This window comes from Pseudonocardia sp. 73-21 (assembly GCF_001899645.1).
GTDB lineage: Bacteria > Actinomycetota > Actinomycetes > Mycobacteriales > Pseudonocardiaceae > Pseudonocardia.
In genome coordinates this window covers 1-47,236 of sequence record NZ_MKVV01000080.1, presented here as the reverse complement: position 1 = coordinate 47,236, position 47,236 = coordinate 1, and the positions used below count along the sequence as shown (strand labels likewise).

At 73.4% G+C, this 47,236-nt stretch carries 51 protein-coding genes; 24 read left to right on the top strand and 27 right to left on the bottom strand.

Annotated elements, in window-relative coordinates:
* On the top strand, window positions 1-638 hold a 638-nt coding region (locus BGP03_RS25075), incomplete at its 5' end, for a hydroxymethylglutaryl-CoA lyase (protein ID WP_299737720.1).
* Here BGP03_RS25075 and BGP03_RS25070 read toward each other — a convergent pair.
* Window positions 593-1,132 carry a flavin reductase family protein gene (locus tag BGP03_RS25070; protein WP_296370484.1) on the bottom strand — a complete coding sequence of 180 codons (540 nt, stop codon included), beginning with the start codon at window positions 1,130-1,132 and terminating at the stop codon, window positions 593-595. The genes BGP03_RS25075 and BGP03_RS25070 overlap by 46 nt on opposite strands.
* Window positions 1,133-1,240: 108 nt before the next feature.
* On the opposite strand from BGP03_RS25070, the gene BGP03_RS25065 reads away from it, so the two are divergent.
* Complete coding sequence (locus BGP03_RS25065) at window positions 1,241-2,509, top strand: bifunctional 3,4-dihydroxy-2-butanone-4-phosphate synthase/GTP cyclohydrolase II (protein WP_296370483.1); 1,269 nt, start codon at window positions 1,241-1,243, stop codon at window positions 2,507-2,509.
* On the opposite strand, the gene BGP03_RS25060 is transcribed toward BGP03_RS25065, so the two are convergent.
* Window positions 2,485-3,657, bottom strand: coding sequence for a globin domain-containing protein (locus BGP03_RS25060; protein ID WP_296370482.1), 1,173 nt, complete (start codon window positions 3,655-3,657; stop codon window positions 2,485-2,487). The two genes, BGP03_RS25065 and BGP03_RS25060, sit on opposite strands and share 25 nt — an antisense overlap.
* Window positions 3,658-4,009: 352 nt before the next feature.
* Between BGP03_RS25060 and BGP03_RS25055 the strand changes: the two genes are divergently transcribed.
* Entirely contained in the window at window positions 4,010-4,570 is a 561-nt protein-coding gene (locus tag BGP03_RS25055) for a pyridoxamine 5'-phosphate oxidase family protein (protein ID WP_363094447.1), read from the top strand.
* Window positions 4,571-4,623: 53 nt separating this feature from the next.
* Here BGP03_RS25055 and BGP03_RS25050 read toward each other — a convergent pair whose 3' ends face one another.
* Complete coding sequence (locus BGP03_RS25050) at window positions 4,624-5,643, bottom strand: tetratricopeptide repeat protein (RefSeq protein ID WP_298797996.1); 1,020 nt, start codon at window positions 5,641-5,643, stop codon at window positions 4,624-4,626.
* Window positions 5,640-6,833, bottom strand: a complete 1,194-nt coding sequence (locus BGP03_RS25045) for an ATP-binding protein (protein ID WP_298797994.1) — start codon at window positions 6,831-6,833, stop codon at window positions 5,640-5,642. The genes BGP03_RS25050 and BGP03_RS25045 overlap by 4 nt, the downstream gene beginning before the upstream one ends.
* A 123-nt stretch (window positions 6,834-6,956) precedes the next feature.
* Between BGP03_RS25045 and clpB the strand changes: the two genes are divergently transcribed.
* From clpB to BGP03_RS25010, 7 genes are all read left to right on the top strand, one after another.
* Window positions 6,957-9,563: an ATP-dependent chaperone ClpB gene (gene clpB, locus BGP03_RS25040; protein ID WP_296370478.1), complete on the top strand. Its 2,607-nt coding sequence runs from the start codon at window positions 6,957-6,959 to the stop codon at window positions 9,561-9,563.
* Window positions 9,564-9,792: 229 nt separating this feature from the next.
* Window positions 9,793-10,458 (top strand): hypothetical protein, encoded by a 666-nt coding sequence (locus BGP03_RS25035; RefSeq protein WP_296370477.1) that lies wholly within the window; start codon window positions 9,793-9,795, stop codon window positions 10,456-10,458.
* Window positions 10,459-10,537: 79 nt separating this feature from the next.
* Entirely contained in the window at window positions 10,538-11,311 is a 774-nt protein-coding gene (locus BGP03_RS25030; RefSeq protein ID WP_298797991.1) for an SDR family oxidoreductase, read from the top strand.
* On the top strand, window positions 11,308-11,868 hold the full coding sequence (gene pyrE / locus BGP03_RS25025) for an orotate phosphoribosyltransferase (protein WP_296370475.1): 561 nt from the start codon (window positions 11,308-11,310) through the stop codon (window positions 11,866-11,868). Before BGP03_RS25030 ends, pyrE begins: the two co-directional genes overlap by 4 nt.
* 120 nt (window positions 11,869-11,988) lie before the next feature.
* A complete protein-coding gene (locus BGP03_RS25020; RefSeq protein WP_296370474.1) occupies window positions 11,989-12,666 on the top strand; it encodes a hypothetical protein in 678 nt (225 codons plus the stop codon).
* Window positions 12,666-15,065: an AAA family ATPase gene (locus tag BGP03_RS25015; protein WP_296370473.1), complete on the top strand. Its 2,400-nt coding sequence runs from the start codon at window positions 12,666-12,668 to the stop codon at window positions 15,063-15,065. Before BGP03_RS25020 ends, BGP03_RS25015 begins: the two co-directional genes overlap by 1 nt.
* 281 nt (window positions 15,066-15,346) lie before the next feature.
* A complete protein-coding gene (locus BGP03_RS25010; protein ID WP_298798062.1) occupies window positions 15,347-15,964 on the top strand; it encodes an RNA methyltransferase in 618 nt (205 codons plus the stop codon).
* On the opposite strand, the gene BGP03_RS25005 is transcribed toward BGP03_RS25010, so the two are convergent.
* Window positions 15,965-16,426 carry a DUF4262 domain-containing protein gene (locus BGP03_RS25005; RefSeq protein ID WP_296370472.1) on the bottom strand — a complete coding sequence of 154 codons (462 nt, stop codon included), beginning with the start codon at window positions 16,424-16,426 and terminating at the stop codon, window positions 15,965-15,967.
* 54 nt (window positions 16,427-16,480) lie between these two features.
* Between BGP03_RS25005 and BGP03_RS25000 the strand changes: the two genes are divergently transcribed.
* On the top strand, window positions 16,481-17,158 hold the full coding sequence (locus BGP03_RS25000; RefSeq protein ID WP_363094442.1) for an HAD family hydrolase: 678 nt from the start codon (window positions 16,481-16,483) through the stop codon (window positions 17,156-17,158).
* 78 nt (window positions 17,159-17,236) lie between these two features.
* Here the strand turns inward: BGP03_RS25000 and BGP03_RS24995 are convergent, their stop codons facing one another.
* The 3 genes from BGP03_RS24995 to BGP03_RS24985 are packed head-to-tail and all read right to left on the bottom strand — an operon-like array spanning window position 17,237 to window position 18,845.
* On the bottom strand, window positions 17,237-17,881 hold the full coding sequence (locus BGP03_RS24995; RefSeq protein WP_296370471.1) for a DJ-1/PfpI family protein: 645 nt from the start codon (window positions 17,879-17,881) through the stop codon (window positions 17,237-17,239).
* A complete protein-coding gene (locus BGP03_RS24990; RefSeq protein WP_296370470.1) occupies window positions 17,878-18,123 on the bottom strand; it encodes a helix-turn-helix domain-containing protein in 246 nt (81 codons plus the stop codon). The genes BGP03_RS24995 and BGP03_RS24990 overlap by 4 nt, the downstream gene beginning before the upstream one ends.
* Window positions 18,120-18,845: a DJ-1/PfpI family protein gene (locus BGP03_RS24985; protein ID WP_296370469.1), complete on the bottom strand. Its 726-nt coding sequence runs from the start codon at window positions 18,843-18,845 to the stop codon at window positions 18,120-18,122. The genes BGP03_RS24990 and BGP03_RS24985 overlap by 4 nt, the downstream gene beginning before the upstream one ends.
* Before the next feature lie 88 nt (window positions 18,846-18,933).
* On the opposite strand from BGP03_RS24985, the gene BGP03_RS24980 reads away from it, so the two are divergent.
* Window positions 18,934-20,001, top strand: coding sequence for a glycoside hydrolase family 76 protein (locus BGP03_RS24980; RefSeq protein WP_296370468.1), 1,068 nt, complete (start codon window positions 18,934-18,936; stop codon window positions 19,999-20,001).
* Here BGP03_RS24980 and BGP03_RS24975 read toward each other — a convergent pair.
* Genes BGP03_RS24975 through BGP03_RS24965 form a run of 3 tightly spaced genes read right to left on the bottom strand, consistent with a single transcriptional unit; the run spans window position 19,998 to window position 21,534 of the window.
* Complete coding sequence (locus BGP03_RS24975; protein ID WP_296370467.1) at window positions 19,998-20,645, bottom strand: VTT domain-containing protein; 648 nt, start codon at window positions 20,643-20,645, stop codon at window positions 19,998-20,000. The genes BGP03_RS24980 and BGP03_RS24975 overlap by 4 nt on opposite strands.
* Before the next feature lie 45 nt (window positions 20,646-20,690).
* A complete protein-coding gene (locus BGP03_RS24970; RefSeq protein WP_296370466.1) occupies window positions 20,691-20,903 on the bottom strand; it encodes a hypothetical protein in 213 nt (70 codons plus the stop codon).
* 34 nt (window positions 20,904-20,937) lie between these two features.
* On the bottom strand, window positions 20,938-21,534 hold the full coding sequence (locus BGP03_RS24965; protein WP_298797986.1) for a SigE family RNA polymerase sigma factor: 597 nt from the start codon (window positions 21,532-21,534) through the stop codon (window positions 20,938-20,940).
* 69 nt (window positions 21,535-21,603) lie between these two features.
* Between BGP03_RS24965 and fbaA the strand changes: the two genes are divergently transcribed.
* Window positions 21,604-22,638, top strand: coding sequence for a class II fructose-bisphosphate aldolase (gene fbaA, locus BGP03_RS24960; protein ID WP_296370464.1), 1,035 nt, complete (start codon window positions 21,604-21,606; stop codon window positions 22,636-22,638).
* Between the two features lie 54 nt (window positions 22,639-22,692).
* Here fbaA and BGP03_RS24955 read toward each other — a convergent pair whose 3' ends face one another.
* A complete protein-coding gene (locus BGP03_RS24955; protein WP_298797984.1) occupies window positions 22,693-23,571 on the bottom strand; it encodes a fructose bisphosphate aldolase in 879 nt (292 codons plus the stop codon).
* Between the two features lie 55 nt (window positions 23,572-23,626).
* Between BGP03_RS24955 and BGP03_RS24950 the strand changes: the two genes are divergently transcribed.
* A complete protein-coding gene (locus tag BGP03_RS24950) occupies window positions 23,627-24,040 on the top strand; it encodes a DUF3151 domain-containing protein (RefSeq protein WP_296370462.1) in 414 nt (137 codons plus the stop codon).
* A gap of 249 nt (window positions 24,041-24,289) precedes the next feature.
* Here BGP03_RS24950 and BGP03_RS24945 read toward each other — a convergent pair whose 3' ends face one another.
* Window positions 24,290-25,423: an epoxide hydrolase family protein gene (locus BGP03_RS24945; RefSeq protein ID WP_298797982.1), complete on the bottom strand. Its 1,134-nt coding sequence runs from the start codon at window positions 25,421-25,423 to the stop codon at window positions 24,290-24,292.
* Window positions 25,424-25,505: 82 nt separating this feature from the next.
* On the opposite strand from BGP03_RS24945, the gene BGP03_RS24940 reads away from it, so the two are divergent.
* On the top strand, window positions 25,506-26,132 hold the full coding sequence (locus BGP03_RS24940; RefSeq protein WP_296370460.1) for a TetR/AcrR family transcriptional regulator: 627 nt from the start codon (window positions 25,506-25,508) through the stop codon (window positions 26,130-26,132).
* Between the two features lie 34 nt (window positions 26,133-26,166).
* On the top strand, window positions 26,167-27,126 hold the full coding sequence (locus BGP03_RS24935) for an SDR family NAD(P)-dependent oxidoreductase (RefSeq protein ID WP_298797980.1): 960 nt from the start codon (window positions 26,167-26,169) through the stop codon (window positions 27,124-27,126).
* Window positions 27,127-27,168: 42 nt separating this feature from the next.
* Here the strand turns inward: BGP03_RS24935 and BGP03_RS24930 are convergent, their stop codons facing one another.
* Window positions 27,169-28,704 carry an ABC-F family ATP-binding cassette domain-containing protein gene (locus tag BGP03_RS24930; RefSeq protein ID WP_296370458.1) on the bottom strand — a complete coding sequence of 512 codons (1,536 nt, stop codon included), beginning with the start codon at window positions 28,702-28,704 and terminating at the stop codon, window positions 27,169-27,171.
* 489 nt (window positions 28,705-29,193) lie between these two features.
* Here BGP03_RS24930 and BGP03_RS24925 point away from each other — a divergent pair, with 489 nt between their 5' ends.
* Complete coding sequence (locus BGP03_RS24925) at window positions 29,194-29,856, top strand: lysophospholipid acyltransferase family protein (protein ID WP_296370457.1); 663 nt, start codon at window positions 29,194-29,196, stop codon at window positions 29,854-29,856.
* Here the strand turns inward: BGP03_RS24925 and BGP03_RS24920 are convergent, their stop codons facing one another.
* Both BGP03_RS24920 and BGP03_RS24915 read right to left on the bottom strand, forming a co-directional pair.
* Window positions 29,857-30,120: a hypothetical protein gene (locus BGP03_RS24920; RefSeq protein ID WP_296370456.1), complete on the bottom strand. Its 264-nt coding sequence runs from the start codon at window positions 30,118-30,120 to the stop codon at window positions 29,857-29,859.
* A 195-nt stretch (window positions 30,121-30,315) separates the two neighbouring features.
* Window positions 30,316-31,002 carry a hypothetical protein gene (locus BGP03_RS24915; RefSeq protein ID WP_296370455.1) on the bottom strand — a complete coding sequence of 229 codons (687 nt, stop codon included), beginning with the start codon at window positions 31,000-31,002 and terminating at the stop codon, window positions 30,316-30,318.
* 72 nt (window positions 31,003-31,074) lie between these two features.
* Here BGP03_RS24915 and BGP03_RS24910 point away from each other — a divergent pair, with 72 nt between their 5' ends.
* Entirely contained in the window at window positions 31,075-32,355 is a 1,281-nt protein-coding gene (locus BGP03_RS24910; RefSeq protein ID WP_296370454.1) for an adenylosuccinate synthase, read from the top strand.
* Window positions 32,356-32,566: 211 nt separating this feature from the next.
* Here BGP03_RS24910 and BGP03_RS24905 read toward each other — a convergent pair whose 3' ends face one another.
* Genes BGP03_RS24905 through nth form a run of 4 tightly spaced genes read right to left on the bottom strand, consistent with a single transcriptional unit; the run spans window position 32,567 to window position 35,910 of the window.
* Window positions 32,567-33,760 carry a MarP family serine protease gene (locus tag BGP03_RS24905; protein WP_298797977.1) on the bottom strand — a complete coding sequence of 398 codons (1,194 nt, stop codon included), beginning with the start codon at window positions 33,758-33,760 and terminating at the stop codon, window positions 32,567-32,569.
* A 19-nt stretch (window positions 33,761-33,779) separates the two neighbouring features.
* On the bottom strand, window positions 33,780-34,487 hold the full coding sequence (locus BGP03_RS24900; protein WP_296370452.1) for a CoA pyrophosphatase: 708 nt from the start codon (window positions 34,485-34,487) through the stop codon (window positions 33,780-33,782).
* The gene (locus tag BGP03_RS24895; protein ID WP_298797974.1) at window positions 34,484-35,143 is read right to left on the bottom strand and encodes a TlpA disulfide reductase family protein; all 660 of its coding nucleotides are present in this window, start codon (window positions 35,141-35,143) and stop codon (window positions 34,484-34,486) included. Before BGP03_RS24895 ends, BGP03_RS24900 begins: the two co-directional genes overlap by 4 nt.
* Window positions 35,140-35,910, bottom strand: a complete 771-nt coding sequence (gene nth / locus BGP03_RS24890; RefSeq protein ID WP_298798061.1) for an endonuclease III — start codon at window positions 35,908-35,910, stop codon at window positions 35,140-35,142. The genes BGP03_RS24895 and nth overlap by 4 nt, the downstream gene beginning before the upstream one ends.
* A gap of 253 nt (window positions 35,911-36,163) precedes the next feature.
* Between nth and BGP03_RS24885 the strand changes: the two genes are divergently transcribed.
* From BGP03_RS24885 to BGP03_RS24875, 3 genes are all read left to right on the top strand, one after another.
* Window positions 36,164-36,415, top strand: coding sequence for a hypothetical protein (locus tag BGP03_RS24885; RefSeq protein WP_296370450.1), 252 nt, complete (start codon window positions 36,164-36,166; stop codon window positions 36,413-36,415).
* A 151-nt stretch (window positions 36,416-36,566) separates the two neighbouring features.
* Window positions 36,567-37,241: a Crp/Fnr family transcriptional regulator gene (locus tag BGP03_RS24880; RefSeq protein ID WP_296370449.1), complete on the top strand. Its 675-nt coding sequence runs from the start codon at window positions 36,567-36,569 to the stop codon at window positions 37,239-37,241.
* A 103-nt stretch (window positions 37,242-37,344) separates the two neighbouring features.
* The gene (locus BGP03_RS24875; RefSeq protein WP_296370448.1) at window positions 37,345-38,592 is read left to right on the top strand and encodes an MFS transporter; all 1,248 of its coding nucleotides are present in this window, start codon (window positions 37,345-37,347) and stop codon (window positions 38,590-38,592) included.
* 36 nt (window positions 38,593-38,628) lie between these two features.
* On the opposite strand, the gene BGP03_RS24870 is transcribed toward BGP03_RS24875, so the two are convergent.
* Together BGP03_RS24870 and BGP03_RS24865 are read right to left on the bottom strand one after the other, a co-directional pair.
* Window positions 38,629-39,414 carry an MBL fold metallo-hydrolase gene (locus BGP03_RS24870; protein WP_296370447.1) on the bottom strand — a complete coding sequence of 262 codons (786 nt, stop codon included), beginning with the start codon at window positions 39,412-39,414 and terminating at the stop codon, window positions 38,629-38,631.
* Entirely contained in the window at window positions 39,411-40,214 is an 804-nt protein-coding gene (locus BGP03_RS24865; RefSeq protein WP_296370446.1) for an NUDIX hydrolase, read from the bottom strand. The genes BGP03_RS24870 and BGP03_RS24865 overlap by 4 nt, the downstream gene beginning before the upstream one ends.
* Before the next feature lie 47 nt (window positions 40,215-40,261).
* Between BGP03_RS24865 and BGP03_RS24860 the strand changes: the two genes are divergently transcribed.
* Complete coding sequence (locus BGP03_RS24860; RefSeq protein ID WP_296370611.1) at window positions 40,262-41,140, top strand: Gfo/Idh/MocA family oxidoreductase; 879 nt, start codon at window positions 40,262-40,264, stop codon at window positions 41,138-41,140.
* A 4-nt stretch (window positions 41,141-41,144) separates the two neighbouring features.
* On the opposite strand, the gene BGP03_RS24855 is transcribed toward BGP03_RS24860, so the two are convergent.
* Genes BGP03_RS24855 through BGP03_RS24840 form a run of 4 tightly spaced genes read right to left on the bottom strand, consistent with a single transcriptional unit; the run spans window position 41,145 to window position 44,507 of the window.
* The gene (locus BGP03_RS24855; RefSeq protein ID WP_298797971.1) at window positions 41,145-43,220 is read right to left on the bottom strand and encodes a hypothetical protein; all 2,076 of its coding nucleotides are present in this window, start codon (window positions 43,218-43,220) and stop codon (window positions 41,145-41,147) included.
* A 23-nt stretch (window positions 43,221-43,243) separates the two neighbouring features.
* On the bottom strand, window positions 43,244-43,879 hold the full coding sequence (locus BGP03_RS24850) for a hypothetical protein (protein ID WP_296370444.1): 636 nt from the start codon (window positions 43,877-43,879) through the stop codon (window positions 43,244-43,246).
* Window positions 43,876-44,337 carry a RidA family protein gene (locus BGP03_RS24845; RefSeq protein ID WP_296370443.1) on the bottom strand — a complete coding sequence of 154 codons (462 nt, stop codon included), beginning with the start codon at window positions 44,335-44,337 and terminating at the stop codon, window positions 43,876-43,878. The genes BGP03_RS24850 and BGP03_RS24845 overlap by 4 nt, the downstream gene beginning before the upstream one ends.
* The gene (locus BGP03_RS24840; RefSeq protein ID WP_296370442.1) at window positions 44,334-44,507 is read right to left on the bottom strand and encodes a hypothetical protein; all 174 of its coding nucleotides are present in this window, start codon (window positions 44,505-44,507) and stop codon (window positions 44,334-44,336) included. The genes BGP03_RS24845 and BGP03_RS24840 overlap by 4 nt, the downstream gene beginning before the upstream one ends.
* 72 nt (window positions 44,508-44,579) lie before the next feature.
* Here BGP03_RS24840 and BGP03_RS24835 point away from each other — a divergent pair, with 72 nt between their 5' ends.
* Both BGP03_RS24835 and BGP03_RS24830 read left to right on the top strand, forming a co-directional pair.
* Window positions 44,580-45,656, top strand: coding sequence for an ArsA-related P-loop ATPase (locus tag BGP03_RS24835; protein WP_296370441.1), 1,077 nt, complete (start codon window positions 44,580-44,582; stop codon window positions 45,654-45,656).
* Entirely contained in the window at window positions 45,653-46,807 is a 1,155-nt protein-coding gene (locus BGP03_RS24830) for an ArsA family ATPase (protein WP_296370440.1), read from the top strand. Before BGP03_RS24835 ends, BGP03_RS24830 begins: the two co-directional genes overlap by 4 nt.
* A gap of 14 nt (window positions 46,808-46,821) precedes the next feature.
* On the opposite strand, the gene BGP03_RS24825 is transcribed toward BGP03_RS24830, so the two are convergent.
* Window positions 46,822-47,169 carry a WhiB family transcriptional regulator gene (locus BGP03_RS24825; protein WP_296370439.1) on the bottom strand — a complete coding sequence of 116 codons (348 nt, stop codon included), beginning with the start codon at window positions 47,167-47,169 and terminating at the stop codon, window positions 46,822-46,824.
* Window positions 47,170-47,236: the final 67 nt, after the last annotated feature.

Genomic DNA, 47,236 nt, shown 5'->3' with positions numbered 1-47,236 from the left:
TGCCGCACCTCGAGTACGTCATCTCCGCCTCCGACGGCCACAGCCTCGCCAACGCCCGCCGCACCACCGACGAGGCGGTGGCGGCCACCGCCGACATCGCGAAGCTCGCCCACGACGCCGGCGGGCGCTGCGAAGCGATCATCGCGGTGGCGTGGGACTGCCCGTTCGACGGCCGTACCCCGGTCGAGCGCACGGTCGAGGTCGCGCGCCGGGCCGTCGAGCTCGGAGCCGACCAGCTCTGCCTCGGCGACACGATCGGCACCACCGTGCCCGGCCGGGTGGTGGAGCTGGTGGAGGCCGTCCGCGCGGCCTGCCCCGGCGTCGAGGTCGGCGTGCACTTCCACGACACGCGCGGCTCCGGCATCGCCTGCGTGCTGGCCGCCGTCCAGATCGGCGTCACGCAGATCGACGCGTCGGTCGGCGGCCTCGGCGGCTGCCCGTTCGCGCCCGGGGCCAGCGGGAACATCGCCACCGAGGAGGTCGTGTACCTGCTGGAGGAATCGGGCGTGCCCACCGGGCTCGATCTCGGCCGCGTCCTGGAGGCCGCGGCGGTCGTCGAGCGGGCGGTCGGACATCCGCTGGGGAGCAGCCTCTACCGGGCGGGCGGACCGTCCCGTCCGCTCCCCCGACCGGTCTGACCTGGGGCGACGCCGTACGCGCCGCGGTGGAACAGCAACGGGAGCCGCGCCCCGTCGGCGTCGAGGTCGTGCACGCGTCCGAGGACGATGGTGTGGTCCCCGCCGTCGTACTCCTCGGCCAGCGAGCAGTCGACCCAGGCGCACGCGCCGTCCAGGACGGGCGCCCCGGACGGGCCTGCCGCCCACGCGACCCCCGCGAACTTGTCGGTGCCCGAGCGGGCGAACGCGGCGGACAGGTCCTCGTGGTGGTCGGCCAGCACGTTCACGCAGAAGCGCCCGACCTCGCGGATCCGCGGCCACGTCGACGACGTCCGCGCGGGCGCGAAGCTGACCAGCGGCGGATCGAGGGACAGCGACGCGAAGGACTGGCACGTGAACCCGATCGGCCCGTCCGGCGTCGCCGCAGTGACCACGACGATCCCGCTGGCGAAGTGGCCCAGCACCTCCCGCATCCGCGCCGGCCCGACCGTCGCGTCCAGTGTCGCGTCATCCATGCCGACCGACGGTAGGAGCGCGTCCGGCCCTGCGATATCCGCTGCTCGCAGCGCTGCTCCGCAGCCTGCGGATAGCTCGGGGGCCGCGGCGGATCGTAGCGTCCGACCATGACAGAGCCCGGTGACATCAGCCGCCTCCCCGCCACGCGGTCCGTCCAGCAGGCCGTCGCGGCGATCGCGGCCGGCGCGATGGTCGTCGTCGTCGACGACGCCGACCGCGAGGACGAGGGCGACCTGATCCTGGCCGCCGCGACGGTCACCACCGAGCAGGTGGCGTTCGTCGTCCGACACACCACGGGCATCCTGTGCGCGCCGATGTCGGCCGAGCGTGCCGACGCGCTGCGCCTGCCGCCGATGGTCGCCGAGCGCGACAACGCCGACGCCCACGGCACGGCGTTCACCGTCACCGTCGACCACCGCGACAGCGGCACCGGTGTGGCGGCCGCCGACCGGGCGCGCACCCTGCGCGCGCTCGCCGACCCGGCCACGACCCCCGAGGAGCTGCGACGTCCGGGGCACGTCTTCCCGCTCCGGGGCCGGGACGGCGGCGTCCTGGTGCGGGCCGGGCACACCGAGGCCGCCCTGGACCTGATGGCCCTCGCCGGCCGGGGACCGGTGGCCGTCATCGGTGAGATCGTCGCCCCCGACGGATCGATGTCCCGGGGCGAGCAGCTCCGGGCGTTCGCCGCCGAGCACGGGCTGCCCGTCCTCGCCATCGCGGACCTGGTCCGCTACCGGCGCGCGACGGAGTGCCTGGTCGAGCACGTCGCCACGTCGCACATGCCCACGGTGTTCGGCGACTTCCGGGCCGTGGCCTACCGCTCCACCCTCGACGGCACCGAGCACCTCGCCATCGTCCTCGGGGACCTCGCCGCGGCGGGCGACTCCGAGCGCGGGGCTCTCGTGCGGGTGCACAGCGAGTGCCTGACCGGCGACATCCTGGGTTCGCTGCGCTGCGACTGTGGCGGCCAGCTCGAGCAGGCCCTGAAGGCGATCGCGGACGAGGGCTGCGGAGCGGTCGTGTACCTGCGGGGGCACGAGGGGCGCGGGATCGGACTGGCCCACAAGATCCGCGCGTACGCCCTGCAGGAGCAGGGCCTCGACACGGTCGACGCCAACACCGCGCAGGGCCTGCCCGTCGACTCCCGCAGCTACGGCACCGGCGCGCAGATCCTCGCCGACCTGGGCGTGCGCCGGATCCGGCTGATCACCAACAACCCCGCGAAGTACGGCGGGCTCGGCGGGCACGGGCTCCACATCGTGGACCGGGTGGCGATGCCGGCCGTCGAGAACCCGCACAACCTCCGGTACCTGCGGACCAAGCAGGACCGGATGGGCCACCAGGCCCCGGGTCAGTCCATCGTGAACGGGTCGTAGCGGATGCGGTCGAGCGGCGTGCCCGCCACCAGCATCCGGCTCACCGTGGCGCGGATCATCGACGGTGAGCCGCAGACCAGCACGTCGTGGTCGGCCCACGCCCCGTACCGGGTGACGACGTCGGCGAGGGTGCCGCGCTCGGCGCCGGACGCCGACTCGTCCTTCTCCACCACCGGGATGACGTCGAGCCACGTGTTGCTGTAGGAGAGCTTGCGCAGCGCGCCGAAGTCGTAGAGGTCCTCCCACGTGCGCCCGCCGACGAAGACCTGCGTCCTGGGCGGGTTCGGGCGGTTGGTGAGGTCCTCCAGCAGCGCCTTGACGGGCGCCGTTCCGGTGCCGCCGGCCACCATCAGCACCTCGCGGTCGGACGCGGGGTCGATGTGCATGCGGCCCATGGGCGGCCCGATCCGCCAGGTGTCACCGACGCGGGAGTGGGCCACCAGCGCCCGGCTGACCCAGCCGCTGTCGACGGCGCGGACGTGGAACTCCAGCACGCCGTCGGGGCGGGGGGCGTTGGCCGGCGACAGGTAGCGCCACAGGCGCGGGCGCTGCGGAGTCTCGACGCTGACGTACTGCCCGGCCCGGTACGGGATCGGCTCACTGGCCTGGACGGTGATGGTGGCGAGGTCCCAGCTCAGGCGCTGGTGGCCGACCACCCGGCCGAGCCACGAGGCCGGGCCGCGCTCGGCCTGGGCCGCGGTGCGCATAGCGCTGGCGACCACGCCGTACGCGTAGGTCCATGCCCCCTTGACCTCGGGGGTCCACGCGTCGCCCGAGAAGTGGCCGATGGCGGCGATCAGGGCGCCGCCGACGGCGTCGTAGTGCTGGGAGAGGACGCCGAACTTGCGGTGGTCGCGGCCCAGCTGCCGAAGGAACGGGACGAGCTCCTCGCGCTGGTCGACCATCTGCACGACGTGGACGAGCGCCCGGAGCAGCCGGCTGCGCTGTACCTCCATGTTGACGGGGAACAGGTCCCGCGTCTCCGGCGCCGTGCTGAACAGCGTGGCGTAGAAGTGCCGTCCGAGCTCCTCCGACTGCGGCTCCACGAGGGCGAAGCTGGTGCGGATGATCTCGACCAGCCCGGACGCCTTACCGCGGGACTCACCGACATCGGGAAGGTCGGCGGTGAGCAACTGTTCAGCGGTCATCGACGGCCGACTCTCTCTCCTCGGGGCGCGTGCAGGGCTCACCCAACGGGGAAGGGGCGGCCCTGACCGGTGAGCTTAGCGCGCGCCGTCGCCCCCCATGGCCACCCGGGCGTCCGGATGGCACGGTAGGGGTGTGGCCCTCCGTCGTTCCTCGCACGTCCCAGCCCCTGTCGGAGCCCGTGGTGCCGTTCGTCGCACCGTTCCCCTCGCGGCCGGTGCCGAGCCCCGTCGCTGCTCCGAACGGGTGCAACCCGGTTCGTCCGGTGAACACACTCTGCAGTGTTCATTCGGCTCAGTGGATCGCGCGAACCGTTTCTACGCCGATCAGGTCCGGGATCGGATACTCCCTGCCATGATCGAGTTCGTGGCGAGGATGGAGATGGTGTTCGTGGCGTCCTCCGACGCGCACGGCGAGTGCGACGCGTCCCTGCGGGCCGGTCCCCCCGGGTTCCTGCAGGTCGTCGACGAGCGGACGCTCGCCTATCCCGAGTACCGCGGCAACGGGGTGCACGCGAGCCTCGGCAACATCTCGGAGAACGGCCACGTCGGGCTCCTGATGGTCGACTTCGTGGACGACCTGATCGGCCTGCACGTCAACGGCGCGGCGCGGATCGTCACCGACGAGGCGTTCCGGGCCGCCCACCGCGGTCGGCGCGTCGACGCCGTGGCGGGACCGCGGGCGGAGCGCTGGGTCGTGGTCGACGTCGAGGAGGCCTACATCCACTGCCGCAAGCACATCCCGCGCATGCAGCGGGTCACGCAGCGGCGGGCCTGGGGCACCGACGACCCCCGCCGCAAGGGCGGCGACTACTTCGCCGCCAAGGGCACGCCGCCGAGCGTGCCGCGGGCGCGTCGCCGGTTCCCCAGCACCACCCATCTCGGCGCGGGCCTCTCGTCGCGCACGCTGCGCTGAGACCCAGGACCGTCACGTCCGCGTTACGTCCGCGTCACGTCCATGCGCACCCCCTACCCCCGCCGGCGCGCGGAGCGGACGATCCGCACCCCGAGCGTGAGCCAGCCGAGCAGGGCCAGGGCGAGCCAGACGATCACCACGAGCACCCGCAGCCCGGTCACCGCGACCACGGCGTACACCGCCAGGCACACGCCGGTGGCGATCCAGGTGAACCGCAGTGGCCCGTCGGTGCGCAGGGCGGCCCGCACCACCGGCCGCGTCCCGGCCGGCAGGTCGCGCACGGTCAACCAGGCCAGCGCGGCGCTGGCCAGCAGGATCGCGGCGGCGGTGATGCGAGCGGACCAGGACGGTTCCGTGCCCGAACCGCTGAAGACCGCGATGACGGTGGCGACGGCCAGCCACATCCGCAGCCGCCACGACAGCTGCCACAGCACGGCGGTGACGGTCTGCAGCACCTGCGGCATCGACGGGTCCATCGTGCCCGCGTCGACGAGCCCCGCCAACGCGCGGGCGGGCCGGTGCGACCGGGCGTCGAGGACGGCGAGGTCGTGCCGGGCGGCGGCGTGCTGCGGGTCGAGCCGCAGCACCTCGGCGTAGGACGCGCGGGCCGTCCGCCTGTCCCCGAGATCGCTGGCGACGTCGGCCAGCAGGAAGTGGGACGCGGCGGAGTTCGGGGCGAGCGCCACGAGCCGGTGCGCCACCGTCATGGCGTCGGTGAGGCGCCCGGCCCGCTGCAGCACCCGCGCGTAACCGGTGGCGGCGTAGGGCTCCTCCGGCGCGAGCGACACCGCGGTGTAGCCGGCCTGCACGGCCTCGTGATGGCGGCCCATGTAGGACAGCAGCAGCCCGCGGAGCCGGTGGACGCGCTCGTCCTGCGGCGCGGCGGCCGTGGCGGCGTCCGCGGCGGCGAGGCCCTCGGCGTGGCGCCCGGCGCCCAGCAGCACCGCCGCCAGCGCCACGAGCAGCGTCGCGTCCTGTGGCTCGGCCGCGAGGGCCGTACGGGCCTCCCGCTCGGCGTCGTCGAAGCGCCCGAGCTCGCGCAGGTACTCGACGCGCTGCGCGGCCGTACTCACAACTTCTTGTTCTTCCGCAGGTAGGCGGCCAGGTCGTCGTAGCTCCCGTCGGCGTTGCCGAACGCCGTGACGGTGCGGGCGGTGCTGAACCACGGCCCGGTGCTCGGCCGGATCTCGCGCACGGCCGCCTCCAGGTCGGCCGTGGTCAGCGGGCGCAGCTGCCCCGCCCGCATCGACGCTGCGAGCCCGCGTTCGGCGGCGGTGGTGCAGACGTGGGCGAGATCGGCGCCCGAGAAATGCTCCGTGGCCCGCACGATCTTGTCGACGTCGATCTGCGCCACCGGCCGGTCGCGCAGGTGGTAGCGCAGGATCGACGCGCGCGCCGCGGCGTCGGGCGGCAGCACGAGCAGCATCCGGTCGAACCGGCCCGGGCGGCGCAGCGCGTTGTCGACGTCCCACGGATGGTTGGTGGCGCCCAGCACGAACACGCCGTCTCCTGCGCCGCCGAGGGAGTCCATCTCACTGAGCAGCTGGTTGACGACGTTGCGCATGCTGGTGGAGTGCGCGAGGTGCGAGCGCTTCTGGCCCAGCGCGTCGATCTCGTCGAGGAACAGCACGCAGGGGGCGTTGCGGCGGGCGGCGTCGAAGATCTGGGAGAGGTTGCGCTCGCTGGCGCCGACGTACATGTCGAGGACGTCGGAGATGCCGACGTTGTAGAACCGTGCGCCGAGCTCGCCGGCCACGGCGCGGGCGAGGAACGTCTTGCCGCACCCGGGCGGCCCGTACAGCAGCAGGCCGCCGGCCAGGGTCTTCCCGAACGCCTTCGCCAGTTGCGGGTTGCGCATCGGGCCGAGGAACGCCAGCTCCAGGCGCTCCTTGACCTGCTCCATGCCCCCGACGTCGGCGAGCGTGACGGTGGGCCGCTCGATGTCCTCGATGGTGGGCGCGGGCGCGGGATCCTCGACGTGGGCGAACTCGGGCGGCTCGATGTCCGCCACCTGCTCCTCGGCGCTCGTCCAGTCGAACACCGGCGGCTCGGGAGTGGAGATCGCCGAGGTCAGCCGATGGAGCAGCGCCAGCGCGGCCGGGTTCGCTGCATCATGGGTGATGGCCTGCGTGCAGTGCGCCAGGGCCTCGGGGAGGCGGCCGCGGTCGGCGAGCAGCTCCGCCACGTGCAGCCGGAGAGGCACGTCGCCGGGGGCCGCCTCGACGGCCGAGAGCAGGCTGGTGAGCAGCGCGTCGTCAGGCATCGGGTCCAGTATCCCGATCCGGTGAGATTCGGCCAGCTTGAGCGGAACACACTCAACTTTACTGACGTTGGTACGGGCAGAGAGCACGATGGAGCTCGAGAGACAACGCAGGAGGACCCACCGGTGGACTCGTTCAACCCCACCACGAAGACCCAGCAGGCCATCTCCGCCGCCGTGCAGGCGGCGGCCCTGGCCGGCAACCCCGACGTCGGGCCCACCCACCTTCTGGGAGCCCTGCTGGCCCAGGGCGACGGCATCGCCGCGCCCCTGCTGGCCGCCGTCGGCGCCGACGCGTCCGCCGTCCGCGCCGACCTGACGCAGCTGGGCAACCGGCTGCCCTCCGCCGCCGGTGCCACGGTCGGTGCCCCCCAGCTGTCCCGCGAGTCCCTCACCGCCATCCAGTCCGCCCAGCAGCTCGCCACCGAGATGGGCGACGAGTACGTCTCCACCGAGCACCTGCTCGTCGGTCTGGCGTCCGCGCCCGGTCCGGTGGCCGATCTCCTCAAGCGCCACGGCGCCACGCCCGACACGCTGCGTGAGGCGTTCAGCAAGGTCCGGGGGTCGAGCCGGGTCACGAGCCCGGATCCCGAGGGCACCTACCAGGCGCTGGAGAAGTACGGCGTCGACCTCACCGAGCGCGCGCGCAAGGGCGAGCTCGACCCCGTCATCGGGCGCGACACCGAGATCCGTCGCGTCGTGCAAGTGCTCTCGCGCCGCACGAAGAACAACCCGGTGCTGATCGGCGAGCCCGGCGTCGGCAAGACCGCCATCGTCGAGGGGCTCGCCCAGCGGGTGATCGCGGGTGACGTGCCCGAGTCGTTGCGCGGCAAGCGCGTGATCTCCCTCGACCTCGGGTCGATGGTGGCCGGCGCCAAGTACCGCGGCGAGTTCGAGGAGCGGCTCAAGGCCGTGCTCAAGGACATCACCGACTCCGAAGGCCAGGTCATCACGTTCATCGACGAGCTGCACACCATCGTCGGCGCGGGCGCGTCCGGCGAGGGTGCGATGGACGCCGGCAACATGATCAAGCCGATGCTGGCCCGCGGTGAGCTGCGGCTCGTCGGCGCCACCACGCTCGACGAGTACCGCCAGCGCATCGAGAAGGACCCCGCGCTGGAGCGCCGTTTCCAGCAGGTCTACGTGGGCGAGCCGTCCGTCGAGGACACGATCGGCATCCTGCGCGGGCTCAAGGAGCGCTACGAGGTGCACCACGGCGTCCGCATCACCGACGCCGCGTTGGTCGCCGCCGCCACGTTGTCCGACCGTTACATCACCGCGCGCTTCCTGCCCGACAAGGCCATCGACCTCGTCGACGAGGCCGGCTCGCGGCTGCGCATGGAGATCGACTCGCGGCCCGTCGAGATCGACACCGTCGAGCGTTCCGTGCGCCGGCTGGAGATCGAGGAGATGGCGCTGGCCAAGGAGTCCGACGCCGCGTCGGTCGACCGGCTGGCCGCCCTGCGCGCCGAGCTGGCCGAGAAGAAGGAGGAGCTCTCCGCGCTCACGGCCCGCTGGCAGAACGAGCGGGGCGCGATCGAGGGCGTCCGCGAGCTGAAGGAGCAGCTGGAGAACCTGCGCGGGGAGTCCGAGCGCGCCGAGCGCGACGGCGACCTGGGCAAGGCCGCCGAGCTGCGCTACGGCCGCATCCCGGAGCTGGAGAAGAAGCTCGCGGCCGCGCCGTCGTCCACGGGCGAGGACCTCATGCTCAAGGAGGAAGTCGGCCCCGACGACGTCGCCGACGTCGTCAGCGCGTGGACCGGCATCCCCGCCGGCCGCATGCTCGAGGGCGAGACGGCCAAGCTCCTGCGCATGGAGGACGAGCTCGGCAAGCGCGTCGTCGGCCAGAGCGAGGCCGTGCGGGCCGTCTCCGACGCCGTGCGCCGCGCCCGGGCGGGCATCGCCGACGAGAACCGGCCGACGGGCTCGTTCCTGTTCCTCGGCCCCACCGGCGTCGGCAAGACCGAGCTGGCCAAGGCGCTGGCGGGGTTCCTGTTCGACGACGAGCGCGCGATGGTGCGCATCGACATGAGCGAGTACTCCGAGAAGCACTCGGTCGCTCGGCTCGTCGGTGCCCCTCCCGGTTACGTCGGCTACGACCAGGGCGGCCAGCTCACCGAGGCCGTGCGGCGCCGCCCGTACACGGTGGTGCTGTTCGACGAGGTGGAGAAGGCCCACCCCGACGTCTTCGACACGCTGCTGCAGGTGCTCGACGACGGCCGGCTCACCGACGGCCAGGGCCGCACGGTCGACTTCCGCAACACGATCCTGGTGCTGACGTCGAACCTCGGCTCGCAGTCGATCACCGACCCGAGCCTGGACGACCGCGGCCGCCGCGACGCGGTGATGGCGATCGTGCAGCGGCACTTCAAGCCGGAGTTCCTCAACCGGCTCGACGACGTGGTGGTGTTCCACGCACTGTCCACGAGCGAGCTGACGCACATCGTTGACATCCAGCTCGACGTCCTGCGAGCGAGGCTCGCCAAGCGGCGCCTGACGCTGCAGGTCTCCGACGCGGGCCGCGAGTGGCTGGCGATGAACGGGTTCGACCCGGTCTACGGGGCGCGCCCGCTGCGCCGGCTGGTGCAGTCCTCCATCGGCGACCAGCTCGCCAAGGAGCTGCTGTCCGGTGACGTCCGCGAGGGCGACACGGTGCGGGTCGACCTCGATCCGAACGCGGGCGGCGGCATGGGTGGCCTGATCGTGGGCCGGGCCCTCCCGGTCACGCTGTAGCCCCAAGCCCCGCGAGTCGGGGTCTCCATGCCCGCGAGTCGGGGTCTCCGTGCGATCGAGTCGCGGTCCTGGTGCGACGTCTCTCCCGAGGCGGTTCGCATCCAGGCCGCGACTCGGTCGCATCCAGACCCCGACTCGCGCACGTTCAGGCCCCGACTCGCGGGATTGATCGTTCGGGTGATCGTGGCGTTCCCCGTGATCGGGGTGCTCCGGGTCTAGGCTCCCGCCCGTGGGCCTCTCGTCGACGACCTGGTTCGTCATCGCGGTCATCGCGCTGCTGCTCGGCGCTGCGCTGCTGTTCTTCGACCGTTCGCGCGGTGGGGGTGGCAGCTCGGTCAAGGACCGGCGCCGGTGGGCCGCCATGCGCGGATGGGAGTTCCTCGACACCGATCCGGTCCTGCCCAGCCGCTGGCGCTACGGCACCATCCACCAGGGCGGCCCGGGCGTGGCCCGCAACCTGATCAGCGGCGACGTCCCCACCCCGGACGGCCCGCGCCAGGCCTACGTGTTCGACCACGAGCAGGCGGGCCGGCTGAACTCCGTCCTCGTCGCCGTGCAGGTGCAGGGCCAGCTGCCCGCAGCCGTCGAGCTGCGGCTGCCGTCGGCCCCGCTGCCCGACGACGCCGGGCTCGACCTGCTGGAGCCCGTCGGTGAGCGCTACGCGTTCGTCTCCGACGCCGAGGCGGTCCGCCCGCTGCTCACCCCGCGACTGGCCGACGCCAGCGACGCGGTCGGCGACGACGTCGAGCTGCTGTGGGCCGAGGAGTCCTGGGTGCTGGCCACGGCCCCGCTCGACTCCACGCCCGAGCGCCTGCAGGACCTCCTCGCCGACCTCGCCGAGGTGGCCACCGCGCTGGAGCAGGGCCAGAACGCCCGCCACCGCCTGGACAAGTGAACCCGATCCCCCGCGAGCGACCGCTCCGACCCGGGCACTGCCCGCGCCGCCCGTCCGCACGGCTCATTAAGGTCTAGCGATGCCCACCGCCCTGATCACCGGAGCCACCGCGGGCATCGGTGCCGCCTTCGTCCGCCGTCTCGCCGCCGACGGCCGCGATCTCGTGCTCGTCGCCCGCAACCGTGAGCGGCTCGACGCCATGGCCGCGGAGGCGCGCCGGCGCGGGGTCGACGTCGAGGTCATCTCCGCCGACCTCGCCGACCCCGGGGACCGCGCGCGGGTGGCGGCGCGGCTGTCCGACCCCGACGTCGCCCCCGTCGACCTGCTCGTCAACAACGCGGGGCTCGCGACGCACGGTGAGTTCCTCGAGATCGCCCCGGACGCACTGGCCCACCAGCTCGACGTCAACGTCGCGGCGGTGCTGCAGCTGACGAGGGCGGTGCTGCCGGGCATGGTCGACCGCGGCCGGGGGGCCGTCGTCAACGTGTCCAGCGTCGCCGGGTTCCTCCCGGGGCGCGGGTCCACCTACTCGGCGGACAAGGCGTGGGTCACCACGTTCACCGAGGGGATCGCCGCATCGCTGGCGGGCACCGGCGTGCGCGCGATGGCGCTGTGCCCCGGTTACGTCCGTACGGAGTTCCACGAGCGTGCCGGCATCGACGTCGGTGGGCGGACCGGACCGCTGTGGCTCGACGCCGCACGCCTGGTCGACGACTGCCTGGCCGACCTGGCCAAGGGAAGGACGGTGTCGGTGCCGAGCCTGCAGTACAAGGCGATCGTCGCGGTGGCGGACCTGCTGCCCCGCGCGCTGCTGCGACGGCTCGCGGCACTCGGCGGACGGGAGCGGACATGAGCGCGCACGGGGACCGCGAGGAGCTCGCGGCGCTGGTCCGGGAGCTCGGCGTGGTGCACGGCAAGGTCACGCTCTCCTCGGGGGCCGATGCCGACTACTACGTGGACCTGCGCCGCGTCACGCTGGAGCACCGGGCCGCGCCCCTGCTCGGACGCCTGCTGCGGGTGCTCACCGCCGACTGGGACTACGACGCCGTCGGCGGCCTGACGCTCGGCGCCGACCCGGTGGCCGCGGCCGTCCTGCACGCGGCGGCCGCCGAGGGCCCGGACGCCCCCCCGGTGGACGCCTTCGTGGTCCGCAAGGCCACCAAGCAGCACGGGATGCAGCGGCTCATCGAGGGCCCGGACATCAGCGGACGCCGGGTGCTGGTCGTCGAGGACACCTCCACGACCGGGGCGTCCCCGCTCACGGCCGTCCGGGCCGCACGCGACGCCGGCGCCACCGTCGTCGGCGTGGCCACCGTGGTGGACCGCGAGACCGGAGCCCGCGAGGTGATCGAGAACGAGGGCGTCCCGTACCGCGCGTTGCTCGGACTGGCGGACCTGGGATTGGGCTGATCGCCCGAGTCCGGCGCCCCCCGTCGAGACGAAACCTGCTCGCAACCGATTTGGCCCATTCCCGACGCTGGTCCGTACCGCATACTCGACCATCACGGACCGGTCACGGCGGGAGGTCGGATGGCGCTCCGAGCTGGCGGTGCACGCATCTCCACGTGGTGGGGGCTGGCGGTCGTCGCCGTCCTCCTCGCCGGGTGCGGAGCCGCACCCGAGTACACCTACGTCACGAACTCCAGTGCGCAGACGTACGTGAAGGTCCCCCGGACCTGGCAGCCGATCGACAACAAGGCCCTCGAGGGGGCGTTCGGTCTCGACCCGGCCTTCTCCGCCGCTGACCAGGGGTTCTGGATCGCCGGCTACGACGCCGACGCCGCCCCGTCGGCGGCGCACCTGCTCGGCATCGACGCCGCCGTCCCCGCGGTGCTGGTCGCGGTGAAGGACAACCCCGCGAGCACGCAGGGCCAGTTCTCGCTCGACAAGATGCGGGACCTGTTCTTCCCCGTCTCCCCCATGGGACGCCAGCAGGCCGCGGCCGATCCGACGTCCTCGGCGCTGAGCGACTTCTCGTTGTTCACCGACGACGTGCTCACCCCGGGCAAGGGCGTGCACGGCGTGCACGTCGTCTACCGGTACAGCTTCGCCGGCGGGCCGCCGCAGATGCTCGACCAGACCGTCTACGTCAACGACGACGCCAGCAAGCTCTACATGTTCTTGGTGCGGTGCTCCACGGAGTGCTACATGCAGCGCCAGAAGGAGATCAGCACCGTGGTCTCCTCCTTCACCGTGCGGGAGAAGTGATGACCACTGCGGTCGAGAGCACCCCAGCGCCCGAAGGCCTGACCCCGCCGGACGAGCCGCCCCACGGCAAGAAGGAGGCCACGCGCAAGCCCATGTCGATCTGGGCGCGCGGCCGGCTGGTCGCGCTGTTCGTGCTCGCGTGGTTCGTGATCGTCTGGGCCTCGATGGCCGACGACCCGATCCTGCCGTTCCGCGACGCCGCGATCATCCAGCTCTACGACTCGCAGTGGCTGCTGTGGCTCACCGGCGCCGAGGTCCTGCGGCAGATCCACTTCTTCGTCAGCGAGAAGTCGGCCGGCTACCACGGCTTCTGGACGCGACGGGTGTTCGGCGGCACCGACCGGGCGCTGCGCAGACGGTTCTCCGACTGGACACGCTTCCGGCTGGCCCGCGTGATCAAGGTCGTGCTCGTCCTGGTGCTGGTGGCCGTGGTCGCCGGGCAGATCCTCGAGACCTCGCCGGTGCTCGCGATCTTCCAGGCGCCCGCGCTGCTCTACCAGGCGCTGCCGATGATCGCGCAGCTCGCGTTCGCGTTCTTCTTCGTGGCGTTCCAGTTCATCGGGCTGTTCTGGCTGCTGTCCCGGGGTGGCGTGGACACCTACTACCCCGACGACATCACCACCCGCTTCAAGGACGTCTGGGGCCAGGACCACGTCGTGGACCGGGTGAAGGAGAACATCGTCTTCCTGGAGAACCCCGACGAGATCGAGGCCAAGGGCGGCTACGTGCCGTCGGGTCTACTGCTGTGGGGCCCGCCCGGCACCGGCAAGACGCTGATGGCCGAGGCCGTGGCCGGGGAGACCGGCAAGCCCTACGTGTTCGTCGACCCCGGCGCGTTCACGAACATGTTCATGGGTGTGGGCATCCTCAAGGTCAAGTCGCTGTTCCGGAAGCTGCGCAAGCTCGCGCTGCGCTACGGCGGCGTGATCGTCTTCTTCGACGAGGCCGACGCGCTCGGCAACCGCGGCGCGCTGGCCCAGACCGGGCCGGGCGGTGGCCCGCGCGGCATGGCGGCACCGTTCCAGAGCGCCGGCTGCCACGGCTTCTCCTACCTCTCCGGCGACACCCGATCCCTGTTGACGCGCGAGGCGATGCAGCAGGACGGCTTCGTCATGGGCGGCGGGATGAACGGCGGCGGCGGTGGCGGCATGGGCACCCTGCAGGCGCTGCTCACCGAGCTGTCGGGCCTGAAGAAGCCCCGCGGCATCGTCAACCGCATCGGACGACGGATCATCGGGATGCGGCCGAAGCCGCCGCCCAAGTACCGGATCCTGGTCATGATGGCCACGAACATGCCCGAGGCCCTCGACGAGGCGCTGCTGCGCCCGGGCCGCATCGACCGGATCTACCGCGTCGGCTACCCGAGCAAGGCCGGCCGCGTCCGCACCTACGAGGGCTACTTCGACAAGGTCGAGCACGAGCTCGACGACGAGCAGCTCGACAAGCTCGCCACGATCACGCCCTACGCCACCGGCGCCACGATCAAGGACCTCGTCAACGAGGCGCTGATCATCGCCATCCGCGACGGGCGGGAGATCATCACGTGGAAGGACGTGATGAAGGCGAAGCAGCTCAAGGACCTCGGCCCGCCCGAGGACGTCGAGTACATCGAGCGCGAGCGGCACGCCGTGGCCGTGCACGAGGCCTGCCACGCCGTGGTCGCGTTCCGCACGCGCCGGCACATGGAGATCGACCTCGCCACCATCGAGAAGGGCAGCGACTACCTCGGCATGGTGGCCAGCATCCCGCCGGAGGACCAGTTCACGCGCTGGCGCTCGGAGTACGAGGCCGACATCCTCGTCTCGCTCGCGTCGCTGGCCGGCGAGCGGATGTTCTTCGACGGCGACTCCTCGTCCGGTGTCTCGGGCGACCTCGAGTCGGCCACCGCGGTGGCGTCGTTCATGGAGGGCTACTGGGGCATGGGCTCCACCGTGTCGTCCTACTCGACCGCGCGGCGGCTCGAGGTCGGCAGCCCGGGCGGGGGCCGGGGAGGTCCGCCGAAGGGCGAGAGCACGGAGAAGGTGCTGAAGGCGGCGCTCGCCGACCGCATCGAGGAGCAGCTCTCGATCCTCCTGGGCCGGGCCGAGGCGATCCTGCACGACAACCGGGCCGGTGTGCTTGCCATCGCGCACGCGCTGGAGACGCACAAGACGCTGACCGGTGACGACATCGAGGCGGTGCTGGAGGGCCGCGAGGGCCTGACGGTGGACGGCTCCGCGTACAACGACCCGGCGTTCGTCGCGAGCCTGGAGGAGTACCACGCCGCGGCCGTCGGGGCGCACCGTGGCCACTCGCCGGTCTCGTTGTCCCTGCCGTCGGGCGGGCACCTACGTCGGGAGGCCGATGTGGCCGCGGCCTCGGTGCCGCAGGATTCCGAGGGGGTGCACGGCCCGGCGTGACGTACGGGAGCGCCCTGACGGGGGCGGCGGTTCCGTGCGGTCGACGGTGATCACGGGTGGTCGGGCCGACCGGTGATCGGCGCTCGCCGCACGTCCGCGCCCTGTCGAGGGCCGGGACGTGCGGTCCGTAGGGATCTCGGGCGGCAGGGCATCATCGCGACGTGAGCGGCGACGAACACGACGCGGACGACAACGGCGCGGATGGCACGGGCGCCGACGGGACGGGCGCGGGTCGGTCGGACCCGGACGGCGAGCCGCCGGCCGGACCCAGTGAGTGGGCCGTGCCCGGGCAGGTGGGCGTCGGGCCGTGGGTCGGGCCCCGGCCCGACGACGCCCGCTACGACCCCGACCTGCTCGACCACGGCGACACCCGCAACGTGGTGGACGCCTACCGCTACTGGCGCCGGGAGGCGGTGGCCGCCGATCTGGCCGCCCGCGCGCATCCGTTCCACGTGGCCATCGAGAACTTCGGCCACGACCACAACATCGGCACGGTGGTGCGCACGGCCAACGCGTTCGGGGCGGCGGGTGTGCACATCGTGGGACGGCGGCGCTGGAACCGGCGCGGCGCGATGGTGACCGACCGCTACCTCGACGTGCGCCACCACGACGACGTGACGGCCCTGTTCGTGTTCGCCGCCGAGCGCGGCCTCGCGGTGGTGGCCGTGGACAACACCCCGGGTGCGCGGCCGCTGGAGACCGCGGCGCTGCCCCGGGAGTGCGTGCTGCTGTTCGGGCAGGAGGGCCCCGGGGTGACCGGGGAGGCCCGGGCGGCCGCAGCCATGACCGTGTCGATCGCGCAGTTCGGCTCCACCCGCTCGATCAACGCCGGCGTCGCGGCGGGGATCGCCATGCACGCGTGGATCCGGCTGCACGCCGACCTCTCGACGGCCTGGTGATCAGCTGCAGAAGGCGCAGGGGCGATCCTCCCCGGGCGTGACCACCAGGTCCTCGTCGGGCACCACCAGCAACGCCGGCACCGGCGGCCGGTCGGGCATCCGGTAGAGGTCGTTGGCCGCGAACAGCCAGTGCTCCGACTCCGGGAACGCGAGCAGGTGCACCTCGCCGCTGGGGATGCGGACCTTCTCGCCCGCGCGCAGCCGCCGGCCCGAGCGCACCACCTCGCCCAGGTCGTTGAGCACCGTGGCCGCCGTGGCCTGCGACGTGGCGAACAGGATGAGCTCCGGGTGGGCGAACCCCGAGAGCCCGACGGTGTAGACGAACGGCGGCGCCTCGCCATCGCCGTCGATGTCATAGGTGCCGAGCACGGCCTGCAGCGCCCAGCCGTGGCGGCGGATGGTCTCCCGCTGCCAGGCGTCGTACTGGTCGACCTGGTGGGTGAAACGTTCGGGGCTCTCCATGGCCCGCACGTTATGGGGAGGCACCGACAGTTTCGCGCTCCTAGAGTCCGGGCTGTGGATCGACAGACGCTCGTGTTCGACGCCGACGACACCCTCTGGGAGAACAACGTCCTGTTCGAACGGGTGGTCGAGAGCTATCTCGACTGGCTCGCCCACCCCACCCTCGACCGTTCGGCGATCCGCGCGGTCCTCGACGACGTGGAGCGGGCCAACGTCCCCGTCCACGGCTACGGCAGCGCGAGCTTCCTGCGCAGCCTGCACGACGCGTTCGAGAAGCTCAGCGAGCGCCCGGCCACCGAGGCGGAGCGGGCCGAGATCACGGATCTGGCGTCCGCGCTGGTGAACCACGAGGTGGAGCTGGTGCCGGGCGTTGCGGAGACGCTCGCCGAGCTCGGCACCCGCCACGACCTCCTGCTCCTGACGAAGGGTGCGCAGAAGGAGCAGCAGCGCAAGATCGACGCCTCGAACCTCGCCCACCACTTCCGCAGCGTCCACATCGTGGCGGAGAAGCGGGTACCGACCTACCGCTCCCTCATCACCGAGCAGGGCCTGACGCCCGCGTCGACGTGGATGATCGGCAACTCGCCGGCGTCGGACATCGTGCCCGCCCGCGCGGTCGGCATGGGCGCCGTCTTCATCCCCAACGCCCACACGTGGGTGCTGGAGCACGACGAGGTTCCCGCGGACGTGCTCACGTTGGAGCGCTTCCCGGACCTCCTCCACCACTTCTGACGACTCGCGCACGCGAAACCGCCGACTCGCGCGCGTGGAACCGCCGACTCGCGCGCGTGGAACCGCCGACTCGCGGGGTCAGCTGCGGGCGAGGCGGTACTCCGCCAGCCGCTCCATCACGTCCGCACCCACCTTGCTCGGGTGGCCGGCGTCGAAGGGCGGCTGGGGGTCGTACTCGACGAACACCTGCGCGGCCTGGGCCGCGAGGTCGTCCACCAGCAGCGACACGAGCCGGATGGCCATGTCGATGCCCGAGGACACCCCGGCCGCGGTGATGATCCGTTCGTCCAGGTGCTCCACCACCCGCTCGCTCACGGGCGTCGCGCCGAGCTTCTCCAGCGCGTCGAACGCGCCCCAGTGGGTGGTGGCGGTGAGGCCGTCGAGCAGGCCCGCGGCGGCCAGCACGAGGGAGCCGGTGCAGACCGACGTGGTGAACCGCGTGGTCGGGTGGGCCGTGCGGACCCAGCGCACCAGCGGGGTGTCGTCCAGCAGGGCCCGGGTGCCGATGCCGCCCGGCACCACCACGACGTCCGGGGCAGGCAGATCGTCGAACGTGGCGTCGACGGTGAGCCCGAGCATGCCGTTCTCGGTGCGGATCTGGCCGCGCTCGGCGCCCACGAACGTCACGTCGATCGACGGGATGCGCTGCAGCACCTCGTAGGGCCCGATCGCGTCGAGCGCGGTCATGCGGGGGAACAGCGGGATGGCGACCTGCACGGTCATGTCCTTCCGGTGGTGGAGAAGTGGCGGCGGTAGTGGTCGGGGGCGATGCCGAGGCGGCGCAGGAACGCGCGGCGCAGGGTCTCCGCGGTGCCGAAGCCGACGCGGGTCGCGGCGACGGACACCAGCACGGGCTCCGACTCGAGCAGTCGCCGGGCGGCGTCCACGCGCACCTGCTCGACGTAGTCGCCGGGCGGGGTGCCGAGCAGGCGGGTGAACTCGCGGCTGAAGTGCCGCTCGCTCATGCCGACGGCGGCGGCGAGTACGGGAACGCGCAGGTCGGCGGCGGGGTCGGCGTGGATGAGGTCCTGCGCCGCGCGGACGGACGGCCGGGGTGCCGGCTGGACACCCACCGCAGGCCCGGCGAACTGGCTCTGCCCTCCCGGCCTGCGTAGCAGGACCACGAGCTCGCGGGCCACGAGCTGGGCGGTGGCGGCGTCGTGGTCGGCCTCGACGAGGGCGAGCGCCAGGTCGATGCCCGCCGTGACGCCCGCGGAGCTCCAGAACCGGCCTGCCGCAGGTGGATGGAGTCGGGTCGCACGTCGACGGCGGGGAACTCCCGTGCGAGCTCGGCGGCGTACCGCCAGTGGGTGGTGGCGGCCAGGTCGTCGAGCAGGCCGGTGGCGGCCAGCGGGAACGCCCCGGTGCACACCGACGCGACCCGCCCGGCCCGTACGGCCGCGCGGCGCAGCCAGCCGACGAACTCGGCGTCGTGGGCGATCCGCCGGGCGCCCGCCCCGCCCGGGACGAGCAGGGTGTCGATCGTCCCGGACTCGGGCAGGGCGGTGTCCGCGACGAGCTGCAGACCGCTGGTGGCCCGGACGGCCCCGGGGGCGGCGGCGACGGTCGTCATCCGGTAGCCCGGGCCGCTGACCAGCGCGGACGCGGTGGCGAACACCTCGTGCGGCCCGACCGCGTCGAGCGGCTGGATGCCTTCGAAGATCGGCATGACGACGTGGTGGGTCACGACGTCCAGCCTGGTGACGCGGGGGTTTGGCGTCAATGACGGGTGTCCCACGGATTCAGCCACGCCCGAGTGTTGGCAGACTGTCCCGGTGGCTGCCGCGGACATCGACTGGTCGGCGCGCGCGGGTATCGCCGAGCACGCCGTCCTGCGACGTCATCTCCGTCGGATCGGCGGCGTCGTACCGGGCACCCGCATCGCCCGGGTCCGCTGGCCGCGCCGCGTGCCGGTGTTGCCCTACCCGTGGCACTACTGGTGGCAGGCGCATCTTCTGGACTGCCTCGTGGACGCGCAGCGGCGCGATCCGTCCGACCGCCGAGCGAAGATCATCGGCGCCGCCGTGCGCAGCATGCGGCTGCGCAACCTGGGTTCGTGGACCAACCGCTACTACGACGACGTCGCGTGGCTGGGGCTCACGCTGCAGCGAGCGGGCGGGCTCGCCCGCGGCAGCCACGGGCCGGCGCTCGCGGCCATCACCGAGCAGCTGCACGACGGCTGGACCGAGGAGGCCGGTGGCGGGATCTGGTGGCGTCGCGGCGACGTGGTGAAGAACGCCCCCGCCAACGGCCCGGCCGCCATCCTGCTGGCCCGTGACGGCCAGGTCGAATTCGCCGCGGCCGTCACCGACTGGATCACCGACACGCTGGTGGACCCCGACACGGGCCTCGTCCGCGACGGCATCCGGGTCGGCCCGGACGGCGGCGTCGCCGAGGTGGACAAGCGGATCTTCACCTACTGCCAGGGCGTGTACCTGGGTGCGTGCGTGGAGCTGGCCACCCGTGACGGGCACGTCCGGTGGGGCGACCAGGCCGTCGCGCTCGTGGACGCCGTGACCCAGCGGCTGGCCCGCGCGGACGGGGTGCTGCCGGGCTGCGGGGGCGGCGACGGCGGCCTGTTCGCGGGGATCCTGGCCCGCTACCTGACCGAGGCGGCGCTGCGCAGGCCCGAGCTCACCGACGCCGCGTCGCGGCTGGTCATCGCGAGCGCCGAGGCGGCGTGGAGCGGGCGCGCCGAGGTGCGGGGCGGCCCGGTGTTCTCGGCCGACTGGGGTCGGCCCGCCGCCGAGCCGCGGAAGGGCACGCCGGAGGCCGACCTGTCGGTGCAGCTGTCGGGCTGGATGCTGCTGGAGGCCGCGGCCACCCTGCAGCGCGCGCGTTAGGCGGTGTGCGCGCCCGGCTTACGGCGGGCCCGCACGAGCTCGATGATGATCGGCAGGATCGAGACGAGCACCACGAGGATCAGGATCAGCTCGATGTTGTTCTTCACGAAGTCGAACTGGCCGAGCACCGCGCCGAGCAGGGTGACCCCGGAGGCCCAGGCCACGCCGCCGATCAGCGAGTAGGTGAGGTAGCGCTTGGCGTCCATCTGGCCCACGCCCGCCATCACGGTGATGAACGTGCGGACCACCGGCACGAACCGGCCGAGCGCGATGGCCCGGTTGCCGTACTTGTCGAAGAAGCCCTGCGTCTTCGCTACGTGCTGCGGCTTGAACAGCCGGGACCTCGGCTTGTCGAAGATCGCCGGTCCGGCGGCACGTCCGATGTAGTAGCCGCAGACGTTGCCCGCGAAAGCCGCGACCGTCAGCACGATGCAGACCAGCCACAGCGGCGCGCCGATGCCGGTGGAGACGGCGAACAGGCCCGCCGTGAACAGCAGGGAGTCGCCGGGGAGGAAGAACCCGAGCAGCAGCCCGCACTCGGCGAAGATGATGAGAGCCAGGCCGACGAGGGCCCACGGCCCCAGCCAGTCGATGATGACGGAGGGGTTGAGCCACTCCGGGCCGAGTGCGAGGGTGGTCGTCACGGTCAGCCACGGTACCGGGCAGGTCTGTGAGCCGGCTGAGCGCAGTCAGCCGAGCGGCGGCAGCAGCCCCGGCACCAGCAGGGACAGCAACGCGAGCAGCAGCCCGAGGACCACACCCGCCAGCAGCGCGGTGAGCAGCGCGGACCGGACGGACATGCCGCCGGGAGCGCTCGTGGTGACCGGCCCCGGACGCCCGGCCCCGGTGGCGCGCGCCCGCAGCGCCTCGGCCACCCGCCGCTCCGACTCGTCCGCGCTCATCTCGCCTCCGCGTAAGTGAGGACGTCGGCGGTGCTCATCGGCCGGCACCCGGGTTCATGACCCGGCCGACCGCGTCGAGCGCGCGGCTGGCCGTGGACTTCACCGTGCCGCGCGTGATGCCGGTGGCCTCGGCGATCTCGGCCTCCGACAGCCCCCCGTAGTAGCGCAGCACCAGCACCTCGCGCTGGCGCGGTGGCAGGGTGGCCAGCGCGTCGACGACGGCCTGGTGCTCGGCCGTGAGCATGGCCAGCGACTCGGCGGAACGGGCGTTGACCTGGTGCGGGGGCACGTAGTCGCGGGCCGTGCGCCGGCGCCGCAGCACCGAGCGCGACCCGTTGACGACGGCCGCGCGGAGGTAGCCGATGGCGGCCTCCTCGTCACGCAGCCCCGACCAGTGGCGGTGCAGGCCGGCGAACGCCTCCTGCACGACGTCCTCGGCCGTGTTGGGGTCGTCCACCAGCAGGACGGCGAGGCGGACCATGCGCATCCGGTGGTCGCGGTAGAGGTCGGCCAGGGTGCGCGGGGCCGCCGCCACGGCGGGCGCCGGGCGCGCGTCGAGGGCCCTGAGCTTCGTCAGGGTCTGCTCCACGGCGCCACCGGCGTCGGTGCTGTCCCCCACGTCACCGGCCATGGGGCGATCGTATCGGGGTCCCGGTACGGGATACTGACGGGCGCCAGTCCGCCAAAGGAGGGTCAGACCGTGCCGATCGCCACGCCCGAGATCTACAACGAGATGCTGGACAAGGCCAAGAGCGGTGAGTTCGCCTACCCGGCGATCAACGTGACGGGCACCGAGTCCCTCAACGCCGCGCTGCGCGGCTTCGCCGAGGCGGGGAGCGACGGCATCGTCCAGGTCTCCACCGGTGGGGCGGAGTTCCTGTCGGGCACGCGCGTCAAGGACATGGTCACCGGCGCCTCGGCGCTGGCGGAGTTCGCGCACGTCGTGGCGGCGAAGTACCCGGTCAACATCGCGCTGCACACCGACCACTGCCCCAAGGACAAGCTCGACAGCTACGTGCGCCCGCTGATCGCGATCAGCCAGGAGCGCGTGGACCGCGGTGAGAACCCGCTGTTCCAGTCGCACATGTGGGACGGCTCCGCCACCGAGCTGCACGAGAACCTGGGCATCGCGGCCGAGCTGCTCGACCTCGCCGTCAAGGCGAAGATCGTGCTGGAGATCGAGATCGGCGTCGTCGGCGGCGAGGAGGACGGCGTCGACAACGAGATCAACGACAAGCTCTACACCTCGGCCGGCGACTACGAGGCCACCGTCGAGGCACTCGGCGCCGGCGAGAAGGGCCGCTACCTGCTCGCGGCCACGTTCGGCAACGTGCACGGCGTCTACAAGCCGGGCAACGTCAAGCTGCGCCCGGAGATCCTCAAGCAGGGCCAGGAGGTCGCCTCGTCGAAGCTCGGGCTGGCCGCCGGTTCGAAGCCGTTCGACCTGGTGTTCCACGGTGGCTCGGGCTCGCTGATCGAGGAGATCCACGAGGCGCTGGGCTACGGCGTCGTGAAGATGAACGTCGACACCGACACGCAGTACGCCTTCACCCGGCCGATTGCGGCACACATGTTCACCAACTACGACGGTGTGCTCAAGGTGGACGGTGAGGTCGGCAACAAGAAGACCTACGACCCCCGCTCCTACCTCAAGGCCGCCGAGCTGGGCATGGCCGAGCGCGTGACGCTGGCCTGCGAGAACCTGAAGTCGACGGGCACCAGCCTCGGCGCCTGACGGCACCCGTGCGCGGATATCGGTGCTGGAGCACCGATATCCGCGCACGACCCGTCACGTGCTGGACGCTGCGTAGATCTCGCCGACGGCCCGGTCGAGCAGGGCGTCGAACTCCCCGGCGCTCTGCTCGGCGCGCAGGCCCTCGGTGAGCGCGCGGGAGAAGCTGGCGATCACGCCGGGGTTGCGGGCCAGGCGTTCGTCGGCCTCGGCGCGGCTGTAGCCGCCCGACAGCGCCACCACCCGCAGCACCTTCGGGTGCTCGACGAAACCCCGGTAGAAGCCGTCCTCGGTGGGGATGGAGAGCTTGAGCATCACCTGCCGGCCATCGGGCAGCCGGTCGAGGTGCCCGGCGATCGCGTCGCGCAGCAGGTGCTCGGCCTCGGCCTTGTCGTCGGCGGTGATGTCCACCTCGGGCTCGAGGATCGGCACCAGCCCGGCGTCGAGGATCTGGTCGCCGATGGCGAACTGCTGCTCGACGACCGCCTCGACGCCGGCCCTGTCGGCCTTCTTCACGAACGAGCGCATCTTGGTGCCGAACATCCCCTTCGCGACGCCCGTGGCCAGCAGGGCGTCGAGATCGGGGATGGGCTTCATGAGCTGCGCGCCGTCGGCCTCGTCGGCCAGGCCCTTGTCGACCTTCAGGAACGGCACGATCCCCTTGACGGTCCAGAGGTAGTCGCCGGTGGGGCGGCCCTCGACCTCGCGGTTCATCGTGTCCTCGAACAGGATCGCGCCGAGCACCCGCTCGCCGGTGAACGCCGGACTGGTGATGATCCGCGTGCGCATGGCGTGGACCTGGTCGAACATGGCGTCGCCCTCGGCGGCCTCGACGCCGTACGCGGCCAGGGCCTTCGGTGTGCTCCCACCACTCTGGTCCAGCGCGGCGAAGAAGCCCTTCCCGGAACGGACGCGCTGGAGCTGCTCGCTGTTCATGACGTCATTGTTCCCCCACACCGCTCTCCGCACACGCAGGCGGCAGGATGGGGGCATGACCTCGTTCGGCAACCTGCTCGGCCCCGATCCCACCCTGCTGCCCGTCGACCCGGCCGCCGCGCTGCTGGACGGGGGCAAGGACCCCGCCGAGGTGGCGGCCGCGCACCCGACGTCCAGCATCGCCTGGGCGGTGCTGGCGGAGAACGCGCTCGAAGCGGGGCAGACGATCACCGGCTACGCCTACGCCCGCACCGGCTACCACCGCAGCCTGGACCAGCTGCGCCGCAACGGGTGGAAGGGCTTCGGGCCGGTCCCGTTCGCGCACGAGCCCAACCGGGGCTTCCTGCGCGCGGTCGCCGCCCTGCACAAGGCGGCCGTGGCCATCGGCGAGACCGACGAGGCCGAGCGCACCCTGAACCTCCTCGACGACTCCGACCCAGCGGCCCGCGCCGCTCTCGGCCTGGCCTGAGCCCCGGGCCCCCCGGCCGGCGGCTGGCCGCCCCGCTCCGGTCGCGGGTCACGCGGCTCCGGGGTTTCCGCACTGCCCACCGCCCGGTGCGCGGTGGCGACCGGTCTCGCCTGGTACGTCGCCGGTGACCTCGTCGGGCCCGCCCGGCCGTTCTTCGCCCCGATCGCGGCAGTCATCTCGCTGGGCGGGTCGCTGACGAGCCGGTTGCGCCGGGCGGCCTCGCGGCGATGCGCTCGGTTTCCCGAGCCCTCAGCTCAGCGAGGCGAAGAACCGGCGGATGTCGCCCACCAGCAGGTCGGTGTCCTCGTGCGCGGCGTAGTGGCCCGCGGCGTCGGCGGGTGGGCCGGCGGGCCGGCCCGCGTCGTAGGCGTTCCAGCTCACGATGCCGGCGTGGTCGCGGTCGGCGAACGCCCGGATCGACCGGAAGTCGCCCGCGAACATCGCGACGCCCAGGGGCGCGGTGGTGGGGCCGGTCGGCTGGTCGGTGGCGTGCGCGTCCTCGTAGTAGAAGCGGGCGGCCGACGCCACGGTGCCGGTGAACCAGGAGATCGCGACGTTGGTCAGCACGAACTCGGGGTCGAGGCTCTCGCCGAAGAGCTGTGCGTGCCAGCCGAGCAGGCCGACCGGCGAGTCGGAGAGCGCGTAGGCGAGGGTCTGCGGCTGCTGGCTCTGCAGGACGTTGAACGCGGACTTGTGGTCCATGAACCACTGCAGGTGCTCCAGCGCGGCGTGGTCGTCGGCGGTGAGCTTCTCGAACTCCGCCGGGTCGCCCGACGGGAACGAGTACACCTGCGTGACGTGCACGCCGACGACGTGCCCGGCGTCGAACCGGCCGATCTCGGGGGCGAGCATCGAGCCGGCGTCGTTGCCCACGGCGCCGTAGCGGTCGTAGCCCAACCGGGCCATCAGCTCGGCCCAGGCACGCGCGGTGCGCCAGCGGTTCCAGCCCGTGCTGCGCGTCGGGCCGGAGAAGCCGAAACCGGGCAGCGACGGGATCACCACGTGGAACGCGGGCTCGTCGGCGGCGGGCTCGGTGAGCGGCCCGATGACGTCCAGGTACTCGACGAACGTGCCCGGCCAGCCGTGGGTGAGCACCAGCGGCGTCGCGTCCGGCCGTGACGAGCGGACGTGCACGAAGTGGATGTCCTCGCCGTCGATCTCCGTGACGAACTGGGGGAGCGCGTTGAGCCAGGCCTCCACCGCCCGCCAGTCGAACTCCTCGCCCCAGTAGCGCGCCAGCTCGCGGACGCGGGTTCCGGGCACGCCGTAGGAGTCGCCGACGCCGGGGAGCTCCGACGGCCAGACGGTGCGGTCGAGGCGGCCGGTGAGGTCGTCGAGCGCGGTCTGGGGGACGTCGATGCGGAACGGGCGGATCGCGGGCATGAGAGCCTCCGTTGAACGGAACGATGTGTTCCGTTCCAAGTTAGCAGAGCGGAACGATCCGTTCCAGTGCTAGATTCACGCCGTGGTGGACACCAGCGCGCTCTCCGGCCGGCGCCGCCAGGCCGCGGCCAACGACGAGGTGATCCTCTCCGCGGCGCGGGAGGTGTTCCTGGAGGATGCGCGGGCCCCGATCGCGGCCGTGGCCCAGCGCGCCGGCGTCGGGATCAGCGCGCTCTACCGCCGGTACCCGGGCAAGGACGACCTGCTGCGCCGCCTCTGCCGCGACGGGCTGCTGCACTTCGTCGCCGAGGCGGAACGCGCGCTGGCCGAGCCGGACGGGACCGCCGCCCTCGTGGGGTTCCTGGAGCGGGTCGTCGACGCCGACGTCCACTCGCTCACCGTCCACCTCGCGGGCACGTTCACCCCGACCGTGGAGATGGACGACGACGCCCGTCGGGCCGACGCGCTGCTGACCGAGGTGGTCGGGCGGGCCCGGCCGGGGCTGCGACCCGGCGCGGTGGCGCAGGACATCGTGCTGCTGCTGGAGGCGTGTGCCGCCGTCCGCGTCCCGGACGCCGGGCGCACCCGTGAGCTGCGACGGCGGGTGCTCGCGCTCGTGCTGGACGGCCTGCTCGACCCGACGTCCGGCGCGGAGCTGCCGGGCCCCGCGCCCGCGCCGGGCGAGCTGGCCTGGCGGTGGCACGCTTGACTTCGAGTGCGCTCGAAGGCCTAGCGTCGAATCCGTGACCACAGCAGCACAGCACAGGATCGGCAGCGGCTTCGGCGCCACCACCACGGCGGCCGAGGTGCTGGCCGGCGTCGACCTGACCGGCAGGCTGGCCGTCGTCACCGGCGGTTACTCCGGCCTCGGTCTGGAAACCACGAAGGCGCTGGCCGCGGCGGGCGCGCACGTCGTCGTCCCGGCCCGGCGCCCGGACGTCGCCAAGGAGGCGCTCGACGGGATCGACGGCGTCGAGACCGACGAGCTGGACCTCGCCGACCTCGACAGCGTCGCCGCGTTCGCGCAGCGGTTCCTCGCCTCCGGCCGCGACATCCACATCACGATCGACAGCGCCGCCGTCATGGCCTGCCCGGAGACCCGTGTCGGGCCCGGGTGGGAGGCGCAGTTCGCCACCAACCACCTCGGCCACTTCGCGCTGGTCAACCGGCTGTGGCCGGCGATCGCCCGTGGGCGGGGCCGCGTGGCGTCCGTGTCGTCGCGGGGCCACCACCGCTCCGCCATCCGCTGGGACGACGTGCAGTTCGCGACCGGTTACGAGAAGTGGCAGGCCTATGGGCAGGCGAAGACGGCCAACGCCCTGTTCGCCGTCCAGCTCGACGCGCTCGGCCGGGACTCCGGTGTGCGCGCGTTCTCGCTCCACCCGGGCGGCATCCTGACGCCTCTCCAGCGGCACCTCCCGAAGGAGGAGCAGGTGGCGATGGGCTGGATCGACGAGTCCGGCAACCCGGTGAACCCGGCCGGCTTCAAGACCCCGGAGGCCGGTGCCGCGACCCAGACCTGGGCGGTCACCTCGCCGCAGCTCGACGGCATGGGCGGGCTCTACCTGGAGGACTGCGACGTGGCCGAGCCCGCGGCCGAGGCCGGCGCGAGAGGCGTGCGTCCCTACGCGGTCGACCCGGAGCAGGCCGCCCGCCTCTGGACGCTCTCGGCCGAGCTGACGGGCGTGAACGCGTTCGCCTGACCCCCTGTGAGCGGAAATCAGTGCTGGAGCACTGATTTCCGCTCACGGGCGGCGGAGCCGCAGCTCCCGGCCGTCCCAGCGGCGACGCAACCACCGGTCGTGGCTGGCCACCACCACCGCGCCGGGGCTGGACGTCAGCGCCGCCTCCAGCTCCTCGACCAGCGCCGGCGACAGGTGGTTGGTCGGCTCGTCGAGCAGCAGGAGCTGGGGCGCGGCGGCCACCAGCATCGCCAGCTCCAGCCGCCTGCGCTGCCCCACCGACAGCTCGGTGACGGGCCGGTCGACGTCGCGCGGCGCGATCAGGCCCAGGTCGACGAGCGGCACCGTCGCCGGCCCGACGCGGTCGGCGTAGACCTGCCGGGCGGTGCGCTCGGGCCGTTCGATCGCGATGTCCTGGGCCAACAGCCCGACGCGCAGCCCGCGTCGCAGGTGGACGGTGCCCCCGGCCGCCAGCCGTCCGGCCAGCACCGCGAGCAGCGTCGACTTGCCGGCGCCGTTCGCGCCCGTGACCAGCAGGCGGTCGTGGGCGCCGATGTCGAGGCGGTCGAGGGCGAGACGGCCCGGTACCCGGACGTCGCGCAGCGCGGCGGCGGGGCCCGGAGCGGCGTCGCCGAGGGTCGCGGTGAACGTCAGCGGCGTCGGCGGCTTGCGGACCTGGTCGCGCTCCAGCTCGTCGAGGCGCTGCCGGGCGTTGCGGACCCGCCGGGACACCTGGCTCTCCACGCGCCCGCCCTTGAAGCCGTAGAACAGCTTCGGCTCGTTCCCGCGGGGCTTGTTGTGGGAGACCGTCCGCGCCGTGACCGCCACCGAGTGCCGCAACACGCGGAGCTCGTCCTGCTCGTCGGCGTAGCGCTGCTCCCAGCGGGCGCGTTCGGCCCGCCGGGTGGCGAGGTAGTCGGTGTACCCGCCGCCGTAGCGCGTCGGGCCGTCGACCGCGGGATCGAGGTCGACGAGGTCGGTGCACACCGCGTCGAGGAAGGCCCGGTCGTGGCTGGCCACGACCACCACCCCGGGCAGCTTCCGCAGCTGCTCCTCCAGGAACGCGGCCGCGTCGTCGTCGAGGTGGTTGGTCGGCTCGTCCAGCAGCAGCGCCGACGGGCGGCGCATCAGCAGCGCCGCGAGCCCGAGCCGGCCGCGCTGGCCGCCGGACAGCGTGCTCAGCGGGCGCGCGTGGTCCAGATCCAGGCCCAGCCCGGCCAGCACCAGCTCGGCGCGGCGGTCGGCGTCCCAGGCCTCGAGGTCGAGGTACCGGTCGACGGCGGACGTGTCACCGGACTCCACCGCGTCGACGGCGGCGCGGGCCTCGCGCAGCGCGTCGTCGAGGACGTCGGCCACCGTGGCATCGGCCGGGAACGCCAGCTCCTGGTGGCCGTAGCCGAGATCGGCCGGCCGTTCGACCTGCCCCGCATCGGGTTCCTCGACGCCCGCGAGCAGCCGCAGCAGCGTCGACTTGCCGGCGCCGTTCTCCCCGATCAGGCCGATGCGGCGGCCGGGCGTCGCGGTGAGCGAGACGCCGTCGAGGACGGTGCGGTCGCGGTAGGACCTGACGAGGTCATGGGCGAGAAGGGCTGCAGGCATGCACACCACCGGGAGAGCGCAGTTCGCTCCCACGGGGCGTGGCCTCGGCGTGGGGGCGTGGCGTGCTCAGATCCACATGATGATCAGCAGAATGCCCTGCCGTCATGGAGCGCGCAACTCGATGAACGGCGCCCCCAACGGCGGGATCCACGGGGCAGCGTCACGGCGGGGGTGAGATCGTGCTGCGTGCCCGCGAGCAGGTTCGCCGGGAACCGCGGCTCACCGCTCTGCCGCGGCCCGGATCCCGTCGTTGTGGTCGTACACGGCTGCGCCGGCGGTGGTCGCCAGCGCGCGGGCGAAGCGCACCGCGTCCCGGCCGCCCCGCTGCCCTACCCAGCGCGTGCCGGGCTCCGTCGCCTTCGCGCGTGAGGTCGAAGGAGTGCTCGCCACCGCGGCGGCCGACGATCCCGCCGGTGAGTCTGACGCCGCCATCCGGGTGGATGCACATCCGGGCGGGAACAGGACAAGCGTGCGCGCCGTTGTCGGCCCGTGCATCTGCTCGTGCGCTGGTTGCTGGCCCCGCTCGCCCGATTGCTCTACCGCCCTGACGTGCACGGTGCCGACAACGTTCCGCGGCACGGGCCGGTGATCATCGCGTCGAACCACCGCGCGGCCGTCGACACCGCCGTGATCGCGCTGACGGCCGGGCGTCCGGTGTCGTTCCTCGGCAAGGCCGAGTACTTCGTGGGCCAGAGCCTCAAGGGGAGAGCGCTGGCGGCGTTCCTCTCCGCGCTCGGGTACGTGCCGGTCGACCGCACCAACGCCAAGGCCGGGCTGGCCGCGCTGCACGCCGCGCGCACCGTGCTGGAGGCCGACGGCGCGTTCGCGATCTATCCCGAGGGCACCCGCTCGCTCGACGGCCGGCTGCACCGCGGCCACACCGGCGTCGCCACGCTGGCGCTCGACACCGGGGCCGTCGTCGTGCCGGTGGCGCTGGTCGGCACCGAGCGGGTGCAGCCGGTGGGGGCGCGGTTCCCGCGGCTGCGCCGGGTCACCGTCCGCTACGGCGAGCCGCTGGACTTCTCCCGCTACGACGGGCTGGGCGGCTCCAACGTGATCCGGCGGGCCGTCACCGACGAGATCATGTACGCCATCGCGTCGTTGTCGGAGCAGGAGTACGTCGACAAGTACCACCAGCGCCCCGCCGCCTGATCACCAGCGGATCGCGCCGAAGAGGGCCCGGAGCGGCGCCTCCCGGGCCGGGCGGCCGGTGGCGACCCCGGCGATCCGGCCGGGCACGCGGTCGCGGAACGCCGGATGGGCGCTGCGGTTCTGCACGTCGGGGCCGGTGCGGGCGCAGTTGTGCAGCAGCGCGCGCAGGGCGTCGAACCCGGTGCGCGGTGCGGCCGCACGGTGGTTGACGACCAGCCCCGTGACGTGGCCGAAGAACCCCTCCAGGTCCAGGCGCACCACCATCCAGCCGCCAAACGCCGCGAGTCGGCGGTTTCGGGTGGCCGAGTCGGCACTTTCGGGGGTGCGGCCGCGCACGCGGAACCGCCGACTCGCGCACGCGGAACCGTCGACTCGCGCACGCGGAACCGTCGACTCGCGCACGCGGAACCGTCGACTCGCGCACGCGGAACCGTCGACTCGTGGGGCGGGGCGGGCGTTCTACGGGCGGACCAGGAGCCAGTCGGTCGTGTGGCGGTACCAGGTCCAGCGGCGGACCTCCCTCGGATGCGCCACTCCGTCGGTCACCACCGTCATCGGCTCGCCGCCCAACTGCGCCGTGCGGCCGACCGCCTCGCCCCGTCCGCTCCTGGCCCGGAGGTCGACGGCGCGCGTCCGCCCGTCGGGCAGGCGGCCCGTCCGGCCGGCGCGGACGCCCACCCCGCCGGGCCCCGGCGCCGCCACCAGCCGGGGTGCGGTGCCGCGCAGCACCAGCACGTCGTCGCAGTAGCACTCGCCGCGCATCCCGCGGACCTCCCCGCGCCCGACGAGGACGCCGCCCGAGTCGTCGCGCACCAGCGGGACCGGCGAGGCCTTCCCGTCGAACGCCAGGTCGACATCGGACGGCAGGCCCCAGGCCTTCGCGGCGTCCGAGCCGCGGGTGGGCAGGTGGGCCAGCTCGACGTCGAGACGGTCGCTGCGCAGCAGCCGCTGCAGGACGGCGGCGAGGTCGGCGTCGTCGCCCGCCACCACCAGCCGCCGGGGGTTCGCGGCGAGCACCGGGTCGAGATCGGCCTTGCCCGGCCGGGCGGGCAGCGCGACCGTGGGCACCCCGGACGGGGTCGGGAGGCGCCGACTACCGTGGGAGCCGCAGGTCAGCAGCACCTGTTCCAGGTCGATCGAGCCCACCGGATCGGTTACCCTCCCGCCGCTGCGTTTGTACCTGCGCGTGTCCCACTGTCGTTCAGACTGGAGTCTTACATGCCCGCGATCGTGCTGATCGGAGCCCAGTGGGGCGACGAGGGCAAGGGCAAGGCCACCGACATCCTGGGCGACCAGGTGCAGTGGGTCGTGCGTTACCAGGGCGGCAACAACGCCGGCCACACCGTGGTGCTCCCCGACGGCCAGAACTTCGCGCTGCACCTGATCCCGTCCGGCATCCTCACCCCGGGCGCGAAGAACGTGATCGGCAACGGCGTGGTCATCGACCCGGGCGTGCTGCTCGACGAGCTGCAGGGCCTCGAGGACCGCGGGGTGGACACGTCCGGCCTGATGATCAGCGCCGACGCGCACTTGATCATGCCGTACCACGTGGAGATCGACAAGGTCACCGAGCGGTTCCTGGGCAAGTCCAAGATCGGCACCACCGGCCGCGGGATCGGGCCCGCCTACCAGGACAAGGTCGCCCGCGTCGGCGTCCGGGTGGCCGACGTCCTGGACGAGAAGATCCTGCACCAGAAGGTGGAGGCCGCGCTGGCGTTCAAGAACCAGGTGCTGGTCAAGGTCTACAACCGCCGCGCGCTGGAGGTCGACGAGGTCGTCGACACCGTGCTGGCCCACGCGCAGAAGTTCTCCGATCGCATCGCCGACACCCGGCTGCTGCTCAACAAGGCGCTCGAGGCCGGCGAGACGATCCTGCTGGAGGGCTCGCAGGGCACGCTGCTCGACGTCGACCACGGCACGTATCCGTTCGTCACCAGCTCGAACCCGACGGCGGGCGGCGCGGCCGTCGGCTCCGGCATCGGCCCCACCAAGATCACGCGGGTGATCGGCATCCTCAAGGCCTACACCACGCGTGTCGGTTCCGGCCCGTTCCCCACCGAGCTCCTCGACGCGATGGGCGAGCACCTGCGCAAGGCCGGCGGCGAGGTCGGCGTCACCACCGGGCGCCCGCGTCGCTGCGGCTGGTTCGACGCCGTGATCGGCCGCTACGCGGTGCGCGTCAACGGCATCACCGACTTCTTCCTCACCAAGCTCGACGTGCTGTCAGGCCTCGAGAAGGTGCCGGTCTGCGTGGGCTACGAGGTCGACGGCCGGCGCATCGACGACATGCCGATGACCCAGACCGACGTCCACCACGCGGTGCCCGTCTACGAGGAGATGCCCGGCTGGTTCGAGGACCTCTCGCCATACCGGAGCTATCCAGAACTCCCCGCCAACGCCCGGGCCTATGTGGAGCGAATCGAGGAGCTCACCGGTGCGCCCGTCAGCGCGATCGGCGTCGGGCCGGGCCGCGAGCAGACGATCACGCGCGACGTCTGACCCCCATCGGGGCAGCGCCACCAGCACGAGCAGCGACACCACCAGGAGGGCGGCGGCCGCCGCCGTTCCGGCGGGTCCGAGCGCGCCGAGGCCGAGCGGCCGGTCGAGCAGCAGTGCACCCGCCAGGGCGGCGAGTGCCCCGGTCAGCACCGGGAGCAGTGACGGGTAGTGGTCCATGTCGGTCGGAGGCGCACGCCTCCGACCGTGATACCTACGACGCGCAGGCGCCCGTGTCCACCTCGCGCGTGAGCCCGGGGGCGGCCTGCACCGCGCGTGACACCTGGTCGACGGTGAGCACGAAGCCCGTCTCGCTGTCGTCCAGTGCGGCGCCGAACACCACCCCGATCACGCGACCGGACGGGTCGATCATCGGCCCGCCGGAGTTGCCCGAGCGCACGGTGGCCCGGATCGTGTAGACGTCGCGGGTGATGTCGCCCTTCTCGTAGATGTCCGGGCCCTTGAGCTTGATCTCCTGGCGGACCCGGGCCGGGGTGACGGTGAAGCTACCGTCGAGCGGGTAGCCCAGCACGATGGCGTCGTCCTGAGGCGAGGCCGGCTGCGGCTCGAAGACCAGCGGCTTCTCGTCGAGGTCGGGCACGCGCAGCACCGCGACGTCGACCTCGGGATCGTAGAGCACCACCCGGGCGTCGAGGTCGACCGGGCCGCGGCGGCCCGCCACCTCCACCTGGGTGGACGACGTGCCCGCGACGACGTGGGCGTTGGTGAGCACCAGCTGCGGGCCGATGACGAACCCGCTGCCCTCCAGCATCCGCTGACAGGAGGGGGCCCGGCCACGGATCTTCAGCACGCTGGACCGGACGTCCTTGATCACGGCGTCGTTGCTCAGGGACGCGTTCGGCGGGCCGGCCTCGGTGATGGGGGTCTGCGAGAACGGGTTGGTGACGTCCGGGAAGCCCGAGTTGTTGAGCAGCTGGCGCAGCTCGTCGGGCAGGGCCTTGGCGCCGTCGGGCATCACCGAGTTGACGGCGCGCAGCACCTCGGAGCCGCGGATGCCGGCGGCCACCGTGGGGAAGCTGGCCGAGGCCAGCGGCAGCGCCACCAGCCACGCGGCGATCACCACGGTGACGGCCTGGAGCACCGACCCCAGCCCGGAGTCGATCTTCAGAGACCGCTCCCCGCGGATGTGGTCGCGGATGCGGCGGCCGAAGAACACCCCGGTGGTCTCCCCGAGAGCCACGAGCAGCACGACGACCACGATGCTGACGATCACCCGGCTGCTGGGGCTGGCGATGCCCGAGGCCAGCAGGGGGGCCAGGCGCACCCCGAGGATGGCCCCGCCCAGCACGCCGACGAACGACAGCAGTGCCACGGCCATGCCGTGTCGCCACCCCGAGACGGCGGCGATCAGGGCGAGGACGACGACCACCAGGTCGACCCAACTCACCGGCCACGCCCCCCGAACTTCACGATCCTGCGACCTCCTGCCGAGCGGCCCGAGCCGCGGATTCCAGGTCCTCGACCCGCGAGGTGTCCCAGGGACGTGCCCATCCACCGAGATCCAACAGCGCGGACAATAAGCCCCCCGTGAACCCCCACACGAGCAGGCCCGCCACCGTGAAGGCCGGCCCGGTCAACCCGGACGGATGCCCGACCTGGAACCGGTTGGCGGGATCGGCGAGCTGCTCCAGCGGCACCCGGACCACGGCCGCGGTCTCACCCGGGTCCACGGCGTGCACGGCCGTGGGGCGGGCCCAGTGGGCGAGCACCGGCGTGACCGCGAACCCCGACGGCGGGATGAACAGCTCGGGCAGCAACGTCAGGGGCACGACGCCCGACGGGTCGAGCCCGGTCTCCTCCTCGGCCTCGCGCAGCGCCGCGGCGATGGGGCCGGCGTCGTCGGGATCGGTGCTGCCGCCGGGGAACGCCACCTGGCCCGCGTGGTTGCGCAGGGTGCCGGCGCGCTCCACGAGCAGCACGTCCGGGCCGTGCGCGGGATCGTCGGCGAAGGCCATCAGGACCGCGGCGCGGCGGGCGTCCGGCCGGGCGCGGATCCGGTGCCGCGTCAACGCGGTGGCGTCGACGTCAGCCACTTCCCCGAGCAGCGGCCGGAGCCACGCCGGGGCGAGATCGGGCCGGAGCGCGGGCTCCTCCGGCTGCGCCGCCGAGCTCACGACAACCTCGTGACGGCGGCCGCCACCTCGTCGGCGGACGTGAACGGTACAGGTGGGTCCACCCGCGTCACGCGGCCGTCCGGCCGCACCACGTACGACATCGGCAGGCCGGGCGGGATGTCCAGCGCCTTGCGCAGGGCGTTGTCGGGGTCGGTGACCGACGGCAGCGTCACACCGAGGTCGGTGAGCAGGCCCAGGGCGGGGCGGGGATCGTCGGCGAAGTCGACGCCGAGCACGGGCACGGCGTCGGGCCGGGCGGCGTAGGACGCGAGCACGGGCAGCTCGGCGCGGCACGGCGCGCACCACGATGCCCAGACGTTGATCAGCACGGTCTGCCCGGCCAGGGCCCGGCCGAGGTCGACCGAGCCGGGCGCTCCGAGGCACGGCACCACGACGCCGGCCAGCGGGCCCGCCCCCGCGGAGCCGGTGCCCTCGGGATCGACCGCCGCCGGGCACGGTTCGAGGCGGGCCGCGGCCCGGGGTGCGGCGAGCTCGGCGTCGGGGACGGAGACGGCGGCGTGCCCGGGGTCCTGTGCCGCGGGTACCGCGGAGACGGACGTGGCCGCGTCCCGCGGCCAGAGTGCGTAGACGCCTGCCGCGGCGAGCAGCACGACCACGACGAACGAGATGATCTCCGCGCGGCCCAGTCTCGTCACGGCGCGTCCTGGTCCTCGGTGCCCGTGGGTGCGGGGGCCTCGTCGGCTGTACCGATCGCCGCCTCCACGGGAGGGACCACGTCGGCGGGCAACCCCACGAGCTCCAGCAGCCGCGGCCGCGACGGGCCCTTGAGCAGGGCCGCGGCGAGCATCGGGTCGGTGGGGCCGGTGCCGTAGGACGGGCAGTCGGCCGCGAGCGTGCACGCGCCGCAGGCGGGCTTCTTGGCGTGGCACACGCGCCGGCCGTGGAAGATCACGCGGTGGGACGCCATCGTCCAGTCGCGCTTGGGCACCAGCTCGCCGACCGCGTGCTCGACCTTGACCGGATCCTCCAGCCCGGTCCAGCCCCAGCGGCGCACGAGCCTGCCGAAGTGGGTGTCGACCGTGATGCCCGGCACGTCGAAGGCGTTGCCGAGGATGACGTTGGCGGTCTTGCGGCCGATGCCGGGCAGTTTCACCAGCTCGTCGAGGGTGTGCGGCAGCGTGCCGTCGTGCTTCTCGACGACGGCCGCGCCCAGGCCGATCAGCGAGCTGGCCTTGTTCCGGAAGAACCCGGTGCTGTGGATCATCTCCTCGAGCTCGGCGCGATCGGCCTTGGCGTAGTCGAGCGCCGTGGGGTAGCGCGCGAACAGCGCCGGCGTGACGGTGTTGACGAGCTTGTCGGTGCTCTGCGCCGACAGCACCGTGGCCACGGCCAGCTCCAGGGGCGTGCGGAAATCGAGCTCGCAGTGCGCGTCGACGTGGGTGTCGGCCAGCGTGCGCAGCATCCGGCCGACGCGACGCGCGCGGCCCAGGGACGGCTCACCGGCGGCGACCCGTTTGGCGAGACGCGCCGCGTTGCGGGTGAGGTCGAGCTGCGTGGTCACGCTCAAGAGCGTACGGCGGAGTCCCGACAGTCCTGGATCCCGTTCCATCCGCTCACGCAGAGTGGCTGATCAGGTCACGAAAACATATCGAGACGGCGGCGCACCGACCCCCGCCGTGCCGCGGCCAGGGCGGATGCGAGACGATTCCCCCGACATGACTGCCTGGTTGTCCGTCCTCGTGCCGCTGCTGGTGATGTTCTTCGCGCTCGGTATGGAGCGTGTGGAGTCCAAGCTGCGGGAGTCCACCGTGCGTACCGACGAGCTCGACGAGCTGCTCGACAAACCACGTCCGGACGAGGTGCGTGCGCTGTTCCGGCAGGGCACCGGTCGCGCACTGGAGCTCTTCCGGCTGCGGAGCCGCAGCCCGCGTGGGAGTCGTCCGGTCAAACGGAGCAATGCTGCCTGAGCCTGTTATGGCCCGAGTGGGGCTGAAGCGCCCTCGAATCCGCCGTTCGTGACCGCGAAACGGCCCTTGCGATGTAACACAGCGTTGGTGTTGCCCCTAGACTGCGTGCCGGTGATCCGCCGCGGGGCAGCGGCCGGGACGAGGAGCGGTAGTGGACGAGATTCTGATCCGCGCAGGGATCTTCCAGGGAGTCGAGCCGCATGCGGCCGACGCCCTGGCCCAGGCGCTGGAGAGCGCGGAGTTCCCCCGCGGGCACGTGATCTTCGCCGAGGGTGAGCCGGGCGACCGTCTCTACATCGTCGGCAACGGCAAGGTCAAGATCGGCCGGAAGTCGCCGGACGGGCGGGAGAACCTGCTCATGGTGGCCGGGCCGTCCGACATGTTCGGCGAGCTGTCGATCTTCGACCCGGGACCGCGCACGTCGTCGGCCACGGCCGTCACGGAGGTCCGCGCCTACACGATGGACCGCGCCGCGCTCCGCGAGTGGATCGGCAAGCGGCCGGAGATCGCGGAGCAGCTGCTGCGGGTGCTGGCCCGCAGGCTGCGCCGCACCAACAACATGCTCGCCGACCTGATCTTCACCGACGTGCCGGGGCGGGTGGCCAAGTCGCTGCTGCAGCTCGCGCGCCAGTTCGGGTCGCAGGAGTCGGGCCTGCTGCGCGTCACGCACGACCTGACGCAGGAGGAGATCGCCCAGCTGGTCGGCGCGTCGCGTGAGACGGTCAACAAGGCGCTCGCCGACTTCGCCCACCGCGGCTGGCTGCGGCTGGAGGGCAAGAGCGTGCTGATCCTGGAGCCCGAGCGACTGGCCCGCCGGGCCCGCTAGAACGAGCTCGTCGAAGGGCACCTCCCGCACCCGGCAGGTGCCTTTCGTCGCTCCTGGGCAATAAAGTGGTACGTCCGTACCAATCTGTGCGACCCTGGTCGACGTGTCCTCCTCGTCCGCCACCCTGTCCGACTACCGTGCCGCCCTGACCTCGCCCGGAGCGCTCGTCCCCGCGCTCGCCTCGGCGCTCGGCCGGTTCCCGATCGCCATGGTCGGGCTCGCGACGCTGCTCTACGTCCAGCGGGTGACGGGGTCGTTCGCGGCGGCCGGGCTGGTGTCGGCGGGCACGCTGGCCGGGGTGTCGCTGGGCTCGGTGGCGCAGGGCCGGCTGATGGACCGCGTCGGGCCCACCCGGCCGCTGCTGGTGGCCGCGGTGCTGTTCGGCCTGGCCGAGACGGGGCTGGTCCTGGCCGTGCAGTCGCGGGCGGCGCTGCCGCTGCTCGTCCTGCTCGCGCTGGTGGGCGGGCTCGTGCAGCCGGCGCTGCCCGGCGCGTCGCGGTCGCTGTGGGGCGTGCTGGTGCCCGCCGGCCCCCGGCGCGACGCGGCCTTCAGCTACGAGGCCATCAGCCTGGAGGTCTTCTTCATCCTGGGCCCGGCCGCCGCCGCGTTCCTGGTGGCGGCGCCCTGGCCCGGCACCGGTGTCGCCGTCGCCGTGTCGGCGATGGTGATCGGCTCCGTCGGGTTCGCGCTGAGCCGTCCCGTGCGCATCCAGGAGCCGGCCCCCCGCGGGCCGTCGATCGGGATTCTCGGTGCCCTGGCCCGGCCCGGCATGCGCACGGTGGCGCTCGCGTCGCTCGGGTTCGGGCTGGTCATCGGCACGGTGGAGGTCGGCGTGCCGGCGGTCACGGCCGAGGCCGGGTCGCCCGCGATGGGCGGCGTGCTGCTCTCGGCGTGGTCGGTGGCGTCGGTGCTCGCGGGCGTCCTGTACTCGCTGCGGCCCTGGCCCCGCCCGCTGCACCTGCGGCTGCCGGTGCTGCTCGCGGTGTTCGGGGTGTGCGTCGCGGCCATGGCCCTGACGGGTCCGCTCGGCTCCATCCCGGTGCTGGTGGTGGCGATGCTGTTCGCCGGCGCGACCATCACCCCGCAGGTCACGGCCCAGTCGCTCGGCGTCGAGGCCGTCGCCCCGGTCGGGACGGCCACGGAGGCGTTCGGCTGGGTGGTCACGGCGGCCACGCTGGGGCTCTCGGCCGGGCAGTCGGTGGCCGGCGTCATCGTCGACGCGAGCGGCCCGGCGGGCGCGTTCCTGGCCGGCGGTGTCGCGGGACTGGTCGTGGCGGTCGTCATCTGGCTGCGCCGCGGAAGCTTCAACGCCCCGGCGCCGGCCCGCCGGATGGCCCTCGTGAGCGGATAACGGTGTTCCCGCACTGATTTCCGCGCACGGGGGGCGTCAGCCGCGGAGGTACTCCAGCTGGGCCAGGACCGAGAGCTCGGCTGCCGGCCACAACGACTCGTCGACGTCCGCGTACACCGTCTCCACCACCTGCCTCGCCGACGCGGCGGGGCCGAGGGCGTCCAATGCGGCACGGACCTGGTCCAGGCGCTGTTCGCGGTGGGCGAGGTAGGCCTGGGCCACCGTGGGCGCGTCCGGGAGCTCCTGGCCGTGTCCCGGGAGCACCGCGGTGCCCGGTGCGAGGTCGGCGAGCCGGCGCAGCGACTCCAGGTAGGGGCCCAGCACGCCGTCGGGGTGGGCGATGACGGTGGTGCCGCGGCCCAGGACGGTGTCGCCGGTGAGCACCGTCGGCGGCGCGTCCGGACCGCTGAGCAGGAACGACAGCGAGTCCGACGTGTGGCCCGGCGTGGCCACCACCCGCAGCTCGACGCCCGCCGCGGCCACCACGTCACCGTCGCCGAGGGCCTCGGAGCCGAGCACCAGCGAGCGGTCCAGCGCCCGGACGGGCGCACCGGTCAGCTCGGCGAAGCGGGCGGCGCCGCCGGCGTGGTCGTGGTGGCGGTGGGTGAGCAGCACCAGCGCCACGGGCCCCTGCTCGGCCACGCGCTCCAGGTGCTCGTCGTCCTCGTCACCGGGGTCGACCACCACGCACTCCTCGACGCCCGGAGCCCGCAGCACCCAGGAGTTGGTGCCCTCCAGCGTCATGGCCGACGGGTTGCGGGCGAGCAGCACCGACGCCAGCGGCGTGACGGAGCGGAGCTCCCCGTACAGGGGATGGGTCATCCGGGGCTCCCGGGCGTCAGGTGCATCTCGGCGGTCTCGAACCCGGGGTCGCCGGGCAGCACGACCACCACCTGGTCGCCCTCGCGGCGCACCATCGGGATGATCGGCGTGATGACGCGTTGCGTGGCCGCGGCCAGCACCGACGCGGCGTCGGGGTGCTCCGCGATCTCCCGCAGCGACGTGAACGTGGGCGCGAGCAGCTGCATGTCGCCGCGCTCCCAGTGCTCGAGCGCGGTGGCCGGGTGCCACCACGTGGCCTCGACGGCCTCGGTGGTGTGGGCGTCGGCCTCCTGGCCCTCGGGCACCCGCGCGACGAAGAACGCCGTGTCGTAGCGCTTCGGCGACTGCTCGGGCGTGATCCACCGCGACCACGCCGCCAGCAGCTCCGAGTGCAGGGTCAGCTGCGCCCCGGCCAGGACCTCACCGAGCGTGCGGCGGTGGGCCACCAGCGCCTCCCGCTCGTGGTGGGGCGACGGGCCGGGCCCGGCCAGCAGGACGCCGCACTCCTCGAACGTCTCCCGCACCGCAGCGTGGACGAGCGCCCCGGCCATCTCCGCGTCACACGCCAGCCGTTCGCCCCACTGCGCCGGTGACGGGCCGCTCCACCGCGCCGGATCGGGCCGGTCGGAGGGATCGACGCCGCCGCCGGGGAACACCGTCATGCCGCCCGCGAAGGCCATGCCGGCCACCCGGCGCTGCAGGAAGACCTGGAGCGGAGCGCGGCCGGGCGGGGGGTTCGGATCGTCGCGCAGCAGCAGCACGGTGGCCGCCGGTTTCGGGACGACGGTCTCGGTGGGCACAGTCGGACCCTAACTCCCCGCGAGGCAGGATGGCGGTCGTGGATCACATGCGCGTCGGGCTGGTGGGGGGCGGGCCGTGGGCCCGCGGAGTGCACGGACCGGCGATCGTGGCGCATCCCGCCACCACGCTGACGGGCGTGTGGACGCGTCGCCCCGAGCAGGCCACGGAGCTCGCCGCGTCGCTCGGGAGCACGGCCTACGCCGATCTCGACGCCCTGATCGCCGACGTCGACGTGGTGGCGCTGGCCGTGCCACCGCTGGTCCAGGGCGCGCTGGTGGTGCGCGCCGCGGCGGCCGGGCGCCACCTGATCTGCGAGAAGCCGCTCGCGGAGACGCTCGACGGGGCCCGGGAGGTGGTCGAGGCCGTCACGCGGGCGGGCGTCCACTCGTCGATCGTGCTGACGCTGCGCCACGCCCCCGACGTGCAGAGCTGGCTGGCGGGGATCCCGTCGACGCCGGGGGTCGACACGACGGGCTCGGCGCGGTGGCTGTCGGGTGCGCTGCTCGGTGGGCCCTTCGCGGCGTCGCCGTGGCGGGCGGAGCAGGGCGCGCTGCTCGACGTGGGCCCGCACCTCGTCGACCTGCTCGTCGCCGCGCTCGGGCCCGTCACGGGGGTCGACTGGGCCCACCGCACGGATCCCGATCTCTGGCGCTTCGGCCTCACCCACGCCGGGGGCGCCACGAGCACCGTGATCACGTCCCTGGCGCTGCCCGTGGACCCGACGGAGAGCGAGTTCACCGTGTTCGGCGGCGCCGGGGTCCACCGGCTGCCCGGCCGGGTCTGGGACGCCGCGTCCAGCTACGCCCACCTGCTCGACGAGCTCGTGGCGGCGGTCCGCGGCACCGGTCCGGCCCCGGCGCTGGACGCGGCGCACGGACTGCGCCTGCAGGAGATCCTCGACGAGGTCCGGGCCGTCGTGGGCTGATCCGTCAGCCGGCGAGGTCGGGCGGGTCGTGGCGCCCCGGGCCGTTCCCGTTCGTCCCGTTCCCGTTCGTCCCCGTGCGGCTCTGCCCGTTCCCGTTCGGGGCGGCCACGCCGGCCCGACGCGAGGTGCGCGGCCGGGTGCCGGAGCCGAGCTCGGCCTGCAGCCGGGCGAGCAGCTCGCGGTCGGCGTCGCTCAGCCGGGCCACCGGGTCGGGCCGGAGGCCCGGACCCTCGGCGGCCTGCTCCTCACGGGCCGGTTCCGGGGCGGCCGGTGCCCGATCGGGGCCGGACGACCGGGGCGAGTTCGGCGCCGGCGATCCGAGCTGTGACCGGGGAGCGGCGGGAGTCGGTGGGCCGGTCGGGGGCCGTGACGTCGGGGGCGACACCGCGGCGGGGGGCTGCGGAGCGGCGGCAGCCGGCGGGACCGCGGACGCCGCCGGGCCGGTCGGAGGCAGCGCGACGATCGGGGACTCCGCCGTGAACCGCGATGCGAGCGGCGACAGTGGAATCGGGGGCGCGGACGCCGGGGGGGCCTCGGCGAGGCCGTGGGCGGCCCGGTGCCGCGGCGCGTCGATCTCGTCCACGTCGGACCCGGGATCGGACCCGGGCTCGTCCTCGACCGTCCGGGCCGACCGGTCCGGACCCGACCGGTCCGGACCCGACCGGTCCAGATCCGACGGCGACACGGCCCAGTCCCCCGACGCCCACTCGTTCGCCCACCGGTCCTCGGCGGGCGCGGGCGCGGTGACGCCGATCGGGCGGTCGGGGGCCAGCGGGCTGATGCCGTGGAGGCCGAACGGGTCGTCGTCCTCGTCCTCGACGGGTGTGCCGTGCTCGTCGAAGGGGGTGGGGTCCAGCAGCGGGGCGAGCAGCGGCGCGTTGAGCGGCCCGCTGAGGGGGTCCTGCATCGAGCGGAACATCGGGGTGTCGGCGAGCGCCGGGATCTGCCCCTGTTCGAGGGACGAGTAGGCGTCGCCGCCGTCGGGGCGCACGGTCCGCTGCGGGTCGGTCGCCTCCGCTCCGGACGTGTCCCCGGCGGTGTCCACCGGCGTCTCGTCGTGCACAGGCACCAGCGGGCGCACCCTCGTGCCGTCACGGCGGGCCAGCGGAACGGGGCTCGGCAGCGAGGACCGCGTCAGCGGCGTGACGGTGGTGCGGCGGCGTTCGAACGGGCGGGGGGCGGGACGGGACTCGGGCCCGGCCGGGGCGGCGTCCCGCGCGGGACGCAGGGGCAGCGGCCGGGAGGCGGGGGTGATGGGGGTGATGTCGCCGACCACGGTGCCCGTCGGGTCGGTGGCCGCCGCGTCGGGCCCCGACGGCTCGCCGGGCACTGCGAACGGTCCCTCGGCGGCCCACAGGTCGGCGTACCCGGGTTCCGGCCGCGGCTCGGGCGCAGTGGCCTCGTCGACGGGCTCGACGACGGGCTCGACGACGGGCTCGCCCGGCGGCGCCGCAGGCGGCGCGACGACGGGCGGCGCCGTGGCCGATGCCTCGTGGATCCGCTGCGCCGCACGGCGGGCGGCGGCGTGGTACTCCGAGAGCGGGTTCCCGCTGGTCAGCACCTCCACCGACGCCACGACCCCGGACCGGTCCAGGGCCACGGACAGCTGGTAGGCCAGGACGTCGGCCGGGCGGCCACCCGCCTCGACCTCGACCAGCACGACCGGGTGCGGCAGCGGCCCGGGCGCGGACCCGGCCGGCGTCAGCCGCCAGGCCAGCCGCACCTCGGCGCCGTCGAGCAGCCGCGGCGGGAGGGCGCCCACGGCCGCGGCGACGCGGTCGTCGCCACCCGGGGGGGCGGCGGCGAAGCGGTGGTCGAGCGCGGAGTCGGACGCCTCGGGGAGGGCGCTGCCGGCGTCGAGATCGGTGTGCGCCGCGCGGGCCGCCGCGACCAGCGTCGCCCGGAGGGCGGCCCGCAGGGAGGTGCGGTCGGCGGTGACGCCGGCCGTGACCAGTGCGATGGCCCGGGTGTTCTCACCCACCGCCACCAGCTCCCGCGCCCAGGCCAGCAGGTCGTCGTCCACCTGGCCGGCCATCGCGAGCAGCAGGTCGTGTGTGGATGATCCCGATGTCTCGGCCACGTGCCCTCCTCCGGTGCCCCTCATCACGCTCCTGCCGACGCCGCCGTCGCCATCTCCGGTGACCGCCACAGCGGGGCCGATCCGATGATGGCCGCCTGGTGGTAGGCGGGGGGTTCGTCGTGCGGCGGGAGAACCTCCACGCACGGTGTGCGGTCGCCGTGGGCGCGCAGCACGCGCTGGAGCGTGCCGGCCAGCTGCCACGGCCGCTCGCCGCCGTGCACGAGGACGATGCGCTGTTCGCGACGGGTCCCGGCCCGCCACGCCTGGCGCAGCTCGATGCAGCCCGGGTGGCCGCGGACCACGGCCAGCACGCTCAGCGCGGCCTGGTCGACGTCGGGTTCCGAGCGGAACTCCGCCGTGGTGACCTCGGGCGCCGGCAGCGGCAGCACGGCGTCCATGAGGCGGGCCGACGCCCCCCACGTCCCGGCCGAGGCCACCAGCAGATCACGCTCGTGGTCGTCGAGGGCGACGCGGTGGCGCAGCAGCTCGCGCGGCAGCATCGCGGTGATGGAGGAGTGGGCGTCGACGGCGAGCCAGTCGCGCAGGCGCCAGAGCAGCTCGTCGGGCAGCCGCCCGGCGAGCCGGACCAGCAGCTCGTGGCACGCCTGGGCGGGTGCCGATTGCGCCTCCGCGGGGAAGAGCGCGTCGGCGGTGCTCACCCCGCGACCTCGACGATCAGCTCCACTTCCACCGGCGCACCGATGGGCAGCTCCGCCACGCCGACGGCCGAGCGGGCGTGCTTCCCGGCGTCGCCGAAGATCTCCCCGAGCACGTCCGACGCACCGTTGATCACGCCGGGCTGGCCGGTGAACCCGGGCGCCGACGCCACGAACCCGACGACCTTGACGACACCGGTGACGGCGTCCAGGCCGACCAGCTCGTCGATCGCGGCCAGCGCGTTGAGGACGCAGGTGCGGGCCAGCTGGTAGGCGGTGTCGACGTCGACCTCGGCCCCGACCTTGCCCGTGACGGCGAGTTTCCCGTCGACGAACGGCACCTGACCCGCGGTGAACACGAGCGTGCCGGTCTGCTTCGCGGGGATGTAGGCGCCCGCGGGCGCGGCGACGGCGGGGAGCGTGATGCCCAGCTCGGCCAGGCGCGCGGTGGGGGTGCTCATGGCTGCTTCGGCCGCTTGAACCAGGCGACGGGCTGGTCGCTGTTGGCGCCGGTGGTGACGGCCACCAGCTCCCAGCCGTCACGGCCGAAGTTGTTGAGGATGGCCTGGGTGCTGTGGATCAACACCGGGGCGGTGAGGTATTCCCATTGGGTCACAGCCGGGGAGCTCATGGGAAAGGACTGTAGCCAGCGCCTCATCCCGTTCGGGCGGCCGGGATGGCTACCGGCTCGTAACCTCAAGGGGTGACACCTTCCTGGCCAGCAGAGTTGTCGGCCGCCCGCCTCCACGTCGTCACCGGCAAGGGGGGCACCGGCAAGACCACCGTCGCCGCCGCCCTCGCGCTGGCCCTCGCGACGGGTGGCAAGCGGACGTTGCTGATCGAGGTGGAAGGCCGCCAGGGCATCGCCCAGCTGTTCGACACCCCGCCGCTCCCCTACGAGGAGCGCAAGATCGCCGTGGCGCCCGGCGGTGGGGAGGTGCGCGCGCTGGCCGTCGACAGCGAGGCGGCGCTGCTGGAGTACTTCGAGATGTTCTACCGGCTCGGCATGGCCGGTCACGCGCTGCGCCGGATGGGCGCCATCGAGTTCGCCACCACGCTCGCGCCCGGCCTACGCGACGTGCTGCTCACCGGCAAGGCCAAGGAGTGCGTCAACCGCCGCGACGCCGACGGCCGCCCCGCCTACGACGCCGTCGTGCTCGACGCGCCGCCCACCGGCCGCGTCGTCAGCTTCCTCGACGTGACGAAGGCGATGGCCGACCTCGCGAAGAGCGGCCCCATCCACAGCCAGGCCGAGGGCGTCGTCGAGGTGCTGCACTCGCCGCTCACCGCCGTGCACGTCGTGACGCTGCTGGAGGAGCTGCCCGTGACCGAGACGCTGGAGACCCTCGACGAGCTGGCGGCCGCCGGCCTGCGCCCGGGCGCGGTCATCGCCAACCAGGTGCGTCCGCAGTGGCTGCCGGACCGTTCCGTCGCCGCTGCGGCCGGTGGCCGGGTGGACGCCGCGCGCATCCGCGCCAGCCTGGCCTCGGCCGGTCTCGACCTCACCCCCGACGTGATCGACGGGCTGGTCGCCGAGACCGTCGAGCACGCCCAGCGGGTGCACGCGGAGGCGGTGGCGCTCGCCCGCCTCGACGCGTCGTCGGCGGCCCCGGCCCGCCTCGAGCTGCCCCGGCTGATCGGCGGCGTCGACCTCGGCGGGCTCTATGAACTCGCCGAGACGTTGTGTGCGCAGGGTGTGGGCGGCTCCGCCGCCCGTGAGCGGAAATCGGGGCCAGGACCCGGATATCCGCTCACGACCTCAAGCGGGACGCGCTCATGAACGCCATGAAGACGCCGGCCGTCCTGGACGTCGACGCGCTGCTCGACGACCCGACCACCCGCGTGATCGTCTGCTGCGGCTCGGGCGGGGTGGGCAAGACCACCACCTCGGCCGCGCTGGCCGTGCGAGCCGCCGAGCGCGGCCGGCGCACCGTGGTGCTCACCATCGACCCGGCCAAGCGCCTCGCGCAGGCCCTCGGCCTGCAGATCCTCGGCAACGAGCCCGCCGCGGTGAGCTCCGTCGACGGCGACCTGCACGCGATGATGCTCGACATGCGCCGCACCTTCGACCAGATGGTGCAGACGCACGCGGAGCCAGGCCGCGCCGAGGCGATCATCGCCAACCCCTTCTACCAGACCATCTCCTCCTCGTTCTCCGGAACGCAGGAGTACATGGCCATGGAGAAGCTGGGCCAGCTGGTGGCCACCGGCGACTGGGACCTCGTGGTGGTGGACACGCCGCCGTCGCGCTCGGCGCTGGACTTCCTCGACGCCCCGCAGCGCATGTCGACCTTCCTCGACGGCCGGATGATCCGCCTGTTGTCCTCGCCCGCCCGGGCCGGTGGACGCGGCCTGCGCAAGCTCGTCGGCGGCGCGTTCACGCTGTTCGCGAAGGCCGTCTCCACGATCATCGGCGGGCAGATGCTCACCGACGCGTCGGCGTTCGTGCAGGCGTTCGACACGATGTTCGGCGGCTTCCGCGAGCGCGCCAACGCCACCTACGAGCTGCTGCGCTCGCCCGGCACCGCGTTCGTGGTGGTGGCCGCACCGGAGCCCGACGCGCTGCGCGAGGCCGCCTACTTCGTGGACCGGCTCTCCGCGGAGGAGATGCCGCTGGCCGGGCTGGTGCTCAACCGCACCCACCCGGTGCTGGCGGAGCTCTCGGCGTCGAAGGCCCGCAACGTGGCCGACGAGCTGCGCGGCGCGCCGCTGGCCACGGCCGTGCTGCGCCTGCACGCCGACCGCGTCGACCTCGCCGGGCGCGAGGAGAGCCTGCTGGCCCGCTTCACCGGCGCCCACCCGACGGTGGCGGTGACGAGCGTGCCGGTGGTGGCCGACGTCGGGGACCTGGACGGGCTGCGCGAGATCGGCACCCGCCTGGCCGACGGTGGCCCGCACCCGCAGGCCACCGCGCTCCGTTCCGCGCGGTAGCCGGTCGAGCACGGTCAGGCGGACTCCGACAGGTCCTCGGCCTCCTGCTCCGCCGCCAGGTGATCGGCCGTCTCGTCCGCCGAGCCCGCGTAGTGGGCGGCCCGGGCGTCGTGCAGCAGCTCCGACCACGACTCCACGTCGGGTCGCCGGCGCAGCAGGGCCCGGCGCTCCCGCTCGGTCATGCCGCCCCACACCCCGAACTCGATGCGCTGGTCGAGGGCGTGGGCCAGGCACTCCGTGCGCACCGGGCACGTGCGGCAGAACAGCTTCGCGTCGCGCTGCAGCGCCCCGGCCACGAACAGCTCGTCGGCGTCGTCCGCCCGGCAGCGTGCGGCCACGCGCCAGTTCCACCGACCCGTCATGGTTGCTCCGTAAGGTTGTTGATGTTCGGGACGGGAGGTTCCGGACGCCCGGGACGGCAGGGTGTGG

What these genes read in the sequence shown, in the direction of transcription:
- BGP03_RS24920 (WP_296370456.1), bottom strand. Translation starts at nt 30,120, where the DNA reads ATGGTGGTGCGCCTGGACCTGGAGGGGTTCTTCGGCCACGTCACGGGG.
- BGP03_RS24870 (WP_296370447.1), bottom strand. Translation starts at nt 39,414, where the DNA reads ATGACCCATCCCCTGTACGGGGAGCTCCGCTCCGTCACGCCGCTGGCG.
- BGP03_RS25055 (WP_363094447.1), top strand. Translation starts at nt 4,010, where the DNA reads ATGATCGAGTTCGTGGCGAGGATGGAGATGGTGTTCGTGGCGTCCTCC.
- BGP03_RS24950 (WP_296370462.1), top strand. Translation starts at nt 23,627, where the DNA reads ATGACCTCGTTCGGCAACCTGCTCGGCCCCGATCCCACCCTGCTGCCC.
- BGP03_RS24840 (WP_296370442.1), bottom strand. Translation starts at nt 44,507, where the DNA reads ATGAGCTCCCCGGCTGTGACCCAATGGGAATACCTCACCGCCCCGGTG.
- BGP03_RS25015 (WP_296370473.1), top strand. Translation starts at nt 12,666, where the DNA reads ATGACCACTGCGGTCGAGAGCACCCCAGCGCCCGAAGGCCTGACCCCG.
- BGP03_RS24970 (WP_296370466.1), bottom strand. Translation starts at nt 20,903, where the DNA reads ATGAGCGCGGACGAGTCGGAGCGGCGGGTGGCCGAGGCGCTGCGGGCG.
- BGP03_RS25005 (WP_296370472.1), bottom strand. Translation starts at nt 16,426, where the DNA reads ATGGAGAGCCCCGAACGTTTCACCCACCAGGTCGACCAGTACGACGCC.
- BGP03_RS24860 (WP_296370611.1), top strand. Translation starts at nt 40,262, where the DNA reads ATGCGCGTCGGGCTGGTGGGGGGCGGGCCGTGGGCCCGCGGAGTGCAC.
- BGP03_RS25020 (WP_296370474.1), top strand. Translation starts at nt 11,989, where the DNA reads ATGGCGCTCCGAGCTGGCGGTGCACGCATCTCCACGTGGTGGGGGCTG.
- BGP03_RS24930 (WP_296370458.1), bottom strand. Translation starts at nt 28,704, where the DNA reads ATGCCTGCAGCCCTTCTCGCCCATGACCTCGTCAGGTCCTACCGCGAC.
- BGP03_RS25065 (WP_296370483.1), top strand. Translation starts at nt 1,241, where the DNA reads ATGACAGAGCCCGGTGACATCAGCCGCCTCCCCGCCACGCGGTCCGTC.
- pyrE (WP_296370475.1), top strand. Translation starts at nt 11,308, where the DNA reads ATGAGCGCGCACGGGGACCGCGAGGAGCTCGCGGCGCTGGTCCGGGAG.
- BGP03_RS24990 (WP_296370470.1), bottom strand. Translation starts at nt 18,123, where the DNA reads ATGAGCGAGCGGCACTTCAGCCGCGAGTTCACCCGCCTGCTCGGCACC.
- nth (WP_298798061.1), bottom strand. Translation starts at nt 35,910, where the DNA reads ATGCTGCGCACGCTGGCCGACACCCACGTCGACGCGCACTGCGAGCTC.
- BGP03_RS24955 (WP_298797984.1), bottom strand. Translation starts at nt 23,571, where the DNA reads ATGAACAGCGAGCAGCTCCAGCGCGTCCGTTCCGGGAAGGGCTTCTTC.
- BGP03_RS24945 (WP_298797982.1), bottom strand. Translation starts at nt 25,423, where the DNA reads ATGCCCGCGATCCGCCCGTTCCGCATCGACGTCCCCCAGACCGCGCTC.
- BGP03_RS25070 (WP_296370484.1), bottom strand. Translation starts at nt 1,132, where the DNA reads ATGGATGACGCGACACTGGACGCGACGGTCGGGCCGGCGCGGATGCGG.
- BGP03_RS24845 (WP_296370443.1), bottom strand. Translation starts at nt 44,337, where the DNA reads ATGAGCACCCCCACCGCGCGCCTGGCCGAGCTGGGCATCACGCTCCCC.
- BGP03_RS24885 (WP_296370450.1), top strand. Translation starts at nt 36,164, where the DNA reads ATGACTGCCTGGTTGTCCGTCCTCGTGCCGCTGCTGGTGATGTTCTTC.
- BGP03_RS25060 (WP_296370482.1), bottom strand. Translation starts at nt 3,657, where the DNA reads ATGACCGCTGAACAGTTGCTCACCGCCGACCTTCCCGATGTCGGTGAG.
- BGP03_RS24825 (WP_296370439.1), bottom strand. Translation starts at nt 47,169, where the DNA reads ATGACGGGTCGGTGGAACTGGCGCGTGGCCGCACGCTGCCGGGCGGAC.
- BGP03_RS24995 (WP_296370471.1), bottom strand. Translation starts at nt 17,881, where the DNA reads ATGACCGTGCAGGTCGCCATCCCGCTGTTCCCCCGCATGACCGCGCTC.
- BGP03_RS25045 (WP_298797994.1), bottom strand. Translation starts at nt 6,833, where the DNA reads ATGCCTGACGACGCGCTGCTCACCAGCCTGCTCTCGGCCGTCGAGGCG.
- BGP03_RS25030 (WP_298797991.1), top strand. Translation starts at nt 10,538, where the DNA reads ATGCCCACCGCCCTGATCACCGGAGCCACCGCGGGCATCGGTGCCGCC.
- BGP03_RS24830 (WP_296370440.1), top strand. Translation starts at nt 45,653, where the DNA reads ATGAACGCCATGAAGACGCCGGCCGTCCTGGACGTCGACGCGCTGCTC.
- BGP03_RS24910 (WP_296370454.1), top strand. Translation starts at nt 31,075, where the DNA reads ATGCCCGCGATCGTGCTGATCGGAGCCCAGTGGGGCGACGAGGGCAAG.
- BGP03_RS24965 (WP_298797986.1), bottom strand. Translation starts at nt 21,534, where the DNA reads ATGGCCGGTGACGTGGGGGACAGCACCGACGCCGGTGGCGCCGTGGAG.